The organism is Methylomonas koyamae (assembly GCF_006483455.1).
Lineage (GTDB): Bacteria > Pseudomonadota > Gammaproteobacteria > Methylococcales > Methylomonadaceae > Methylomonas > Methylomonas koyamae_B.
Genome location: NZ_PPPU01000014.1, coordinates 1 through 57,671 on the forward strand (window position 1 = coordinate 1; position 57,671 = coordinate 57,671).

Annotated in this window: 48 protein-coding genes (1 of these 48 running past the window's edge); 44 read left to right on the forward strand and 4 right to left on the reverse strand. The window is 55.3% G+C overall.

The window, feature by feature from the left end; genetic code table 11:
* Positions 1-131: 131 nt before the first annotated feature.
* Positions 132-590: a TlpA disulfide reductase family protein gene (locus tag C2U68_RS08305; RefSeq protein ID WP_140912022.1), complete on the reverse strand. Its 459-nt coding sequence runs from the start codon at positions 588-590 to the stop codon at positions 132-134.
* A 306-nt stretch (positions 591-896) separates the two neighbouring features.
* Between C2U68_RS08305 and amoC the strand changes: the two genes are divergently transcribed.
* From amoC to rep, 26 genes are all read left to right on the forward strand, one after another.
* The gene (gene amoC / locus C2U68_RS08310; protein WP_140912023.1) at positions 897-1,649 is read left to right on the forward strand and encodes a bacterial ammonia monooxygenase, subunit AmoC; all 753 of its coding nucleotides are present in this window, start codon (positions 897-899) and stop codon (positions 1,647-1,649) included.
* Between the two features lie 116 nt (positions 1,650-1,765).
* Positions 1,766-2,515 carry a bacterial ammonia monooxygenase, subunit AmoA gene (amoA, locus tag C2U68_RS08315; protein WP_140912024.1) on the forward strand — a complete coding sequence of 250 codons (750 nt, stop codon included), beginning with the start codon at positions 1,766-1,768 and terminating at the stop codon, positions 2,513-2,515.
* A gap of 87 nt (positions 2,516-2,602) precedes the next feature.
* Positions 2,603-3,847 (forward strand): bacterial ammonia monooxygenase, subunit AmoB, encoded by a 1,245-nt coding sequence (gene amoB, locus C2U68_RS08320; protein ID WP_140912025.1) that lies wholly within the window; start codon positions 2,603-2,605, stop codon positions 3,845-3,847.
* A gap of 155 nt (positions 3,848-4,002) precedes the next feature.
* Positions 4,003-4,401 (forward strand): hypothetical protein, encoded by a 399-nt coding sequence (locus tag C2U68_RS08325; RefSeq protein WP_140912026.1) that lies wholly within the window; start codon positions 4,003-4,005, stop codon positions 4,399-4,401.
* A gap of 185 nt (positions 4,402-4,586) precedes the next feature.
* Positions 4,587-5,966, forward strand: a complete 1,380-nt coding sequence (tagH, locus tag C2U68_RS08330) for a type VI secretion system-associated FHA domain protein TagH (protein WP_186289546.1) — start codon at positions 4,587-4,589, stop codon at positions 5,964-5,966.
* A gap of 53 nt (positions 5,967-6,019) precedes the next feature.
* Positions 6,020-7,360: a type VI secretion system baseplate subunit TssK gene (gene tssK / locus C2U68_RS08335; protein WP_140912028.1), complete on the forward strand. Its 1,341-nt coding sequence runs from the start codon at positions 6,020-6,022 to the stop codon at positions 7,358-7,360.
* Between the two features lie 6 nt (positions 7,361-7,366).
* The gene (icmH, locus tag C2U68_RS08340; RefSeq protein WP_140912029.1) at positions 7,367-8,689 is read left to right on the forward strand and encodes a type IVB secretion system protein IcmH/DotU; all 1,323 of its coding nucleotides are present in this window, start codon (positions 7,367-7,369) and stop codon (positions 8,687-8,689) included.
* A gap of 9 nt (positions 8,690-8,698) precedes the next feature.
* Complete coding sequence (gene tssM, locus C2U68_RS08345) at positions 8,699-12,256, forward strand: type VI secretion system membrane subunit TssM (protein ID WP_140912030.1); 3,558 nt, start codon at positions 8,699-8,701, stop codon at positions 12,254-12,256.
* Positions 12,253-13,785 (forward strand): type VI secretion system-associated protein TagF, encoded by a 1,533-nt coding sequence (gene tagF / locus C2U68_RS08350; protein WP_140912031.1) that lies wholly within the window; start codon positions 12,253-12,255, stop codon positions 13,783-13,785. Before tssM ends, tagF begins: the two co-directional genes overlap by 4 nt.
* A gap of 513 nt (positions 13,786-14,298) precedes the next feature.
* The gene (tssA, locus tag C2U68_RS08355) at positions 14,299-15,333 is read left to right on the forward strand and encodes a type VI secretion system protein TssA (RefSeq protein ID WP_140912032.1); all 1,035 of its coding nucleotides are present in this window, start codon (positions 14,299-14,301) and stop codon (positions 15,331-15,333) included.
* A 38-nt stretch (positions 15,334-15,371) separates the two neighbouring features.
* Positions 15,372-15,902, forward strand: coding sequence for a type VI secretion system contractile sheath small subunit (tssB, locus tag C2U68_RS08360; protein WP_140912033.1), 531 nt, complete (start codon positions 15,372-15,374; stop codon positions 15,900-15,902).
* A 3-nt stretch (positions 15,903-15,905) separates the two neighbouring features.
* The gene (gene tssC / locus C2U68_RS08365) at positions 15,906-17,393 is read left to right on the forward strand and encodes a type VI secretion system contractile sheath large subunit (protein ID WP_140912034.1); all 1,488 of its coding nucleotides are present in this window, start codon (positions 15,906-15,908) and stop codon (positions 17,391-17,393) included.
* A gap of 165 nt (positions 17,394-17,558) precedes the next feature.
* Positions 17,559-18,041 (forward strand): type VI secretion system tube protein Hcp, encoded by a 483-nt coding sequence (locus C2U68_RS08370; RefSeq protein WP_140912035.1) that lies wholly within the window; start codon positions 17,559-17,561, stop codon positions 18,039-18,041.
* Positions 18,042-18,101: 60 nt separating this feature from the next.
* A complete protein-coding gene (locus tag C2U68_RS08375) occupies positions 18,102-18,908 on the forward strand; it encodes a type VI secretion system accessory protein TagJ (protein WP_140912036.1) in 807 nt (268 codons plus the stop codon).
* Positions 18,908-19,408, forward strand: a complete 501-nt coding sequence (gene tssE, locus C2U68_RS08380) for a type VI secretion system baseplate subunit TssE (protein ID WP_140912037.1) — start codon at positions 18,908-18,910, stop codon at positions 19,406-19,408. Before C2U68_RS08375 ends, tssE begins: the two co-directional genes overlap by 1 nt.
* A 6-nt stretch (positions 19,409-19,414) precedes the next feature.
* On the forward strand, positions 19,415-21,301 hold the full coding sequence (tssF, locus tag C2U68_RS08385; RefSeq protein ID WP_140912038.1) for a type VI secretion system baseplate subunit TssF: 1,887 nt from the start codon (positions 19,415-19,417) through the stop codon (positions 21,299-21,301).
* Positions 21,283-22,338 carry a type VI secretion system baseplate subunit TssG gene (gene tssG, locus C2U68_RS08390; protein ID WP_260839268.1) on the forward strand — a complete coding sequence of 352 codons (1,056 nt, stop codon included), beginning with the start codon at positions 21,283-21,285 and terminating at the stop codon, positions 22,336-22,338. The genes tssF and tssG overlap by 19 nt, the downstream gene beginning before the upstream one ends.
* 33 nt (positions 22,339-22,371) lie before the next feature.
* A complete protein-coding gene (gene tssH, locus C2U68_RS08395) occupies positions 22,372-25,065 on the forward strand; it encodes a type VI secretion system ATPase TssH (protein WP_140912040.1) in 2,694 nt (897 codons plus the stop codon).
* A 214-nt stretch (positions 25,066-25,279) separates the two neighbouring features.
* A complete protein-coding gene (locus C2U68_RS08400) occupies positions 25,280-25,702 on the forward strand; it encodes a hypothetical protein (RefSeq protein WP_140912041.1) in 423 nt (140 codons plus the stop codon).
* Positions 25,703-25,787: 85 nt separating this feature from the next.
* A complete protein-coding gene (locus C2U68_RS08405; protein ID WP_140912042.1) occupies positions 25,788-26,387 on the forward strand; it encodes a hypothetical protein in 600 nt (199 codons plus the stop codon).
* Between the two features lie 117 nt (positions 26,388-26,504).
* A complete protein-coding gene (locus C2U68_RS08410) occupies positions 26,505-27,179 on the forward strand; it encodes a hypothetical protein (protein WP_140912043.1) in 675 nt (224 codons plus the stop codon).
* A gap of 357 nt (positions 27,180-27,536) precedes the next feature.
* Positions 27,537-28,130 carry a DUF6931 family protein gene (locus C2U68_RS08415; protein ID WP_140912044.1) on the forward strand — a complete coding sequence of 198 codons (594 nt, stop codon included), beginning with the start codon at positions 27,537-27,539 and terminating at the stop codon, positions 28,128-28,130.
* 57 nt (positions 28,131-28,187) lie between these two features.
* Positions 28,188-28,433: a PAAR domain-containing protein gene (locus tag C2U68_RS08420; RefSeq protein ID WP_313901409.1), complete on the forward strand. Its 246-nt coding sequence runs from the start codon at positions 28,188-28,190 to the stop codon at positions 28,431-28,433.
* A 44-nt stretch (positions 28,434-28,477) separates the two neighbouring features.
* Complete coding sequence (locus C2U68_RS08425; protein WP_140912046.1) at positions 28,478-30,472, forward strand: type VI secretion system Vgr family protein; 1,995 nt, start codon at positions 28,478-28,480, stop codon at positions 30,470-30,472.
* Positions 30,473-30,710: 238 nt separating this feature from the next.
* Positions 30,711-31,292, forward strand: a complete 582-nt coding sequence (sodB, locus tag C2U68_RS08430) for a superoxide dismutase [Fe] (protein WP_140912047.1) — start codon at positions 30,711-30,713, stop codon at positions 31,290-31,292.
* Between the two features lie 264 nt (positions 31,293-31,556).
* Positions 31,557-33,566, forward strand: coding sequence for a DNA helicase Rep (gene rep, locus C2U68_RS08435; RefSeq protein WP_140912048.1), 2,010 nt, complete (start codon positions 31,557-31,559; stop codon positions 33,564-33,566).
* A 6-nt stretch (positions 33,567-33,572) separates the two neighbouring features.
* Here rep and C2U68_RS08440 read toward each other — a convergent pair whose 3' ends face one another.
* Positions 33,573-34,913 (reverse strand): DegQ family serine endoprotease, encoded by a 1,341-nt coding sequence (locus C2U68_RS08440; protein ID WP_140912049.1) that lies wholly within the window; start codon positions 34,911-34,913, stop codon positions 33,573-33,575.
* 148 nt (positions 34,914-35,061) lie between these two features.
* Here C2U68_RS08440 and C2U68_RS08445 point away from each other — a divergent pair, with 148 nt between their 5' ends.
* Positions 35,062-36,405, forward strand: a complete 1,344-nt coding sequence (locus tag C2U68_RS08445) for a cyclic nucleotide-binding domain-containing protein (RefSeq protein ID WP_140912050.1) — start codon at positions 35,062-35,064, stop codon at positions 36,403-36,405.
* A gap of 37 nt (positions 36,406-36,442) precedes the next feature.
* Here the strand turns inward: C2U68_RS08445 and rpmG are convergent, their stop codons facing one another.
* Positions 36,443-36,598: a 50S ribosomal protein L33 gene (gene rpmG, locus C2U68_RS08450; protein ID WP_140912051.1), complete on the reverse strand. Its 156-nt coding sequence runs from the start codon at positions 36,596-36,598 to the stop codon at positions 36,443-36,445.
* An 11-nt stretch (positions 36,599-36,609) separates the two neighbouring features.
* Positions 36,610-36,846: a 50S ribosomal protein L28 gene (gene rpmB, locus C2U68_RS08455; RefSeq protein ID WP_140912129.1), complete on the reverse strand. Its 237-nt coding sequence runs from the start codon at positions 36,844-36,846 to the stop codon at positions 36,610-36,612.
* Positions 36,847-36,984: 138 nt separating this feature from the next.
* On the opposite strand from rpmB, the gene gshB reads away from it, so the two are divergent.
* The 17 genes from gshB to C2U68_RS08540 all read left to right on the forward strand — a co-directional run.
* The gene (gene gshB / locus C2U68_RS08460) at positions 36,985-37,935 is read left to right on the forward strand and encodes a glutathione synthase (RefSeq protein WP_140912052.1); all 951 of its coding nucleotides are present in this window, start codon (positions 36,985-36,987) and stop codon (positions 37,933-37,935) included.
* A gap of 1 nt (position 37,936) precedes the next feature.
* On the forward strand, positions 37,937-38,830 hold the full coding sequence (locus tag C2U68_RS08465) for an energy transducer TonB (RefSeq protein WP_140912053.1): 894 nt from the start codon (positions 37,937-37,939) through the stop codon (positions 38,828-38,830).
* 15 nt (positions 38,831-38,845) lie between these two features.
* Positions 38,846-39,412, forward strand: coding sequence for a YqgE/AlgH family protein (locus C2U68_RS08470; protein ID WP_140912054.1), 567 nt, complete (start codon positions 38,846-38,848; stop codon positions 39,410-39,412).
* The gene (ruvX, locus tag C2U68_RS08475; RefSeq protein WP_140912055.1) at positions 39,405-39,851 is read left to right on the forward strand and encodes a Holliday junction resolvase RuvX; all 447 of its coding nucleotides are present in this window, start codon (positions 39,405-39,407) and stop codon (positions 39,849-39,851) included. The genes C2U68_RS08470 and ruvX overlap by 8 nt, the downstream gene beginning before the upstream one ends.
* Positions 39,852-39,923: 72 nt before the next feature.
* On the forward strand, positions 39,924-40,445 hold the full coding sequence (pyrR, locus tag C2U68_RS08480; RefSeq protein ID WP_140912056.1) for a bifunctional pyr operon transcriptional regulator/uracil phosphoribosyltransferase PyrR: 522 nt from the start codon (positions 39,924-39,926) through the stop codon (positions 40,443-40,445).
* Positions 40,442-41,404: an aspartate carbamoyltransferase catalytic subunit gene (locus C2U68_RS08485; protein WP_140912057.1), complete on the forward strand. Its 963-nt coding sequence runs from the start codon at positions 40,442-40,444 to the stop codon at positions 41,402-41,404. The genes pyrR and C2U68_RS08485 overlap by 4 nt, the downstream gene beginning before the upstream one ends.
* A 142-nt stretch (positions 41,405-41,546) precedes the next feature.
* A complete protein-coding gene (locus tag C2U68_RS08490; RefSeq protein WP_140912058.1) occupies positions 41,547-42,851 on the forward strand; it encodes a dihydroorotase in 1,305 nt (434 codons plus the stop codon).
* 45 nt (positions 42,852-42,896) lie between these two features.
* On the forward strand, positions 42,897-43,598 hold the full coding sequence (locus C2U68_RS08495) for a TIGR00730 family Rossman fold protein (RefSeq protein WP_140912059.1): 702 nt from the start codon (positions 42,897-42,899) through the stop codon (positions 43,596-43,598).
* A 66-nt stretch (positions 43,599-43,664) separates the two neighbouring features.
* Positions 43,665-44,651, forward strand: a complete 987-nt coding sequence (locus C2U68_RS08500; RefSeq protein ID WP_140912060.1) for an AAA family ATPase — start codon at positions 43,665-43,667, stop codon at positions 44,649-44,651.
* Positions 44,651-45,565, forward strand: coding sequence for a DUF58 domain-containing protein (locus C2U68_RS08505; protein ID WP_140912061.1), 915 nt, complete (start codon positions 44,651-44,653; stop codon positions 45,563-45,565). Before C2U68_RS08500 ends, C2U68_RS08505 begins: the two co-directional genes overlap by 1 nt.
* 14 nt (positions 45,566-45,579) lie before the next feature.
* A complete protein-coding gene (locus C2U68_RS08510) occupies positions 45,580-49,725 on the forward strand; it encodes an EAL domain-containing protein (protein ID WP_186289547.1) in 4,146 nt (1,381 codons plus the stop codon).
* A 17-nt stretch (positions 49,726-49,742) separates the two neighbouring features.
* Positions 49,743-50,210, forward strand: coding sequence for a DUF4381 domain-containing protein (locus tag C2U68_RS08515; protein WP_140912062.1), 468 nt, complete (start codon positions 49,743-49,745; stop codon positions 50,208-50,210).
* Complete coding sequence (locus C2U68_RS08520; RefSeq protein WP_140912063.1) at positions 50,207-51,193, forward strand: vWA domain-containing protein; 987 nt, start codon at positions 50,207-50,209, stop codon at positions 51,191-51,193. The genes C2U68_RS08515 and C2U68_RS08520 overlap by 4 nt, the downstream gene beginning before the upstream one ends.
* Positions 51,193-52,998, forward strand: coding sequence for a VWA domain-containing protein (locus C2U68_RS08525; protein WP_186289548.1), 1,806 nt, complete (start codon positions 51,193-51,195; stop codon positions 52,996-52,998). The genes C2U68_RS08520 and C2U68_RS08525 overlap by 1 nt, the downstream gene beginning before the upstream one ends.
* A gap of 39 nt (positions 52,999-53,037) precedes the next feature.
* Positions 53,038-54,327 carry a hemolysin family protein gene (locus C2U68_RS08530; RefSeq protein ID WP_140912064.1) on the forward strand — a complete coding sequence of 430 codons (1,290 nt, stop codon included), beginning with the start codon at positions 53,038-53,040 and terminating at the stop codon, positions 54,325-54,327.
* 62 nt (positions 54,328-54,389) lie between these two features.
* Positions 54,390-55,505: an efflux RND transporter periplasmic adaptor subunit gene (locus C2U68_RS08535; protein ID WP_260839269.1), complete on the forward strand. Its 1,116-nt coding sequence runs from the start codon at positions 54,390-54,392 to the stop codon at positions 55,503-55,505.
* A 3-nt stretch (positions 55,506-55,508) separates the two neighbouring features.
* Positions 55,509-57,671, forward strand: partial view of an efflux RND transporter permease subunit gene (locus C2U68_RS08540; protein ID WP_140912065.1) — the 5' portion only. It continues 963 nt past the right edge of the window; only the first 2,163 of its 3,126 coding nucleotides appear in the window; its start codon is at positions 55,509-55,511; its stop codon lies beyond the right edge, outside the window.

Genomic DNA, 57,671 nt, shown 5'->3' on the forward strand with positions numbered 1-57,671 from the left:
CTCAGACGGGCTTTTTTTTGCCTAGACTCTTCTCACAGCTGCGTGCGCCAGACAACCTGCAGTTGCGATGGCTCAATCCAGGTACGGGACACGTAAGGCTGCTAATCCGCCTAGAGAGTCGTTCAATTCGACTACATTGCGGCAATTCGTGCTCGCCAGTCAGCTAAATTGAATCGACCAGTCACCCGAGAAACGACATTCCTTTCCCGGTCAATCAAAAAACTGCTGGGCGTCAACGATACATCTCCAAAGGCCCTCGCATGGACTCCTTCGATATCCAAGGCTACTGCATACGGCAATTTCCGCATTTCGCTCAACTGCTTTACTCGGCTGGGAATGTCGTAAGGCATCGCTACCGCAATTATTTGCAAACCCTTGTGGGCGAATTGTTGGTGCAAAGCGATTAAATCCGGAATTTCTTCGATACAGGCCCGGCAGTCGGTCGCCCAAAATGTGATCAATACTGGCTGACCGCCCAATTCTCCGAGCACAATTCGCTCGCCACTTAGCGTGGTGAATACAGAATCGGGAGCTTTGGGGTTTAGACAATGCCTTCTATCGGGACGGGAGATAGCTACTACAAGAGCGATGGGCTATACGCCAAAGCACTAACGAGCAGTTTGCTCCAATGAATGCATATGAGTTGCTTTTTAAGCTGAAAGCGCCCCTGCGTTTATAAGGTGTACGCCGCAAAATAGTGTATTGAGAGCTAAGTTGAGGAGGCTATTTGTGTGGGTGCCGGAAAAAATTGAAATTGTCTTGACAACAATTTGCTAGGTGGTAGACTGCCTCGCACCTTGAGGGACGTGGGTGTCTTCGAAAGAAGTCTGGTAATAAGGAAAAACAAAGAACTCCCGATTTGATCGGGGATTTAGATAATCTTTTAGGAGGTAGAAATGGCTGCTACAACTGAATCAGTTAAGGCTGATGCTGCGGAAGCACCGCTTTTAAATCAAAAAAACCTGTGGGCAGGCGTTGCTCTGTACTTGGTTTTTTATTCATTCATTCGTTGGTATGAAGGTGTTTATGGCTGGTCCGCTGGTCTTGACTCTTTCGCGCCTGAGTTTGAAACATACTGGATGAACATGCTGTACATCGAGATCGTTATCGAAGTACTGTTGTTTGCTGGTATCAATGGCTATATCTGGAAAACTCGTGATCGCAAAGTAATGTCAATCACTCCACGTGAAGAATTGCGTCGTCACTTCACTCACTGGACTTGGTTGGTTTGCTACGGTTGGGCTATCTACTGGGGTGCTTCTTACTTCACCGAGCAAGACGGCACTTGGCACCAAACTATCGTTCGTGATACCGACTTTACTCCAAGTCATATCATCGAATTCTACCTGTCATACCCGATCTACATCATCACTGGTTCAGCTTCTTTTATGTATGCAAAAACAAGGCTGCCTACATACCATGAAGGTCTGCACCTGATGTACTTGGTTGCGGTTATTGGTCCTTTCATGATTCTGCCTAACGTAGGTTTGAATGAGTGGGGTCACACATTCTGGTTTATGGAAGAGTTGTTCGTTGCTCCATTGCACTACGGTTTCGTATTCTTTGGTTGGGCTGCTCTGGCTGTAATGGGTGTTGTGAACACCGAAGTAATGGCAATTGCAAAATTGCTGAAAAAAGATCTGGCTTAATAGCTTATCTTTAAAAAGTAAAATACTATCTCCTTTCCTGCCGCTGCTTTAGCTGGTGGCGGTAGGATAAAGAGAAGTGAAAAAAATATAATTTTAATTCTTTAGGAGGTAAGCTAATGAGCGCATCTCAATCAGCTGTACGTTCTCGTGCGGAAGCGGTTCAAGTTTCCCGTACGTTTGACTGGATGATTCTTTTTACACTGTTCACCGCGGTTCTGGGTGGCTATCACATTCACTACATGTTGACCGGTGGTGACTGGGACTTCTGGACCGACTGGAAAGATAGACGTCTGTGGGTTACTGTGGCTCCTATCGTTTCTATTACATTCCCTGCAGCTGTTCAAGCTTGCTTGTGGTGGAGATACCGTTTGCCAGTTGGCGCAACTCTTTCTGTTGTTGCTCTGATGGTAGGTGAGTGGATCAACCGTTACATGAACTTCTGGGGTTGGACTTACTTCCCAGTTAATATTTGCTTCCCATCTAACCTGCTGCCAGGCGCTATCGTTCTGGACGTGGTTCTGATGTTGGGCAACAGCATGACTCTGACCGCTGTAATCGGTGGTTTGGCATACGGTTTGTTGTTCTACCCAGGCAACTGGCCTGTTATCGCTCCGTTGCACGTTCCTGTTGAATACAACGGCATGATGATGACTTTGGCTGACTTGCAAGGTTACCACTACGTACGTACCGGTACACCTGAGTACATCCGTATGGTTGAGAAAGGTACATTAAGAACTTTCGGTAAAGACGTTGCTCCTGTATCAGCGTTCTTCTCCGGTTTCGTTTCTATCATCATCTACTTCTTGTGGCACTTCTTCGGTCGTTGGTTTGCTAAAACTGACTTCATCGCTGACGACGCTTCTTAATTTGAAGTAGTAAGAAAATGAACTTGGCGGCAATATGTCGCCGTCAAAAAGTCTTAATTTAATTTCTCTAGTAATAGAGGAGGAAATATGAAAATAATAAAAGACAAAGTTGCAAAACTGTCCTTTGTCGCACTGTTGGTTGCAATGGCAACAGCGATGTTCTACGCACCAGCAGCATCTGCTCATGGTGAAAAGTCACAGGCTGCGTTCATGCGTATGCGTACTATTCACTGGTTTGACCTGAACTGGTCAAAAGAAGAAGTGGCTGTCAACGATACAATGACAATTTCTGGTAAATTCCTGGTATTCGCAGGCTGGCCAGAAACTGTTGATAAACCAGAAGTTTCATTCTTGAACGTTGGTATCCCTGGTCCAGTATTTATTCGTGCTGGTTCTTGGATCGGTGGTCAACTGGTTCCTCGTTCAGTTTCTTTGGAACTCGGTGAAGTTTATGAGTTTAAAGTTCTGTTGAAAGCTCGTCGTCCTGGCGACTGGCACGTTCACTCAATGATGAACGTACAAGGCGGTGGTCCAATCATCGGTCCTGGTAAATGGGTAACTGTAACTGGTTCTATGAGCGAGTTCGTAAACCCAGTAACCACTTTGACTGGTCAAACCATCAACTTGGAAAACTACGCTCTGGATAACGTTTACTTCTGGCACGCTGTATGGTTCGCAATTGCGTTCGCATGGTTGCTGTTCTGGATCAAACGTCCTATCTTCGTTCCACGCCATATCGCTGTAAGCACTGGCAAAGCAGATTCTTTGATCTCAGCTGGTGACAAAAAAGTCGGTATGTTGTTTGCTGTTGGTACCATGGTAATCGTAGCGGCTTCTATGGCTTCTACTAATGAAAAATACCCTGTTACTACTCCGCTGCAAGCTGGTTTGTTGCGTGGTATGAAAACTTACCAAATGCCTGAGTCAACTGTTTCTGTAAAAGTTGATGATGCTACCTATCGTGTTCCTGGTCGTGCAATGCAAATGACCTTGACCGTTACAAACAATGGCGATTCTGCTATTCGTTTGGGTGAGTTCAACACTGCTGGCGTTCGCTTCTTGGATCCTGCTGTTCACGAAGACGACACCAACTATCCTGATGACTTGTTGGCCGAAGAAGGCTTGTCTGTTAGCGATAACAGCCCGCTGGCTCCAGGTGAAACCCGCACTATCGAAGTTACCGCTTCTGATGCTGCTTGGGAAGTTTACCGTCTGGCTGACTTGATCTATGACCCAGACAGCCGTTTTGCTGGCTTGTTGTTCTTCTGGGATGCAAACGGCAACCGTCAATTGGTAACTGTTGACGCTCCGCTGATCCCAACTTTCATCTAATATTTGAAAGTGTTCTAGGTTTGTAAAAACTTAGGATTGAAAAACAAACCCCCGCTATTGAAAGATAGCGGGGGTTTTTTTTGGAGTAAATTTCTGATAAAACACATAAATCAATGTTTTAATCGGAATGAATATTTGAGTTTAAGAGTACAGAGATGAAGAAAGTAATGTTAGTTTGTGCGTTATTTTTATTGGTGGGGTGTGCGGAAAAGGAAGAATATCAAAATGTGGTGTTGGAACAGATGAAAGGAGATAAAGATATTAATGACTACAAAATAGCGCCCGAAAAGATGACAAAATGCGTAGTCCAAACTTCATCGTCAAATATGCCGGGATTGTTTTTTTTGGATCCATTGCGTAGGCAAGCGTATAAAAACTATACAAAGATGTTGCAGCTCAATAAAGCTAGCGACCCCAAAAAAAGCCTAGATGAGTTAAGGCAAGAGTTTGGCGACGCAAAGAAGCTCTCGGAAGCGCATTCTAATTATGTAGAAAGTGTGGTTGATTGTATGTCCAATCTAGTTTCTTCTACAGAAGAAGCTCAAAACAAGTAGTGGCGTCTGTTCTAGAGCACTTATTCGGAAACCGCAAGATAGTCTGAGCGATAAGCTTAATTATTGATGGGATGTGATGTTGGAGAAATTAGCAAAAGCGAGTCGGGAGTTTTCTAAGCAAATGCATTTGCCAATTCTCTGCCTGATACTATATTAATATAATTGTCTGATATAGGAACTTGGTCGTGACGCTAAGATTAGTAGTGATCTCATATAAAGGTACTAGATTAACTGATAATGTAGTCGCCGAGTTTAATCAATCGGGTGGGGCAATAGGCAGGAAAAAAGAAAACACCTTGGTGTTAGGCGATCCGGAAAATTTTGTATCAGGTCGTCATGCCGAAATTTTGTATAACAATGGGCAATATCAATTAAAAGATATTAGTAAAAACGGTACGTATTTGGTTAATGCTAATGTCCAACTGAATGGCGAATCGATTACATTAAATGATAAAGAAGTTTTGCGAATAGGCGAATATGAGGTTTTAGTTGAAATAGACAGTGATCCTGCGGATATTTCAGCTATCGATTTTTCCGAGTTTGATAGGGGGCCTTTCTCTCAGGCTATCATGACGGAGGCGGGAACACCTTTTGGCACTGAATCGATTTCGGTCGGACTCGAGAATCTCTCGGAAGACACTGATAGACAATTTCCGCCGAGTCAAGCATTTCAAGACAGTTTTTCGGTGCCTAACGTCTTGATGGAAAATTCAGCACCGCCAGTTCAACCGGCTAAAGATATTGCCCAATTTCTGAAAGGGTTAGATGCGCTGGAGGATCCAAGACCTTTTGACATACCTGTTGTCAATGGTGCAGCAGCAATCGATAAGCGATTTACCGTTGAAAAATTCCCACAAGATGTATCCCCTCTATCGGGGATAGAGTTGAGCGAGCAGGCAGATCGAATAGCGCCTGAGTTACCGCAAGCGAGCAGTGTCTCTCGAGATAGGCAAGAGGAGGTTAGCAGTGTTAAAGCAAGCCATCCAGGCGTAATCGACAATAGCGAATTGCTCAAATGTTTTTTGCAAGGTGCGGGGATTAGCGACACAGATTTTTTGCAAGAATCGCAGCGCCGCCAAGCGATGATGTCGGCTGGCCAACTCTTCAGAAATTTGATTGAAGGCTTGATGGACGTTCTGCGGGCACGCGCAGAAATGAAAAGTGAATTTCGTGTTTCTGTAACGACAATCCGGTCAACTGAAAATAACCCGCTAAAATTCAATCCTGATGTAGAAAGCGTGCTTAAACTCATGCTATCGCCGAATAACCCGGCATTCATCTCCCCGGATGTCGCAGTAGCAGAAGCATTTAGAGATATCAAGTATCACCAGATGGCGATTACCGCGGGTATTCAAGCTTCTCTTGCCGAAATACTGAGAAGATTCGAACCGGATACCTTTGAGAAAACGTTGGGTGAAGGATTAGTGTTTCAGAAGAAGGCGAGATGTTGGGAGCTTTATTGCGAAAAATATCCGGAATTAAAGTCCTTGGCGGTCAATGAGTTTTTTGGGGATGAATTTGCTGACGCATACGAGAAGCAGATGAATTTGTTTAGCCGGCGCTGAGCTTCAGCCTGATTAAATTCCCATCTTAAGCCTATAACCGAGATCAACAGAGTATGTCTATCAACAATAAGATTGTTTGGACTGAAGGCATGTTCCTCCGGCCTCAACACTTTCAGCAACACGACCGTTATCTGGAAACACTGGTCGATGGACGTTGCCGTGGAATCAGAGCGCACGACTGGGGTTTTTCGACAATCGAGATTGACATTGCCCAATTGGCAATAGGTAAGATTTGCTTGAGCGAGGCGAGGGGTATCTTTCAAGACGGTACCCCATTTTACTTGCCACACGAAGATGAATTGCCATTACCTTTAGATGTCCCGCCAGGCACCAGTAATGAAATCGTTTACTTATCTTTGCCGTTGCAGCGACCTGATGGTGTTGAAGTCGATAGCGAGCAAAACCCAGATGGGTTAGCACGCTATCGTCTAAACCATCGGGACGTCAGAGACAATAACGCTGGATATGATGGACGTTATCCGGTCCAAATAGCGAGTATACGTCCGAAGTTGTTGTTGAGTTCGCAAGAGCGCTCCGGATATTTGTGTTTGGGGATTGCGAATATCGTCGAAGTACGGGCGGACAAAACCGTCGTGTTGGATGAAAAATATATCCCTGTGACGCTGCAATCTAAGGCTAGCCGTATCCTAGCGGGCTTTGTACGCGAGTTGCAGGGATTGCTGCATACTCGCGGTGAGGCGTTAGCAACCCGAGTGGCGGGTGCCTCACATGGTGCCGCTGTGGCCGAAGTAGCGGATTTCATGTTGTTGCAAACGATTAACCGCTACGAACCGTTACTCGAACATTTAGCAGCAGACAGCTCGGTGCATCCAGAAAGCCTATTTTCTCTGTGTTTACAGCTAATGGGCGATCTGGCGACTTTTTATCGTTCAAGCAAGAGACCGATCGCCATTCCGCCTTATCAACATGACGATTTGCGTTGCAATTTCATTCCATTAATCGACGAGTTGCGGCGTTTGCTGAGCATGGTATTGGAGCAAAACGCGATTCAAATACCGCTCACCAAACACAGTCAATCGGTTTATTACTCCGGCCGCCCAGATGTAAGACTACTGGAAAACGCGATCTATATACTCGCTGCCAATGCTCAAGTATCCTCGGAAATGCTGCGCATGCATTTCCCGCCCCAGGTTAAGATCGGTCCGGTTGAAGAGATAACGCAATTGGTCACCGCCGCATTGCCTGGAATTTCTATCCATCCACTGCCGGTTGCGCCGAGGCAATTGCCATACCACGCAGGATGTTCATATTTCGAGCTCGATAAACAAAGTCCTTATTGGAAAAAAATGGCCGAATCGGGCGGATTTGCTTTTCATATCGGCGGCAATTTTCCAGGTCTGGAACTGGAGTTTTGGGCAATTAAAAAAGGGTAGGCTGCAATGACGCAAAATGGTCCATTCGGTGATGACGACAAAACCGTGTTACGCCCGTCGCCGGGCGGGCGTATGCCTGACTCCGCCACGATCAGTCGGGCTGTACAAAAATCAGTAACCCCGCCACCTGCCAGTTTTCAAAATCTCCCGCCAATAAGCGCGTTGACGTTATCGGCATCCGCTTCGTTCTTGGATTTGGCTGCCGGCCTACTTTCGCTGGCCGCCAGATTAAAGACAATGGTCGCGTATTCGGCAATCGACGAATTAAAACAAAAACTCGCTAAGGAGCTCAGCGAATTCGAGAACCGCGCACTTGCCTCAGGTCTACAACAAGAGCAAGTGCGTATCGCCAGCTATGGCCTATGTAGCTTTCTCGACGAAATTATCCAGAACACCCCATGGGGATCACAAAGCAATTGGGGGCATCAAAGCTTGTTGATCGTGTTTCACAAGGAAGCCTGGGGGGGAGAGCGATTTTTTCAGATTCTCGATCAATTGGTAAGACAACCAGCACAAAATTTGGCTTTGATCGAGCTTTGTTATGTTTTATTGAGTTTCGGTTTCGAAGGCAAATACCGAATCATGGCTAACGGTATGAACGAGTTGGAAAAGCAACGGCTTGAACTATACCAATTGATCCAACGCGTTCGCGGAGACAGCCCGCCGGAATTGTCACCTCGCTGGCAAGGCCAGAAAACAGCAGTACAGCCGCTGCTAAACCGTATCCCTTTATGGGTGTTCGCAACCATAGCGGCCGGATTGGCCTTGCTGTGTTATTTGGGCTTTGTGTTCTTTATCAACGCCGCCTCAGATCCAACCTACAAAGAACTGCTCAAGTTGAGTAAGGAACCGATTTCGCTGGCTGCGGTGGAGTCTACTGCGCCGGCCGTCCCGGCGAGCCCATCGCCGATGCCAAACCGGGCGCAACGTTTTATTCCGCTATTGCACGACGAGATCGCCAGCAACATGGTAGAAGTAGTCGACGATAGCGTTATCCGTATCCGCAATTCATTTCCATCAGGTAGCGATCAGGTTAAACCCGAATTCATTCCGATGTTGAAAAAGATCGCTAAGGAACTCGAGAATCAGCAAGACTCGATACTCGTCACCGGGCATACAGATGATAAACCCATCGTGTCAGCCCGGTTTCCGTCCAATTGGCATTTGTCGACGGCGCGAGCCAAGAATGTATTGGCTATTTTGGTCGCTTCCGCTCAGTTGCGCGGAACCGCCCGGGCCGAGGGGCGCGCAGATGGAGAGCCGCTGGTGCCCAACGACAGCGCAGAACATCGCGCGCTTAACCGCCGTGTCGACATCCTGATTAAGTGAGAACTGCTCGTGGAACGGATATTCAATTTCTTCAAACGTAAATGGGTGTTGGAACTGATCGGCATACTGTTCCTATCGCTAATGATCTGGTTTATCGGGCCGCTGGTGGCAATTGCCGGTGTCGCGCCGTTGGAATCTGAATTGGCCAGAGGAATAACGATCGGGGTATTAGTATTTGTCTGGCTGATTTATCGGCTATTGGCCTACCGCTTCTCGCAACAACGCGACCATAAGCTGATGGCCGATTTGGCCGCAAAGGAGGGCAATGATAGTGCTAACGATACGGAAGCCGCCGCCACCGCAGAGTTGGATATCTTAGGCCGAGGTTTTGAACAAGCGTTAGCGTTGTTGAAAACTAGTGGGGGTAAGCAACAGCGAAGTACCCAATTTCTGTACGAAATGCCTTGGTATGCAATTATCGGTGCGCCGGGGTCGGGTAAAACGACAGCATTGATCAATTCCGGTTTGCACTTCCCGTTGGCCGAGCGTTTGGGTACGCATTCGGTGAAAGGCGTCAGCGGTACCCGCGATTGCGATTGGTGGTTTTCCGACGAAGCGATATTGCTGGATACCGCCGGCCGCTACACCACGCAAGACAGTCATAAAGAGGTGGATGCGTCCGCTTGGCAGGGTTTCCTGCTGTTGCTTAAAAAATACCGGCCGCGCCGGCCATTAAACGGCGTATTCGTCGCGGTCAGCGTCAGCGACTTGATGCAACAGTCGGAAGAAGAATTGCGGCAGCATGCGGCGGCGGTCAGGCGCCGGATCATGGAGTTGAACGACCGCTTGGGTGTTCAGTTACCGGTTTACGTGTTGTTTACCAAAGCCGACTTAATTGCAGGTTTTAACGACTTTTTCGCCAACTTGACCGAAGACGAACGCAGCCAAGTATGGGGCGAAACTTTCCTGCGTACCGAAATGGCCACCGACAATCCGGCCGAACACATCCAGCAATTCGGACGTGGTTACGACGAGTTGATTGAGCGACTGACTCAGCGGCGTCTGAAACGGATGCAGGAAGAACGTGATGTTCAGCGGCGAGCGGCCATTTTCGATTTCCCGCAGCAAATGATGCTGTTCAAAACCGTTGCTACCGATTTTTTGCAGGCTACGTTTTCCACCAATCGTTATGAAGAACCGTTTCTATTGCGCGGCGTGTACTTCAGCAGCGGCACCCAGGAAGGCACCCCTATCGACCGCATCATGTCGGCGCTGGCCGCCAGTTTTAGACTCGAACGCCAAGCAGTTCCTTTATTGAGCGGCCGCGGCAAAAGTTATTTTCTGACCAAATTGTTGAAACAGGTGGTGTTTCCGGAAGCGGACCTGGTCGGCACCGATCCGCGGGTGGAGCGCCGATATCGCCTGATGACGTTTGCCGCCTACGGCGCTACCTTTGCGTTTGTTGCAATCGCCACCATTGTTTGGTCAATCAGTTTTACCGCCAATAAAATGGCGATAGCCGACGTCGACAAACAAATCGAAGCCTACCGTGCCAGCAATATCGTCGCTCAAGACGCCCGGAGCGGATTTTTGGCCTTGTTGCCGAAGCTAAACGCACTGCAGGCGGCGGGCGATGTTTATCGCCAAGCCGGCTGGAGTACAGGTTTTGGATTGGATCAAGGCGACAAGATCGGCTCCGGTGTGGACATGGCCTACCAGCGCTTGTTGAGGGAGGGCTTTGCGGTACAGATCGTCCAGCGATTGCAACAACGCATGCAGAGCGACGAAGGTAGCAACCTGGATGTGTTATACCAGTTATTGCGAGTTTATCTGATGTTCGGCGAACCCCAACGGATGGACGTCAAGGTGGCTGAGCCCTGGATCAAGCTGGATTGGGAACAAATGTTCGCCACCGATCCGGAAACTCAAGCGAAATTGCAAACCCATTTGGATAATTTGCTGGCTTTGCCGTTGGATCCTGCCGCGATCGATAACAACTTTGTCGGCGCGGTTCGCAACAAACTGAGCCAAATACCGTTGGTCAATCAAGTCTACAGTCGCTTTAAAAGCGAGGCTTTGTTTGACCATAGCCACGATTTGATCGTTGCCGCCCAATTGGCGCCAAATGGCGGCCGGGTTTTCGTCGCGGCCAATGGCAAAGAGTTGGACTCAATCGTGGTACCCGGGGTGTTCACCGCTTATGGCTATACCGAGCTGTTTTTGAAAAAGGGTATGTCTTACGTCAAGGAAGCCAGCGAACAGAACTGGGTATTGGGTGTCGAAACCGGCAATTCCTTGACCGAAATCGACCGCTTGTACGGCGATTTCAAACGGTTGTATCTGGCCGATTATCAAAAAGCCTGGGATGGCGTCTTGGCCGCGGTCAAATTCCGGCCGCAAGCCGGGACCAGCCAGCTGGTCGACACACTGGATCTGTTGTCCAGACCGGACTCGCCGTTGAAATTGTTGCTGGAGTTGGTCGAAAAAAATACTTCACTGAGCAAACTCTCGGCAGACTTGGCCGACAGCCTGAGCAAAGCCGCCGGCGCTGTCGCGGTGCCGGAGGCCGCTACCCAGAAATTGTTGGCGATGGCCAAACAGAACGAGCAAGGCATCGATCCGGTTAAAGCGTTAGAAGCTTATTTCGAGCCGTTTAACGCGCAAGTGCGCGGCGGTGCCGACCGTCCGGCGCCGATCGCTTCGGCGCTCTCCAGTATTAAAAATCTGCATGACTATTTGATGCAAATCGGTTCGGCCAGCAATGCCGGCGGCCAGGCCCTATCAACCGAAGCGGCCAAAGCCGCAGGCGGCGGCATTGATCCGCTGCAGGCGGCGAAGATGGAATTCGCCCGCTTACCGGGGCCTATTGCGGCCTCTTTAAACGCCTTGACCGCTACTGGCGGTCAACAAATCAAGAGCGGTGCAAAAAACCAGCTCAACGAAATGTTGAAAACCGCCGTATCAATTCCCTGTAAGGCTGCCTTGTCCGGCCGCTATCCATTTGCGAAAAATACGCCTCAGGATGTGTTGTTGGCCGATTTTGGCAAGGTGTTTGCCGCGAACGGTATCGTCGACCAGTTTTTCAATGCCAATTTGAAACCTTTCGTCGATATTGCTGCTGTGCAGTGGCAAGAACTTAAATCCGATAACGCTCTGGGCTTGGCCCCGGCCAGCATTCGCCAATTCCAGATTGCCGCCAAAATCCGCGATGCGTTTTTCCCGGCTGGCGGTGCCGTGCCGCAAGTCCAGTTTGAATTGAAGCCGCTGTCCTTAGACGACCGGGTCGGGACTTTCCGGCTGAATGTCGAAGGCCAGGAATTGGTCTATCGCCACGGGCCGGAACAGCTGACTAAATTTCAATGGCCGGGAACCAATAACAGCGCCGGAGTGCGAGTGGTATTCGAAACCCTGGACGGCAAACAAGTTAGCCGTGCCAAAGACGGGGCCTGGGCGCTGTTTCGTATGTTCGATGAATTCAACATAGAGCCTACAGGCCTGCCTGATCGCTTCAATCTGACCGTGCAAGTAGAAGGCCTCAGCGCCCGTTTCGAATTGCACGCCGCGAGCGTAAACAATCCGTTCGGCATTAGCGAATACCAAAGCTTCCGCTGCCCGGAGGCCTTGTGACGAATGTCGAACCGGCAACAGTCGGTTTTTTCGGCAAAGTTCCTAGCTTGGGCGATTTTGTTAGCCGGCGTTTGCCCCGCCAATTCATCGAGCCCTGGGACCAATGGTTGCAATCGTCGTTGCGCGCCAGTCAGGATTCGCTGGGCGACAAGTGGCTATCGTCGTTTTTGGTCAGTCCTTTGTGGCGCTTCGCCCTCGGCCCCGGAGTTTGCGGCAACACTGCCTGGGCTGGCGTGATGATGCCCAGTGTCGACCGGGTCGGACGCTATTACCCGTTGACTTTGGCGCAGCCGGTGCCGAGCGACGCCGTGATGGGTTTGTTCCTGCCGGAGACGGATTGGTTCGCGCAATTGGAGGATGTGGCGCTGTCAGTTTTGGGCGAGTCTTTCGATTTGGAGGCATTCGACGCAGCGGTATCAAGTATTTCCTGGAACCGGCACGGTCCGGCCCATTATTTTCAAGGCAATTCTGATGCGGATTTCCGCCAACCCCAAGGTAAGTGGGCCGTTGGCTTCGAAATGCGTGATTTATCGCAAAGCGGGTTGGCGTATCCGTACTTGAGCCAAGCCTTGATGGCGAGGTTTTTAACGTGCTACAGCGTGTGGTCTTCGGCCGGCACCCAGGCCGGCCCTGCCAATCTGTTGTGTTGCGAAGGTTTGCCGCCCATCGAGACTTATGCCGATTTTTTAAAAGGCATCCCGCAAACCACGCGCTCCTGGCAATTACACAGCCATAAACAAACTTTGGAATCTCGTCAGATCGATCCGGCGGTCGTGACAAAGACCGAAATGGCCGCCGAATCGCCGCCGGCTACGCCGAGCTGGTCTTCCCATGGTGTAAGCGTGGTTGGCAATAAGCGCAAACACAACGAGGATGCGATGCTGAATTGCCCTGCGCAAGGGTTATGGGTCGTTGCCGATGGTATGGGAGGACACCAGTCAGGTGACTTGGCCAGCCGGCTGGTGGTTGACAGTCTATCGGCCATGGCGCCCACTGAGAGTTTAGACGGGCAAATTGAAGCGGCATTAGCGCGTTTGCAAAAGATCAACGAAGATCTACGCCGTTTTGCCTCCGGCCTGCAGCAGGGCGACATCATCGGTACCACGGTTGTGGCGCTTCTGGCCTGCGCGGCCGAATGCGCCGCGATTTGGGCGGGGGATAGCCGGCTGTACCAACTGCGGGGAGGGCGATTCCGGCAACTGACCCGCGATCACACGCTATTAGACGAATTGATGGATTCAGGCTTGATGACTCGGGAAGTGGCCGAGCAGCAGGTTGGAGCGAATGTGATTACCCGTGCCGTGGGCGGACAGCAGGATCTGGTTTTGGATGTGCTGAGATTCCGGGCCGAGGCGGGCGACCGTTACTTACTGTGTAGCGACGGCTTGGACAAAGAATTGAGTGAAGCCGAAATCGCCGCTTCGCTGGCGCTCGGCGATTGTCGCGAAGCCACTGATAGTCTGATCGATCAGGCCTTGGCGCGCAGCGGTAGGGACAATATCACGGTTGTTGTCGCCCAGTTCGGCTGAAAGACCTGTCCCAGACTTTTACCCACGCCAAGCGGCTGGCCGGTGTTGGCCGTTAGTCCCCACCTCAATTTACCAAATCCCGTATCGGGTACGACATATCGTGCCAACTGTGCGTTTAGACTTGATCGCCTGGCAGGTCCCGACTTTATGCGCTATTTCAATAATTATTATCTTTCAACCGCTTAGCTTTTGGTGGCCGATAAGCCGGCTTGGTTGGCATATTAATTGTGACAGTTCCTATCGTTGAGCGTCGATTGCTCAATTCGATTGAGCGATGAATCCGGCAAGCACGTTTATTTCGATTTTCGGCACGCGTCGTAAAAGCGGCTACACTGGAAGCGCCGCAATCTGGGTAGAGCATGCCGGGAATTATGTTCGGCGACGTAAATTTGTAACCCTGATGGGTTAATAATCAGTTGCGCCATGGCCGCATTTTCGGATCGCAACGCTAGTTGCGGCTCGGCTGCCTTGTTTGCCGCTGGTGCTGGATTTTACCGATTTGGAGAATAGAACATGGCCGATTTATCAGGCTTGTTAAACGAAATAAGCCCGGATAACCCCTGCGGCGACAACTTGGAATATGACGCCGCCCGGATTGCGTTGGACACCGATATTCAAGGCACGCCGGAAAATCAGTTTACCGGCGAAAAAGCGATGCCGCCCAACTGGCGCGATATCCAAAAACAAACCCTGGCATTGTTGGAGAGATCCAGAGATCTGCAGGTGATTTTGTACTTGATCAGAGCGTTGATTCCGTTGGAAGGCTTGACCGGTTTTCGCGACGGGCTCGGTCTGTTGCAGGAGTCGGTGAATCGGTATTGGGATAGCATTCACCCGCAACTCGACCCGGACGACGGCCTGGATCCGACGTTGCGGATCAATATCATCGAAGAGTTAGTGAATTTCGATTGGATCATCCGGCCCTTAAGTTTGACGCCGCTGGTCGAATCCAAAGCCGTAGGCCGTTTCTGTTCACGCGACATTCAGTATGCGACCGATAAGTTGGAGCCGCCGGAAGGCGTTGCCAAACCCGATATCAACGCCATCAAGGCCGCATTTTTGGATGTGGACGGTGAGGAATTGGGCGCAACGTTCCGGGCGATCGGCGAGAGTATTGCCAGCGTGGCGCAGTTAGAGAATTTTGTCAGCGAAAAAGTAGGTGTTGGCCAGGGCGCCAATTTGTCGGCGCTCCGATCCTTGCTTAAAGAAATCAGTTACCAGTTCGACCAACTCGCCGGCAGCCGACTGGAAAGCGAAGCCGAAAGCACCGAACAGAATGCCGAGCAAGACGAAGTCGGCGCAACCGGTGGCAGCGCCCCGGCTAAAGTCAAACAAGTGTCCGGGGCGATAGAGTCGCGTGCGGATGTCGTTCGGACGTTAGACTTGCTCTGCAAATATTACGCCGACTACGAGCCTTCTAGCCCGGTGCCTATTTTGTTGCAACGTGCCAAGTATCTTGCTACCGCGGATTTCCTCAGCATAGTCAATAACCTGATGCCGGATGCGCTGTCGCAAATTGATCTAATCAAAGGTCCCGATCTGAACTAAAGTGTTACTGTTGTTTACTATTTCAACTGGAGAAGAACATGGCTGAGAGTAGTCAGAAATTTATACAGCGAAACCGGGCGCCCCGGGTGCAGATTGAATACGATGTCGAATTGTATGGTTCGGAGAAGAAGGTACAGTTGCCGTTTGTGATGGGGGTGATGTCCGATTTGTCCGGCAAGCCTTCCGAACCGTTGGCTCCCGTGGCCGACCGCAAATTGCTGGAAATCGACGTCGACAATTTCAACGATCGTTTGAAATCGATGAAGCCGCGCGTTGCGTTCCAGGTCGCCAATACCCTGACCGGCGAAGGCAATTTGAGCGTCGATATCACCTTTGAAAGCATGGACGATTTCTCGCCGGCCGCGGTCGCGAAAAAGGTCGCCGGTCTGGATAAAATCCTGGAGGCCAGAACTCAGCTGTCGAATCTGATCACTTACATGGACGGCAAAACCGGCGCCGAAGAACTGATCGCCAAACTAATTAACGATCCGACCTTGCTGCAAACCTTGGCGGCATCGGCCAAGCCAGCCGAATCCGGAGCTGAAACCACCGAAGGGCAAGGGGAATAAGCCATGGCAGAATTAGAATCGCAAAGCGCGCAAGGTGCAACCCAAACCCTGGAGTTTGACGATTTCTCCGCATTGCTGGCCAAGGAGTTCAAACCGGGTACCGAGGCGGCGAATCAGGTCAATACCGCCGTAGCGACCCTGGCCCAATACGCCTTGAAGGACGTCGCGAAAATTTCGGACGATGCCATCAAATCGATCCAGGCCATCATTGCCAGTCTGGACCAAAAAATCACCGAACAATTGAATCTGGTCTTGCATCACCCAGACTTCCAAAAACTGGAAGGGGCTTGGCGCGGCTTACACTACTTGGTTAACAACACCGAAACCGACGAGATGTTGAAAATCAAGGTGTTGAATATTTCCAAAAACGAACTGGGCAAAACCCTGAAAAAATTCAAAGGGACCGCCTGGGACCAAAGTCCGCTGTTCAAAAAGCTGTACGAAGAAGAGTACGGTACCTTCGGCGGCGAACCTTTCGGTTGTTTGGTTGGCGATTACCATTTCGACCACAGCCCGCAAGACGTCGAATTGCTCGGCGAGATGGCGAAGATCAGCGCTTCGGCGCATACGCCTTTTATCTCCGGTGTCGCGCCTTCAGTGTTGCAAATGGAAAGCTGGTCTGAACTCGCCAATCCGCGCGACTTGACCAAAATCTTCCAGACACCCGAGTACGCCGCGTGGCGGTCGCTACGTGAATCGGAAGATTCGCGCTACATCGGGTTGGCAATGCCGCGCTTCCTGAGCCGTTTGCCTTACGGCTCCAAAACCGATCCGGTCGAAGAATTCGATTTCGAAGAAGATACTTCCGGAGCCGACAGCGGCAAATATACTTGGTCCAACGCGGCCTACGCGATGGCGGTCAACATCAACCGCTCGTTCAAATATTACGGCTGGTGTTCGCAGATTCGCGGCGTCGAGTCCGGCGGTGCAGTGGAAGGTTTGCCGGTGCATTCGTTTCCGACCGACGACGGCGGGGTCGATATGAAATGCCCGACCGAAATCGCGATTACCGACCGCCGCGAAGCGGAACTGGCGAAAAGCGGATTCATGCCTTTGCTGCATAAGAAGAATACCGACTTTGCCGCGTTTATCGGCGCACAGTCCTTACAAAAGCCGGCCGAATACGAAGATCCGGACGCAACCGCCAACGCCAATTTGGCCGCGCGCCTGCCTTACCTGTTCGCGACCTGCCGCTTCGCTCATTACCTGAAATGCATCGTCCGCGACAAAATCGGCTCTTTCAAGGAAAGGGAGGATATGGAGTCCTGGTTGAATACCTGGATCAGCCAATATGTGCTGACCAATCCGGCCGTCGCCACCGAAAAAGACAAAGCCAGACGGCCTTTGGCCGGCGCCGAAGTGGTGGTTGAGGAAGTGGAAGGCAATCCTGGCTATTACCAATCCAAGTTTTTCCTGCGGCCGCATTACCAATTGGAAGGCCTGACGGTATCTTTGCGTCTGACATCCAAATTGCCGTCGCAGAAAGGATAAATTGGGTTGCTTGATCGAGCCGGATGCCTTGCGGATTGTTGTGATGAGCATTCGGCTCGCCGCGGTGAGCGGCAAGAAATTTTATAAATCCCGCATTGCCGGGACCTATAAATCCCGGGTGGCATACCCGTTTGTTTTAATGACCAAAGTGGAAAGGAGAGCAGTATGATTTTATTGAAATTTGCAACCGAAATTAAAGGCGACAGTACCGTCGAGGGCCACGCGGATTGGATCACGATTGATTCCGTGCAGTGGGGCGTAGGCCGTGCGATCAGCACCAGCGGCGCCGGTAAAGACCGGGATACCAGCAATCCGTCTTTTTCGGAAGTGACCATGACCAAAAGTATGGACGTTGCGTCCGTGGACTTGTGGATGCAGGCCATTTGCGGCAAGAGCTTGGGCACTGCGACGATTCATTTCATTCAAACCGCCGGTGCCGATACTAAACAACAGGTTTTTTTGGAGATCGAGCTTTCGGAAGCCATCGTCAGCGGCTACAGCCAAAGCAGCGGCGGCGAGCGTCCCTCTGAATCGATTTCCATCAACTTCAACCAGGCCAAAATGAAGTACAGCACCTTCGGCGAAGGCAAATCAGCCACCGCCGGCGCATTCAAAGGCTGGGACTTGAAGAAAAACCAAGCCCTTTAATCGCCGTCCCCGGCAGCCTTTGCGTTGCCGGGGATATTTTTCCGCCCCATTGGAGAAGTCATGCTCAGTGTTTCGCAACTGATTGCAAACGGAGAACTGGATCCCGCTTTGCAGCAAACTCAGCAACAGATTCGCCAGAATCCGGCGGACGCCAAACTGCGGGTTTTATTGTTCCAGTTGTATTGCGTATCCGGCTGGTGGGACAAGGCCCTCAACCAACTCAATGTGTTGCGCGATCTGGATGCATCGACTCTACTGATGGTCAGCACCTACGAGCAGGTTTTACAGTGCGAGGCCTTGCGCAAGGAAGTATTTGCCGCCCGCAAGACACCTTTGGTTTTCGGCCAACCGCAGGAATGGATGGCACTGATGCTGGAAGCTTTGAAACTCGAAAGCGACGGCAATCACGCTCACGCCGCCGAATTACGCAGCCAAGCCATGCAACAGGCGCCGGCTACGCCCGGTTCCATCGACGGTACCCCGTTCGCCTGGATCGCGGATGCCGACGTCCGGCTCGGCCCTTGTCTGGAGGCCATTATCAACGGCCGTTATTATTGGATTCCCTTCATGCAAATCAGCAAGATTCAGTTGGAACAGCCGACCGACTTGCGCGATTTGGTCTGGCTGCCTGCCCATTTCACCTGGGTTAATGGCGGCGAAGCCGAAGGCTTTATCCCGTCGCGTTACCCCGGTTCGGAACTGGCCGACGATGCGCGGATTCGCCTGTCTCGACTCACCGACTGGCAGTCGGTAGCGGCAGACGCTGCGCACGGCCTTGGCCAACGTTTATTGGCGACCGATGTCGACGATTATGCGCTGTTGGATGTGCGCAGCATCGAACTGGCCGCTGCAACGGAACCGCAATAATGGCCGATTTGCTTCACGCAGAGCGGTTACAGCCGTCCTTGTTGGACCGCTTGACCGACGATGCGCCGGAGAACCAAAAAGAAAGCCGGGAACAGCGCGTCATGTCGATGCGCCAGCTCCGGCAAAGCGTACTGCGCGATTTAAGTTGGTTGCTGAACACGGCGGCCTTGGAAAGCATGATCGATCTCGGCGACTACCCGTGCGTGGCTAATTCGGTTTTGAACTTCGGTTCGCCGGTGTTTTCCGGCGTATCGGTAACCGGAATCGATGCGAAACAGATCCAGAAAAAGGTTAAACAGGCGATAGCGAGTTTCGAACCGCGCATCTTGCCGGATTCGCTATCGGTGGAACTGGTGAAGGACAATGAGGAAATGAGCAACAAAGCCCTGTCTTTTACTATCGAAGGCGACCTGTGGGCGCAGCCCTTGCCGATTCATTTGTTTATCCGTAGCGACCTCGATCTGGAGACCGGGGAAATGAGTATTCAGGAATTGGAATAAGCGGCAATGGATCCGAAACTGCTGAAATACTACAACCGCGAATTGCAATACGTGCGGGAAGTCGGGGCCGAATTCGCCGCCGAATTTCCGAAAATTGCCGGCCGCCTGGGCCTGGATACCTTCGAGTGTTCCGATCCTTACGTCGAACGGCTGTTCGAAGGCTTTGCCTTCATGGCGGCGCGGGTACAGCTTAAAGTCGACGCCGAGTTTCCGAATTTTACCCAGCAGTTATTGCAAATCGTCTATCCGCATTATTTGTCGGCGACGCCGTCGATGACGGTGGTGGAATTCAAGCCGGATCTGGCCGAGGCGGCGTTAGCGGAAGGATTGACCATTGCTAAGGATACTGTGCTGCGCAGCTTGATTGCGAAAGGCGAACAAACCGCCTGCGAATATAGGACTTCGCAACCGGTGCAACTTTGGCCGCTGCAACTGGCGCAATTGGAATATTTGCCCAGTTTGGCGGCGATTTCCAGCAGCGGGCTGACACCGGGACGCTATCCGCCGACGGTCAAGGCCGCATTCCGCATCGTGTTGCGTACGGTCGGCGGCATTAAGTTCAGCAAGATGCCGCTGCAAAACTTGCCCTTGTTCTTGCGCGGTTCCGGCAATATTCCTTACCGCTTGTACGAGCAGTTTTTGGCCAACGCGGTGGGCTTGGCCGCAAAATTCAAAGTCGGCGCGTCCCATGGTTTCGAATACGCCAACGGCCGGGTGGCGCGTGGCATGGGCTTCAATCAGGAAGAGGCGTTGCTCAGGCAAACGCCGCGCTCGTTCGACGGTTACCGGATATTGCAGGAATATTTCGCGTTTCCGGATCGCTACCTGTTTGTCGAGTTGGAGCGGTTGAATCAGTTGACGGCGGCCTGCGACAGCGAGGAACTGGAGCTGTTCGTGCTGTTGGACCGCAGCGATTTGCAACTGGTCAACGCGTTGGACCAGAACAATTTGGCGCTGTTTTGCGCGCCGGCTATCAATTTGTTCCCGAAGCGCGCCGACCGCATGCACGTCGACCATCGCCAGTCCGAATACCATTTGGTAGTCGACCGCAGCCGGCCGATGGATTTCGAAGTGTACAGCGTTAACGAGGTTTGCGGTTACGGAAACGACCAAGCCGGCGAGCAACCATTTCTGCCGTTCTACGGTTCCAAATCGGCGTACCAGAATCAGGCTGAAACCGCATTTTATGCGCTAAGGCGGACGAAGCGGGTGTTGTCGTCCAAACAGCGCCGCAAAGGCGTGCGTTCCAGCTACATCGGCAGCGAAGTGTTTATCGCCCTGGTCGACGCGACCGAGGCCCCCTATTCCACCAAATTGGCGCAGTTGGGCGTCGAGACGCTCTGCACCAACCGCGATTTGCCTTTGGTCATGCCGGTTGGTTTGGGCGATACCGACTTTACGCTCCAGATCAGTGCGCCGGTCAAATCGATCCGTTGTATCGCCGGGCCAACCCGGCCGCTACCGGCAGCCTACGAGTCGGATACGGTGTGGCGCTTGATCAACCATTTGTCGCTGAATTACTTGTCCTTGATCGATAGCGACCAGAAAACCGGCGCCGCCGCATTGCGGGAATTATTGGGCCTGTATGCGGATAGCCGCGAGCCGGCGATCAAAAAACAGATCGAGGGCGTGATTTCGGTGGGTTCCAAGAATGTAGTCAGGCGCATCGATTCCAAAGGGCCGATGGTGTTCGGCCGCGGCCTGGAAATATCGGTATTGCTCGACGAATCGGCCTTCGAAGGCGGCGGGTATTTCTTAATGGGTACCGTGCTGGAGCAGTTCTTTGCCCGTTACGTGTCGATCAATTCCTTCGTCGAAACCGCGATTCGGACTACCGACCGCGGCGAAGTGGCCAGATGGCCGGTGAGGATGGGATGCCGCCAAACGTTTTGATCGACGAATTGCGGCAAGCCGCGGATCGCTTCGATTTTTTCGAAGCTTTGCGTTTGATAGAAACCTTGCACCCGGACAAGCCGCGGTTGGGCGAAAGTCTGAAAGCAGGGGATGATGCGATCCGCTTGTCTCAGGAACCCGGATTGGAGTTTCCGGCGTCGGCCATCTCGGCTTACGTCGCGGAGAGTGCTAATTCGGCAAAGCCCCGGCTGGCAGTCAACTTTATGGGATTGTTCGGCCCGAACGGTCCGTTGCCCTTGCATTTGACCGAATACGCCCGGCAACGTGCGCGCCACCATCACGACCCGACCCTGGCCCGGTTTGCCGATGTGTTTCACCATCGCATGATCAGCCTGTTTTACCGGGCTTGGGCCAATGCTCGACCGGAAGTGCATTACGATCGGCCGCACACCGACCGCTTTGCTTTTTATGTCGGTAGCTTGGCGGGCGTTGCCGGAGAAGCTTTCCAGCAGCGGGATGCGCTGGCGGATCGGGCGAAACTGTTTTATGCCGGCCATTTTTCCGTCCAAACCAAACATCCCGACGGATTGCGCGCCGTGATTGCCGATGTCCTGGGGCTAGGGGTGCGTATCGAGGAGTTCGTTGGCGAGTGGATGGATATCCAACCGGCCGAACAAACGCGCTTGGGTGCAAGTCCCGAAATTGCCAGCTTAGGCCAAACCGCTTTACTGGGTGCTTCGGTCTGGGGTTGTCAGCACAAATTCAAGGTCGTACTGGGGCCGATGGCGTTGGCCGATTATTTGGCATTGTTGCCGGGCGCGGTATTGTTCGAACAAGTCAAGTCCGCCGTACGGAATTACGTCGGTGATGAGTATGTGTGGGATGCCCAATTGGTATTGAAATGCGCAGAAGTACCGCCGGAAATGGCTCTGGGTGTGCCGCCGCAACAGGATAAGCGCAGTATGAACGGCTATGCCCAACTGGGCTGGAGTATGTGGCTGGGGCCGCGCAGTAGCGAATGCGACGCCGACGATTTATTGCTCGACCCATTTATCGCCGTAGGGGCGAACTGTTAAACCAACCTTAACTTTTGAACAGGAAATGTAGCGATGGCAGAAATTAGCCGAGTCAAGCTGTTTGGGAAACTCAACCGGGTTTGTTACAAAGCCGTCGAGAGCGCGACGGTGTTCTGCAAGCTGCGGGGGAACCCCTACGTCGAATTGGTGCATTGGTTGAGCCAATTGCTGCAATTGCCCGACTCCGACCTGCATCGGGCGATCAAGCATTACGGCCTGGACATGTCGCGGATTGCGAAAGAAGTCACCGAAGCGCTGGACAAGCTGCCGCGCGGCTCGACCTCGATTTCCGATTTCTCGCCGCATATCGAAGACAGCGTCGAACGCGGCTGGGTCTACGGCACGCTGTTATTCGGCGAAAACCAGGTACGTAGCGGCCATTTGCTGGTCGGCATGCTAAAAACCAAAGGTCTGCGCAACGAGCTGATCGGCATTTCCCGTGAATTTGAAAAACTGAAACCGGACAGCGTCTCCGACGAGCTGCCGAATGTGATTGCCGGTTCGCCGGAAGACGGCCAAACGGCAACCGACGGCAGCCATATCGCCGCGACGCCGGGCGAGGCCAGCGGTGCGATAGCGCCGGCGGCGATGGGCAAGCAGGAGGCCCTGAAACAATTCACCGTCGACCTGACCGAACAGGCCCGCCAAGGCAAGATTGATCCGATTGTCGGCCGCGACGAGGAAATCCGCCAGGTCATCGACATCCTGATGCGCCGCCGCCAGAACAATCCGATTCTGACCGGCGAGGCCGGGGTCGGCAAAACGGCGGTCGTCGAAGGTTTTGCTTTGAAAATTGTCGCCGGCGACGTGCCGCCGTCTTTGCGCGACGTCAGTTTGCGCACCTTGGACGTCGGCTTGCTGCAGGCCGGCGCCAGCATGAAAGGCGAATTCGAAAACCGCCTGCGCCAAGTCATCGAAGAAGTCCAAGCTTCGCCGAAACCGATCATTCTGTTCATCGACGAAGCTCACACGCTGGTCGGCGCCGGCGGCGCTGCCGGCACTGGCGATGCCGCCAATCTGTTGAAGCCGGCGTTGGCGCGCGGCCAATTGCGTACCGTCGCGGCGACCACCTGGGCCGAGTATAAAAAACATATCGAAAAAGACCCGGCCTTGACCCGCCGCTTTCAAGTCGTGCAAGTCCACGAGCCGGACGAAGCCAAGGCTATCCGCATGATGCGCGGCGTGGTTTCAGTACAGGAAAAACACCATCAGGTATTGATTCTGGATGAAGCGCTGGAAGCGGCGGTGAAATTATCGCACCGCTACATTCCGGCTCGGCAACTGCCGGATAAGGCGGTCAGCCTGTTGGATACCGCTTGCGCCCGAGTCGGCGTCAGCCAGCACGCTGTGCCGGCCGAGGTCGACGACTGCCGCAAGCGTATCGAAGCGCTGGAAACCGAATTGGCGATCATCGGCCGCGAAAAAACCGTCGGTGTCGAAGTGGTTGGCCGCGAAGAGTCGGCCAACGAAAAATTGGTAGCCGAACGCGAGCGGCTGGTGGGTTTGGAGGAGCGTTGGAACGCCGAGAAAGAATTGGTCGGCAAGATTCTGGCGTTGCGCAGCAAATTGCGTTCGGCCGGACATGCGGTGGACGGTGCAGCCGAACCAACAACCGATTCGACTGACGCGCAGGAAGACCGCGATGCCTTGTTGGCCGAATTGAAAGACTTGCAAACGCAATTGCGTGAACAACAAGGCGAGTCGCCGTTGATCTTACCGACCGTCGACCATCAGGCCGTCGCCGCCGTGGTGCAGGATTGGACCGGGATTCCGGTCGGGCGGATGGTCAAGAACGAAATCGAAACCGTGCTGAAATTGGCCGACAATCTGGAACAACGCATCATCGGCCAGCGCCATGCGTTGGAGATGATTGCCAAGCGGATTCAGACTTCGCGCGCCGGATTGGACAATCCGAACAAACCGATCGGCGTGTTCATGTTGGCCGGTACGTCCGGCGTCGGCAAGACCGAGACCGCATTGGCTTTGGCCGAAGCCTTGTACGGCGGCGAGCAGAACGTCATTACCATCAACATGAGCGAATACCAGGAAGCGCATACCGTGTCGACATTGAAAGGTGCGCCTCCCGGCTACGTCGGTTACGGCGAGGGCGGGGTGTTGACCGAAGCGGTCCGGCGCCGGCCCTACAGCGTCGTGTTGCTGGACGAGGTCGAAAAAGCTCATCCCGACGTGCACGAAATCTTCTTCCAGGTGTTCGACAAGGGCTGGATGGAAGACGGCGAAGGCCGCGTCATCGACTTCAAAAACACGCTGATTTTATTGACCACCAACGCCGGTACCGACCTGATCGCCAATCTGTGCAAAGACCCGGATCTGATGCCGGAACCGGAAGGGATTGCCAAAGCGCTACGCGAACCGTTGCTGAAGGTGTTCCCGCCGGCGCTGCTCGGCCGTTTGGTGGTGATTCCGTACTATCCGTTAAACGACGAAATGATAGGCGCGATCGCCCGCTTGCAATTGAACCGGATCAAAAAGCGGGTCGAAGAAACCCACAAGGTCCCGTTCAACTACGACGACGACGTGATCAAACTGATCGCCAGCCGCTGCACCGAATTGGAAAGCGGCGGCCGGATGATAGATGCGATCCTGACCAACACCGTCCTGCCGAAAATCAGCGAGGAGTTTTTGACCCGGATGATGCAGGGGACGCCGGTCGAACGAGTGAACGTGAGCGCGTCGGACGGGGATTTTAATTACGGCTTCGACTAGCGTAATCCTGCCGGACTGCGCCGTTCCGTAAGCGGCGCGCCTGCCAAGACCGCGCCACCAGTATCGTCAGCGTCCGGCTGAAAGACCGGCGCTTTGCCCGGGAGCTTCCGGCCCAAGCCGGTTTGCGCCCGACAGTTTACTGAAACATACGCCAGCGAGGGACCTCCCTCAAGGCGCGAGCTTAATACAATTCGAACACCCAGAGGAGTTCATCATGGCCAAATTTGCAAAAGCGTTCCTGACGAATCACATCCGTGTTTTCACGCCGAGCGATAACAAAGAAAAGTTGATCGATGAGGCGGTCAAACGGCTTAACGATCGCAACACTCGTGTCAATTCGACCTTGGTGGTCAGTTCAGTGGAAGAACAGCAGATCCTTGCTCATTGCGATTCGTTGGGGACCTACACCCGCGAAACCGTCGTTGAAATTGTCAACACCGTGAGCTATGGCATCTTCGCCGACCGGCGCAACGACCAGGTTACTGTCTACAAGGACGTAAAGTTCCAGTACATATGGGGATGGTCCAGCGAATGGAATGTCCGGCAAATTTTTCACCTGGAGCGGGTTAGTACCTATACGACGATTGACAAGACCATCAAGAAGTCCTACGTCGAAGATTTTCCGGCCTTGGGGTGAAGTCCCGGTTCGGTACCGGCTTTACTTTGAGCAGACCTAAAGCAATCGCCTTTCCGTGAAACATCACTGTGCATTGAGGTAGTCCATGACGCCCAGCGAATTATTGAATCTGATGGAATCTAGCATCATCAAGACCGGTTTTCTGCGTAACACCACTGTCTACGGACGCGCCGAATTGGTGGCACTATCGCCTGACCAGCAATTTAAAGGCGTCAACGACAAAGGCGCCGCCGTGCCTGTTTACAATTTGAAACAGACGGCCAACGCCATGGCGGGTTTCAAGTCGTATATCTGTGACTACACACCGGACAAAGTGCATTATCAAATTTTGGACCAGGAAGCGGACTACTGTTTTACCGTGACCATGAACGGTTGCACCTTTGGAATTGGTTCGCAAGCGGATGACGGTAACGTGATGGTCACCCACGGCAATATGAATTCCTCCGGTCTGGGTGAAGAGTACGGCGAAGCGGTCGATTCGCTGATGGGCAGCGGCACCTCATACATTACTCCGCACATGTATGCCCGAAAATCTGCCGACGAGACTCGAAAAAATCTGACGACGTTCGGTATCCGTATCAACGGCACCTGGAATTTTTTCTATCAGAAGTACGAAATCCTGGGCCCCGGTCAGATCAAACATCTAGGTTTATTTCCGTTTAAGACCAATATGTTGACCGGCTGATAGCGATTAGCAATCGCAGCGGCAGAGGAAAAAACCGGCAATCCGGACCGCCTTTAAGCAACGAATCAACCAAGCACTCGAAAACTTTAACAATTAACCGGGGTGGATACCATGTCAATGAGTAAGACACGAGTCTTGAGCACGATTTCAGGGCTGAGCGCGACAAATAAGAAGTGGGGAATCTGCGGTATCAACGCCTGCATGATGTTGCTATTCGATTTTAGAGCCGGGCCGCGACGGCGCGAACTGATCGATCATACCCAATTCCATACGGTGTTGATTGCTATGAGCAATTGGTTGCAAAAGATTGAGCAGACCGGTGATCCGATCAAACAAAAAATCATCGACTTTGCTGCCGATTTTGGTATGCCTGACGGAAAACAGCTAGTCTGGGACTACCACAAAACCAAAGACCAGATCACCAAGCTGTTAACCGGTGACAAATCGCAGGTGACCGAAGACAAATTGGCTGGATTGGAAATCAACCTACCGCTGCCGCCCGAAGCCATCGTGCATTTCTTGAATACAATGTATTCCGTGGACGCAGCGTTTGAAACCACGGTGAGCCAGACAGCAACCGGAATAATCGGCGTCAAGTCACCTCATGCTAAAGGTAATTCCAAATACGGCGGTCTCGGTCACTGGATTTATGGTGGACGAGGCAAATACTACACATGGGGCGATGGCTTCGATTCGATCAAAGATATTAAACCCTGGGATTTTGAAGCAATTTATCGGGTTTACTTGAAGAGTAATCAAAATGTCCGAACGACAACCCAAAAAATCGGGTAATTGGAAGCCGGTAAAAACGGATTGTTCTATTAAGGTGGCCAATAACCGATACTGCGGTAGCGACCTAGGTTGAACTAGAGTCATTCAGCAGCGTAACGAATCCGACGACTTAATCAGGATAGAAAGTTTGACGAGCGACTATGCCGGAATGGCGATTAAATTGCTGAATATTAGCGCCGGGAGAAGGCCAATTGTGGGTGGGGGAAGTTGCGAATGAATTGGGCAAAGATCGGTCCTTTCGCTGAGCTGTAAACCGGGTAGCTAACTTGGCGTTCAACGGTTAATATTTTTACCTGTGATACGCGTAATCACGGTCAGGACAATCCGAACTCAGACTCGTTGAAGATGGGAGACAGCATGACAACTGCGGTAAGTTTACGCAAAGTGACGATGCCCACGGCGGCGCAAATTTGCCGGGATATTCAGTTGGAGCCAGATGCGTTACGTTGTTTGGCCGAGGACTTGGCGCCGGCGGCATTTTTGCGCAACTTGATCGAACTTAAACTGTTCCCCGATGCCGTTCGGTTTCTGGCAAGAGCCTTGCCCAAGCGGGAAGCAACCTGGTGGGCCTGCATCAGCGCCCGCAGCGTGGTCGGACCGGATACCAAGCCGGAAGTGGTGAAAGCCCTGGAGGCTGCCGAGTTATGGGTGTTCAAGCCGACCGAACCCAATCGCAGATTGGCGAACAGCGCAGCCCACGATGCGTCGTTCGAAAACCCGGCTGCTTGGGCGGCAATGGCGGCGTTCTGGAGTGAAGGCAGTATGGCGCCGGAAAACGTACCGGCCGTGCCGCCGGCCGACAATTTGACCGGTAAGGCTGTGGCCGGGGCCGTGATGCTGGCCGCTGTGCTGACGCAGCCGGACAAATCCCAGGACAAATACCAGTTCTTTCTGGAGCAAGGTATAGATATCGCCAACGGCGGCAACGGCCGGGTCTGGCAAGCGGCTTGATGGAGGGACGATATGGGACAGCCCGCCGCACGCTTGACCGATATGCATGTTTGCCCAATGTTCACCGGACCGGTACCCCATGTGGGCGGGCCGATTTCAGGCCCCGGCGCCCCCACCGTTTTAATCGGTAATATGCCCGCTGCCCGTGCGACAGATATGGCGGTTTGCGTCGGACCTCCCGATACCATTGCGATGGGTTCCACGACAGTATTGATTGGCAATATGCCGGCCGCCCGTATGGGCGACACTTGCGCCCACGGCGGCACCATTGTCGTCGGTTACCCGACCGTATTGATCGGGTAACTCGCCGGGCTCGGTTCTTCAACAGTTTCATTTAGGATTTCGACATGTCCCTCTCTCAAGATCAACGTGTAGCCAAGGTGACCACGGCGCTGGGCGATGGTGTTTTCGCACTTTATCGGATGACCGGTAACGAAACCGTCAGCCGCTTGTTCGAATACGAATTGGAACTGTTGAGCGAAAGCGGTACCCTCGATTTGAAAGCTTTATTGGGTACCGGTTTGACGGTCCAACTGGCATTGGAGAACAGCGGTAGTCGCTGGTTTAACGGTATCGTCACTCGGGTCAATCAACTCGGCATGCTGGGCGACTTGTACAACTACCGGGTCTGGTTGCACCCCAAAGCCTGGTTGATGACCAGGGCGAGCAATTGCCGGGTTTTGTCGCCTTCTGTCGGCGAAGGCAACCAAGCCGCGCCGACCACCGCGTCCGAGATCGTCAAGAGCATACTTGGCGAATACGGCATCGTGCCGACCCTGAATCTGAACGAAACCTACCCGGAGCGTGAGTTCTGCGTGCAATATCGGGAGACGGATTTCAATTTGGTCAGCCGTTTGATGGAGGAGGAGGGTATCTATTACTACTTTAAACACGAGAACGGCAGCCACACCATGGTATTGTGCGACAACATGCAGGCGCACCAGGCGCTTGCCGGCAATGCTACGGTCAAGTATTACCCGCCCGACAATCAGGGCGTGCGCGACGAAGAACATATTTTCGACTGGACTTTCAGTCGGCAAATTCAAAGCGGCGGTTACCGCTTGAACGAGTACGATTTCGAAGCCGCCACTGCCGATTTGAAGGTGGCGTCGTTGATTGATGGCGAGCACGCGGAGTCCGGGAAGGAAATTTACGATTATCCTGGCGAATATAAAACCTCTACGGAAGGCGAGCGCTATGCCAGGTTACGGATGGAACAGGCCCGTTCCGAGCACGAGCAGATCTTTGCCGGCGGTAATGTAAGAGGGCTGGCAACCGGTCTGACGTTCAGCTTGGCCGAATATCCCCGCGCCGACCAGAATAGCCAGTACATGGTGTTGTCTACCGACATCAGCATTCGCAATAACGGTTTCGACTCCGGTGCCGGCGGCGAGGAAGAGTACCTGTGTACCTATTCGGTGATCAACACGTCTTATGTTTACCGCCCGCCCCGATTGACGCGGGTTCCGGTGGTTCAAGGCGTGCAAACCGCCGTCGTGGTTGGCGGACAGGGCGACGAAATCCTGACCGACCAATACGGCCGGGTTAAAGTCCAGTTCCATTGGGACCGGCTCGGCACCAAAAACGAGAATAGCTCCTGTTGGGTGCGCGTCGCGCAGATTTGGGCCGGCAAGAACTGGGGCAGCATGTTCATACCCCGAGTCGGCCAGGAGGTTGTGGTCGATTTTCTGGAAGGCAATCCGGACAATCCGATCATCACCGGCCGAGTTTACAACAGCGTCAATATGCCGCCGTACACGCTGGATGCCAATAAAACCCAAAGTGGTATCAAGACTCGCAGCACGCCTCAAGGCGGCACCGGAAACTTTAATGAACTCCGGTTCGAGGACAAGTATGGTGAAGAGGAAATCTATCTGCACGCGGAAAAAAACTTTACCCGTATCGTCGAGAACAACGACGTGCAGAAAATCGGGTTCGATAAAAAAGATGCCGGCGATCAAACCATAGATATCTATAACCACCGCACCGTGACCCTGGATCAGGGTAACGATAAATTGACGGTCAAGACTGGTAACCGCACCGTCGAGATTCAGCAAGGCAACGACGAATTGACCGTCAGTTCCGGTAACCGTAGCGTCAAATTGGGATCGGGCAATTTGACAGTTAAGCTCGATGCCGGCGCCATTTCGGAAGAGGCTGCGCAATCCATAGAGCTGAAAGTAGGCTCCAACAGCATCAAGATAGACCAGAGCGGCGTGACGATTAAAGGCATGATGGTCAAAATCCAAGCCGACACCCAGGCAGAGCTGAAGGGTTTACAGACTACCGTTAGTGGCGACGGCATGCTGACATTGAAAGGCGGCGTGGTGATGATCAACTAATGCGTGGTGGGTACTGTCGGGTGCTATTTTATAACACTTTGATTTTCTAGGGTTTTTAAAGGTTCTGGTTGCGGCAACGCCCGGCGCGGCCCTACGATCTGTTCTAAAAATACTAAGCTATTGAATTAAATGTGCTTTTTAAAACCAGAATAATTCTTTATTATAATGCTAGGTAATTAGGTTGGACCCGGTCCGCACCTAGTCACTGCTGCTGTTCAATCAATCTGGAGAATTAAAGATGAGTTTTGAATTACCTGCATTACCGTATGCCAAAGACGCTTTGGTGCCGCACATTTCCGCCGAAACCATCGAATACCACTACGGCAAACACCACCAAACCTATGTGACCAACCTGAACAATCTGGTTCCGGGTACCGAGTTCGAAGGTTTGTCTCTGGAAGAAATCGTCAAAAAATCGTCCGGTGGCGTGTTCAACAACGCAGCCCAAGTCTGGAACCATACATTCTATTGGAATAGCCTGTCTCCCAACGGCGGCGGCGAGCCGACCGGCGGCTTGGCCAACGCGATCGAGAGAACCTTCGGTTCGTTCGAAAAATTCAAAGAAGAATTCACCAAGTGCGCTGTCACCACGTTCGGTTCCGGCTGGGCATGGCTGGTGAAAAATGACAAGGGCGGCCTGGAACTGGTCAGCACTAGCAACGCCGGTTGCCCATTGACCGACGGCAAAACGCCGATCTTGACCTGCGACGTTTGGGAGCACGCCTATTACATCGATTTCCGTAACCTGCGCCCGAAGTACCTGGAAGCATTCTGGGCTTTGGTTAATTGGGAATTCGCCAGCGCCAATTACGAAGCTTAAGTTCTAACCCGGCGCGGACCGGCGTCCTCACAGGCCCGCCCGCGCCGTTTTTGGCTGAAGAGTACAGTACTACGGAACGGCAGAGTCCTATTCCCCTCCCTTCTTCTCGGCGCCATTCTTTTGCAAACCAGGTTTTGCCGACGGGCTAAAATAGCCTGTACCGTTCAGGAAATGCCCTGCCACAGCGTGTGGCCCACGATGAAGTACGTCTGCGGCCATAACAAGGGCGGCAAAGGCGTGACCAGCTCGTTCGATCATTCATAAATGGCTCCCAAACTCAATCCGCAACAACTCGCCGCGGTCAAAACCGTGGATCGTCCTTTGCTGGTGCTGGCCGGTGCCGGCAGCGGCAAGACCCGGGTAATTACCGAAAAGATTGCGTACCTGGTGCAACAAGGCACCGCGGCGCGGCATATCGCCGCCGTCACCTTTACCAACAAGGCCGCGCGGGAGATGAAAAGCCGGGTCGGCCGTTTGATCGACGACAAGCAAAGCCGCGGCCTGCGGGTGTCGACGTTTCATTCCCTGGGTTTGGAAATTCTGCGTAAGGAACACAAGGCGCTGGGGTACAAGGCCGCGATCACCTTGTTCGACGAGCAGGACAAACTGAGTCTGCTGAAGCAATTGATCGGCCATGGTGCCGACGGCTGCGACATCGACGCCGTCGAGAGTTACAACCATAAGATAGGGCAGTGGAAAAACGCGTTCGTCAGTCCGGAGCAGGCCTTGAGCCGGGCAGACGACGCCGAAACCGCAGCGGCGGCGCGCTTGTACCACCAGTTCAACCGCAGTTTGAAGGCCTATAACGCGGTGGATTTCGACGACCTGATCGGCCTGCCGGTGGAATTGTTTCAACGGCATCCGGATGTTCTGGAAAAGTGGCAGCATCGGATTCGCTATTTGCTGGTCGACGAGTATCAGGATACCAATATCACCCAGTACCAGTTGGTGCGGGCGCTGGCCGGTTCCTTGGGCAGGTTTACCGTGGTCGGCGACGACGACCAGTCGATTTATGCCTGGCGCGGCGCCCAGCCCGAGAACCTGAGTCAGTTGCAAAAGGATTACAGCCGGTTGCAGGTGATCAAGCTGGAGCAGAACTACCGCTCGGCCGGGCGGATTTTGAAGGTGGCCAACCAATTGATCGCCAACAATCCGCATACCTTCGAGAAAAAATTGTGGAGCGAACTTGGCTACGGCGAGCCGTTGCGGGTGTTGAGCCATAAAAACGATCTGGCCGAGGCCAAGCAAATCACCGCCGAGATCGTTCACCACCGGTTCAAGACCGGCGGCAGCTACGGCGACTATGCCATTTTGTACCGCGGCAACCACCAGTCGCGCTTGTTCGAGAAGGAGCTGCGCGAAAACAACGTGCCGTATTTCATCAGCGGCAGCGCCTCGTTTTTTTCGTTCACCGAAATCAAAGATGTGCTGGCTTATCTACGCCTGTTGGTCAACCGCGAAGACGACGCGGCGTTCTTGCGGGTGATCAACACACCGCGGCGGGAGATCGGACCAACTACGCTTGAAAAATTGGGCGCTTACGCCAACGAGCGGCATATCAGCTTGTTCCAGGCCTGTTCCGAACTGGGCTTGCAGCAGCGGCTGTCGGAAAAATCGGTGCTGCGTCTGACCCGGTTTTGCGATTGGGTGCGGGATAAGGCGCTGAAGATCGAGCGCGGTGATACCTTTGCTGAAATCGAGAAAATGATCGACGAAATCCATTATCCACAGTGGCTGGACGAGAACAGCAAAACCCCGGCCTCGGCCGAGCGCAAGCTGAAAAACGTCTACGAATTGATCGAGTGGCTGCGGCGCATCGCGACTAAAGAGGAGGGCCGCGAACAGTCGTTGGCGGATGTGATCGCTAAAGTGATGCTGCTGGATATCCTGGATCGCAACCAGGAGGAACAGGCCGGCGACCAGGTCAGTCTGATGACTTTGCACGCCGCCAAGGGGCTGGAGTTCCCGCACGTGTTTCTGATCGGCATGGAAGAAAACCTGTTGCCGCACCAGAACAGCATCGAAACCGGCAATATCGAGGAAGAACGGCGCCTGGCTTACGTCGGCATCACCCGCGCCCAACAAACTCTGACCTTCAGTTATTGCACTCACCGCAAGCGCTACGGCGAATTGGCGGAATGCGAACCCAGCCGGTTTTTAGGCGAGTTGCCGGAGGAGGATTTGGAGTGGGCCAATAAAAAACAATTGGCCCCGGAGGAGATCAAGCAGCGCGGCAAGGCCAGCCTGGCCGCGCTGAAGTCGATGTTGACCTGACGCCGACTATTGCAGCACCACGAAGAACGCTTCGCCGCCGCGTTGCAGGTTGACCAGCAGCGGCGCGTTGGGATTGACCACCTGCTTCATTTCGTCCAGGTTCCGGACCCGGTAGCGGTTGGCGGTGACGATGACGTCGCCGGGGCGCAGGCCGGTTTTCCAGGCTTTCGAGTTTTGTTCCACTTTTTCGATCAGAACTCCTTCCACCTGCTCTTTCGGGGTGACGCCGAGCGTGGCGCCGCTCAGGATCGGATGCAGTTTGGCGCCTTCGAGCTGTGGCCGTTTCGGTTTGCCTATGGTTGCTTGCACGGTTTTGCGTTCTTCGCCGCGCATGATGTCCAATTCGGCAGTGTCGCCGACTTGCAGCAGGCCGACCGCATTACGGATTTGGGTGCTACCGCCTTTTACATCCTGGCCGTTGATTGCGACGATGATGTCACCGGGTTCCAGCCCGGCTTTTTCGGCCGGCGATCCGGCTTCGACTCGGCTCACCACGGCGCCATGCTGGCTTTTCAAGGAGAAGGCTTTGACCAAGTCCGGCGTCAGATCTTGGGTGGTGACGCCGAGCAAGCCGCGGCGCACCTCGCCGTGCTGCACCAAAGACTCCATTAAACGCAGCGCCATGTTGGACGGAATCGCGAAGCCGATGCCGACGTTACCGCCGCTCGGCGCCAGGATGGCTGTGTTCATGCCGACGAATTCGCCGCGCAAGTTGACCAGTGCGCCGCCGGAGTTGCCGGGATTGATCGAGGCGTCGGTCTGGATGAAGTCTTCGTAACCTTCGATGCCGAGGCCGGAGCGGCCCAGGGCGCTGACGATGCCGGAAGTGACGGTTTGGCCCAGGCCGAACGGGTTGCCGATCGCGACGACGAAATCGCCGACTTTCAGTTGGCTGGAATCGGCGACTTTTAACGCAGTCAGATTGTCGGCCGGGATTTGGATTACTGCGACGTCGGCTTCCGGGTCGGTGCCGAGCAATTTAGCGTTCAGTTGGCGGCCGTCGGCCAGGGTTACGTTAATCTTGTCGGCTTTGTCGATCACGTGGTTGTTGGTCAACACGTAGCCTTGGTCCTTATCGATGATCACGCCGGAGCCCAGGCTGTTGCGCTGTTGTTGCTTGGGGTTGTTGGGGATGTTGAAGAACCGGCGGAAGAGGGGGTCGTTCATCAGCGGGTTTGCCTGCATCCTCACGTTGGTGGAGGTGGAAATGTTGACCACGGCCGGCATGCTTTGCTCCAGCATCGGCGCCAGTGACGGGAGGTTGGTGCCATCGACCTGCAAGGGCAATGCGGCGTTGGACTGCCAACTACTCAAGCCAAGCAAAAATAGCAGAATGATTTTTCTCATGGTGGTTATGTTTTTGGGTTGTGGTTTGTTGGATTGCCGGCATGGACACGCCGGAGCCTAATTTGTTTCCCGGAGTTTAATTAATAATCGGCTATCATAGGTTATGTTCCGTCGTTGGATTCCATACTCTTCAATCCGCACCTGACTAGTGGCTGTCGACATCCATTCCGCCGAGGGCCGGATTATCCGGCAGTTAATTCCGCTCTCCACGCTGCCGTTCAGTAAATTTGAGGCGATATGCGCCCAAATCAATATCGAATCCGCCGAAGAAGGTAAATTTTTATTTCAACGCGGCGACGAACGCAACGAGTTGGTCTATTTGCTGGACGGCAGCGTGACCTTGCAGACCGAAGCGCTCACGATTGAAACCATCAGCGCCGACAGTCCGTCAGCCCGGTTTGCGCTGGCGCATCAGATTCCGCGAAAAGTGAACGCAGTCGCTAATAGTAGAATTCGGTTTTTACGTTTGAATACCGATATGGTGAAATCGGCGCAAGACGGCAATTTCGAGGAAAACGAGAGTTTTATGGTGGTAGACGAGGTGGAAGACAACGACGACTGGATGACGACTTTATTGAAGTCGCCGGTGTTTCGTGCGTTGCCGCCGGCAAACCTGCAGAAGATTTTGATCGGTATGCAGGAACTGCGCGTCGACGCCGGGGACGTGATCGTCAGGCAGGGCGACGCCGGCGATTATTTCTACATCATCAAGAGAGGGCGTTGCCAAGTCAGCCGCAGGCCGGCGCCGAATGCAAAAGATATTAAGCTCGCCCTGCTGAGCGATCAGGATACTTTCGGCGAAGATTCGCTGATTTCCGGGGAGCCGCGAAATGTGTCGGTGACCGCACTGACCGATGTCAGTCTGTTGCGCTTGGCGAAAGAGTTGTTTTTGACCTTGATCAAGCAGCCGACGCTGAAATATATCAATTATCGAGAGTCTCAGGAATTAGTGGCTAAAGGCGCGGATTTGATCGACGTTCGCGAGCCTGACCACTATAAGCCGCTGCATTTGCCGTTGAGCATCAATATCCCGTTCTTTTCATTGCGAATGCATCTGAAAACCTTGAACCGGCAGCATCCGATCGTGGTGGTGTGCCAGAACGGCCGGATGAGCGAGGCGGCGGCTTTTATTTTGATGAGGCACAAATTCAATGCGCTGATTTTGGCCGGCGGTATTGACGAGATCGATCCGAGCTATTTGAAATCGCCGTCTTCGTTTCCGATCGACGATGGTATCGAGACTGGCAATTTCCGTGAGATTGCCGGCGACACCGCCATGTCAGCCGCCACCAGCCAAGTCTTCGCCGAGCCTTCGTCGCTGCAGGACGACATGCTAAAGCTGCGTCGCTATTTGCAACAACTAAAGACCAAATACAATATTCTGGAAGCAGAGAAAAAGGCTTTGGAGATGAAATACTTATCGCTTGCCAAGTATTCCGAAAGCCTGAAGGCCGAGCTGGAGGAAATCAAGAACGCCGGCAACCGGGGCTGACCGGAGATTCCGGCCGCCCGGCGGGCTAGAAGCGGAATTATTTGATTTTGGCTTCTTTGTACATTACGTGTCTGCGGACGACAGGATCGAATTTTTTGATCTCCATCTTTTCCGGCATGGTTTTTTTGTTTTTAGTGGTGGTGTAGAAGTGGCCGGTACCTTCAGTCGAAACCAATTTGATTTTGTCGCGCATTGTCTGTCTCCTTAAACTTGTTCGCCACGGCTACGGATGTCGGCCAAAACCGCATCAATGCCATTTTTGTCGATGATTCGCATGCCTTTTGAAGATACTCTCAAGCGTACCCAGCGGTTTTCGCTTTCCACCCAGAATCTGTGATGGTGCAGATTCGGCTCAAAACGGCGCTTGGTTTTGTTCATTGCGTGTGAAACGTTGTGCCCGCTCAGGGGGCGTTTACCTGTTACTTGGCATACTCTGGACATGACTACCTCAATGCGAGCTTTTGATTCAAAATAGCCGCGCTTTATATCAAAAAAACTTTTCCGGGTAAACCGCAGCCTGGAAAATAAATTTGATAAAATCCCCCGCATTCCCACTTGTTTCGCGTAATACAGGACTTTATGGCAATCAAACTCGGCATGGTCATGGATCCCATCGGCCAGATCAATATCAAAAAAGACACCAGTTTTGCCATGTTGCTGGAGGCTCAGGCCCGCGGCTGGGAGCTGCACTACATGGAGTTGTCCGATCTGTTTATGCGTAACGGCCATGCCTATGCCCGCAGCCGCCTGCTCGAAGTCAAGCGCGACGAGAAACAATGGCACGCTTTCGGTGCCGAGCGGCAGATCGAATTGTCCGAGCTGGACGTCATCATGATGCGCAAGGATCCGCCGTTCAACCAGGAATATATTTACGCCACCTATATGCTGGAGCAAGCTGAACGCCAAGGCGTGTATGTAGTCAATAAGCCGCAGTCGCTACGCGATGCCAACGAAAAAATGTTTACCGCCTGGTTTCCGCAATGCTGCACTGATACTTTGGTGGCGCGGGACCCGCAAAAAATCCGCAATTTTCTGGCCGAACAAGGCGAGATCATTTTGAAGCCGCTGGACGGCATGGGCGGCGCCTCGATTTTCCATGTGCGCGAGGGCGACCCCAATCTGAGCGTGATTCTGGAAACCATGACCGGTCACGGCAGCAGTTACATCATGGCGCAACGTTACTTACCGGCGGTGAGAGACGGCGACAAACGAATCTTGATGGTGAACGGCGAACCGGTGCCGTATTGTCTGGCGCGGATTCCGGCCAGCGGCGAAAGCCGCGGCAATCTGGCGGCAGGTGGACGCGGTGAAGGCCGCGAATTGAGCGCGCGCGACCGTTGGATTGCCGAACAGGTCGGGCCGACATTGCGGGAAAAAGGTTTGGTGTTCGTCGGCTTGGATGTGATCGGCGATTACCTGACCGAAGTCAATGTCACCAGCCCGACCTGCGTCCAGGAGTTAGATAAGCAATTCGGCATCAATATCAGCGCGCAATTGATGGACCACATTGCCGCCCAAGTGCAAGGTTGAAATGCAGGCTCCGCAGTTGACGCCGACCCCGCTGTCGCAAGGCGATTCGCTGATCACGGCTTTGTTTCTGGCGGCGGTGGTCCACGTCGTGATTGTATTGGGTATCAACTTTACCTCGCCGAAACCGGCAAAGATGGATAAATCGCTGGAGATCACAGTGGCCCATACTCCGCTGAAAAAGGCGCCGAAGGATGCCAAGTATCTGGCTGCGGAGCATCAGCTCGGCGCCGGCGAGCAAACCCAAAAACCGGAGCCTTTGCAGCATAAAGAGGCGGTAAAGTTTTCGCCGCCGAGTCCGCCGCAGAAAAAAGTGGTGCCGCAGCCGATGCCGGTTCCGGCCAAACCGGTCACCGAAAAGGTGCTGGTCCAAGCCAGGGCGCCGGTTAAGATTGCGGCAGAGCCGGAACAGCCGGTGGAAACACCCGAGCCGGTTGAGGTCCATGACGCCGCCCCCAAATTATCCCCTGAAGCCCTGCAGCAGCAGATCGCACAACTGGGCGAGCGGATTCGTAACAGCCAGCAAAGTACCCAGGAATCGAAAATCAAATTCGTCAACTCGATCAGTACCCACAAATACCTGGCAGCGCAATACGTCAAGGATTGGGAAGACAAGGTTGAGCGTACCGGCAATCTGAATTATCCTGAGGCGGCTCGCAAAAAAGGGGCCTCGCAAATCTTGACGATGGATGTCGGCATCAGTGCCGACGGCAGTATTTACAGTATGCGGATTGTTAAATCGTCCGGAAATCCGGCGCTGGACGATGCTGCCAAGCGCATCGTCAAGATGAGTGCGCCGTTTGCGGCGTTACCGGACGAGTTGTTGAAAGAAGTGAACGTTTTGGTGATTACCAGGGTCTGGAAATTCTCGGACGAAACCGGTATGACCGCCCGTTAGCCTATGAGCACTGCCATGACAGACGCAACTTATTTGAACAATCAGTTTTTGATCGCGATGCCCGGCCTGGCCGATCCGCATTTCTTTCATACCGTCACCTACCTGTGCCAACATAATGCGGAAGGCGCGCTCGGTATCGTGATAAACCGGCCGACCGGTATGAAGTTGAAAGATATTTTCGAGCAGATGGGCATCAAATCCGAAATCGAAGCCGTGTTGAACACGCCGATTTTCGCCGGTGGCCCGGTGCAGCAGGAACGCGGCTTCGTGATTCACAATGCCTGCGAGCAGCGTTGGGATTCCAGTATTTCCACGGCGGAAAACATCACCTTGACCAGTTCCCGCGACATCCTGGAAGCCATCGCCCAAGGTAGAGGCCCAAGCCATTATCTGATCGCACTGGGTTATGCCGGTTGGGGTAGCGGCCAGTTGGAGAAAGAAATCGTCGAAAACGCCTGGTTGAATACGCCTTGCGGCGAAGCCATCCTCTATGAGACGCCGATCAGCCAGCGCTGGAATGCCGCGGCCGGTCAGCTCGGCATCGACATCAATCGTCTGACCACGCCGGCCGGACATGGTTAAAATCGACCCGTTGGCTGCCAAATTAAGCAGCGACGCCTATTTGGGATTCGATTTCGGCAATAAAAAAATCGGCGTAGCCGTCGGTTATGCCGGCAGCGGCATCGCCAGTCCGCTGCAAACCATTCGTTCCTTGAACCAGGTGCCGGACTGGAGCAGGATCGGCCAACTGATCGCCGAATGGCGGCCGGCCGGCTTGGTCGTCGGCATTTCCCGGCAAGCCGACGGTTCCGACAACGTGGTGACGCCGCGGATGCAGAAGTTCTGTCGCCAGTTGCAGGGGCGTTACAATTTGCCGGTGCACCAGATCGACGAAGAGCTGACCACGTTTGCCGCCAAACAGATGCTGTTCGACGAACTGCAACTCAGTGCGACCAAACTATGGGCGGTCCAAGACCAGCTTGCCGCCCAATTGATTTTGCAAAGTTGGTTCGACCGATAACCGCGGATTTCGGTGCGGATTGGTTATGCCCCGCGCCCGGCCGCCAACAATAACAAAATGCTCAACCACACCATGTCTATCGATTCTTTGAACATCGACGTCCTGCTGGACAATCTGGAACTTGCCATCCGCCAGCAGATCGGCGAACGAAAACTGCAAAATCCGCTGCTGATCGGAATCCACAGCGGCGGGGCTTGGGTTGCTCGCCACATGCACTTGCGTTTGGGCATCAGCGAGCCCTTGGGTTTGCTGGACATCACCTTTTACCGCGACGATTTTTCCCAAATCGGCATGCATCCCAAAGTCAAAACCAGCCAATTGCCGCCGCATCTGGAAGGGCGCGATATCATTCTGATCGACGACGTGTTTTACAGCGGCCGTACCAGTCGCGCCGCACTGAACGAGATTTTCGATTACGGCCGCCCCAATCAGGTCGTGCTGGCGGTGTTGATCGAGCGCAACGGCCGCCAAATTCCGTTGCAGCCCGATTGCCGCGGCATCCGTATCGATTTGGCCGAGGGCCAGCGGATTAAATTGACCGGTCCCGACCCGCTCGGCATCGAGATTCAGGATTTGGCCGGAGTCGCGGCATGACCCGGCATCTGCAACTGACCGAGCAAGGCAAGCTCAAACACTTTCTGACCATCGAGGGCCTGGATCGGGAGTTGCTGACCGAGATTCTGGACACGGCCGAATCCTTCGTCGGCATGTCCGAGCATCAGGTCAAGAAAGTGCCGTTGCTGCGCGGCAAGACCATCGTCAATCTGTTTTTCGAAAACTCGACCCGCACCCGCACCACGTTCGAGCTGGCTGCCACCCGGCTGTCGGCCGACGTGTTGAACATGGATATCGCCCGTTCCGCCACATCCAAGGGCGAAAGCCTGCTCGACACCATCCGCAATTTGGAAGCGATGCAGGTCGACATGTTCGTCGTGCGCCACGCTTTGAGCGGCGCCGCCCATTTCATCGCTCAACAAGTGGCACCCCACATCAGCGTAATCAATGCCGGCGACGGCCAGCATGCCCACCCGACCCAGGCCATGCTGGATATGTTCACGATTCGTCAACATAAAAAACAATTCGAGGGCCTGAAAGTCGCGATCGTCGGCGATATCCTGCATTCGCGGGTGGCACGCTCGCAAATCCTGGCTTTAAATGCCTTGGGTGTGGCCGAAGTCAGAGTCATTGCGCCGAAAACGCTATTGCCGGCCCAGGTCAAAACCATGGGCGTGACGCCGATCCACGACATGGACGAGGGCTTGGCCGATGTGGATGTGCTAATCATGTTGCGTTTACAAAAGGAACGGATGAACTCGGCCTTCCTGCCCAGCGAAAGCGAATTTTTCCGCTGCTTCGGCTTGACCGAAGCCAAACTGCAACGGGCCAAACCCGATGCGATCGTGATGCATCCGGGCCCGATCAACCGCGGCGTCGAAATCGCCTCCAGTGTTGCCGACGGCCCGCAGTCGGTGATCCTGCAGCAAGTCAGCAACGGCGTGGCGGTAAGGATGGCAATCATGTCAATGACCATGCAAAGCGGAGGTACGGCATGACAAAATTTCAGGGCAGAAATTTTGCACTGCCGGCGGTAGCCCGGCAGAGTAGTGAGCATGGATGCGGCATGACAAAATTTCAGGATAGAAATTTTGCACCGCCAACGGCGGCCCGCCAGGGTGCCGCACAAGGAGGTGCGGCATGAACAAAATCCGAATCGACAACGGCCGCATCGTCGATCCGGCTAACGGCATCGACGCGATCGGATCGGTGTATATCGCCGGAGGCAAAATCGTGGCGGTTGGCGAAGCGCTGGCCGATTTCGCTGCCGAACAAACTATCGATGCGACCGGCCAAGTGGTGTGTCCCGGCTTCGTCGACTTGAGCGTGCGCTTACGCGAGCCGGGCCAGACCCAAAAAGGCAATATCCAATCCGAAACCCGGGCCGCGCTGGCCGCCGGCGTGACTTCGTTGTGTTTGCCGCCCGACACCAAGCCCTGTATCGACACGCCGGCCGTGGTCGAATACATCAAGGACAAGGCCGAGCAGGCCGGTTATGCGCAAGTTCACAGTATCGGCGCGCTAACCCAGCGTCTGGACGGCAACGAGCTCAGTGCCATGTTTGCGCTGAAGCAGGCCGGCTGCATCGCAGTCGGCAATGCCAGTGCCCCGCTCGGCAATTTGCTGATCTTGCGCCGGGCGATGGAGTACGCCAGCAGCCACGATTTGCTGCTGATGTTCCGTGCCAACGAAGCGTCCTTGTCCGGCAAAGGCTGCGCCCACGAAGGCGCGGTCGCCAGCCGCTACGGTCTGCCAGGCATTCCGGAAGCGGCGGAATCGATTGCATTGGCGCAGTGTCTGGAATTGGCCGAATTGACCGGCTGCCGGGTGCATTTCAGCCAGATCAGTTGCAAGCAATCGGTGATCAAGATCCAACAGGCCAAGAAGTACGGTCTGAACGTCACCGCCGACGTAGCGATACACCAACTGCACCTCACCGAAAACGACATGGCACCGTTCGACGGCAATTACCACGTGATGCCGCCGCTACGGGGCACGATAGACCGCCAGTATTTGCGGGAAGCGTTGGCCAACGGCACCATAGATGCGATTTGTTCCGATCACCAACCGCACGATCTGGACGCCAAGCTCGGCGCGTTTCCGGAAACCGAGTCCGGCGTCGCAGCGCTGGAAACGCTGGTGCCGTTGACGCTGGCCCTGACCGGCCAACACCGCATCGGCCTGACGCAAGCGATTGCGGGCCTGACTTGCAACCCGGCGCGGATCATGGGCCTGGCCGCCGGTACGCTGGCCGTGGGCAGCAACGCCGACGTCTGTATTTTCGATCCGGCGCTGGTCTGGCGGGTCGAGCGCCCGGCCTGGCTTAGCGCCGGCTGCAACACGCCTTACTGGGGGCGCGACCTGACCGGGCGCGTGACCCACACCTTACAAGCCGGGCGGATCGCATATTGCCTGCCGGATATTTATGGAGTTAACCGGGGCTGACCCATAGCACCGTGACGGCGGGCAGCCCTCGCCAAGGAATTTAACATGAGTTGCATCAAAAACCGGACCAGCAGTTCCGCTTCGACCAGCATTATCGACGATTTGAAAGGCGACCAATCCTGGCGCATCTTCCGGATTATCAGCGAGTTTACCGAAGGCTTCGATGAATTATCCGGCCTGTGCGACGCGATCTCGATTTTCGGTTCGGCCCGCTTGAAACCGGATCATCCCTATTACGTCAAGACCGTCGAAATCGCCGACCTGCTCAGCAAACAGGGCTTTGCCATTATCAGCGGCGGCGGTCCGGGCGTAATGGAAGCCGCCAATAAAGGCGCGATCGCCAACGACCAACCCTCCATCGGTTTGAATATCGAATTGCCGATGGAGCAAAAACCCAATCCTTACCAGAATATCGCGCTGAATTTCCGTTACTTCTTCGTGCGCAAAGTCATGTTCGTGCGTTATTCGATCGGTTACGTCTGTATGCCGGGCGGTTTCGGTACGCTGGACGAATTCTTCGAAGCGCTGACGCTGATGCAGACCCACAAGGTCTATCCGATTCCGCTGGTGTTGTTCGGCAGCGACTTCTGGAACGGGCTGATGGACTGGATGAAGGCGAAAATGCTCGAATACGGCACCATTTCCGAAGAGGATTTAGCACTGATCACCGTCACCGACGATCCGCACGAGGTGGTCAACATCATGGTCGCCCATCGCGAATGGAAAGACCGGCAACGTAAAAACTAGCCGCAAACGCAACTTTTCGGACCAAGGTCGGTCCCAACTCGGCAACATCAATCAAACCAATTCGACATGACTGCAACAAGTCCCGATTCCTGCCAAGCGGCGCTGCAACAACTCAAACACCATATCAATAGCCAAATCATCGGCCAGGAAGTCCTGGTAGAGCGGATGCTGATCGCGTTGCTGGCCGACGGCCACCTGTTGGTGGAAGGTGCGCCGGGGTTGGCCAAAACCCGCGCCATCAATGTTCTCAGCCAGGGCGTACAGGCCGATTTTCACCGGGTGCAATTTACCCCGGATCTGTTACCGGCGGATTTGACCGGCACCGAAATATACCGGCCGCAGCCCGGCAGCTTCGAATTTCAGAAAGGTCCGTTATTCCATAATCTGATCCTGGCCGACGAGATCAACCGGGCGCCGGCAAAAGTGCAGGCGGCGTTGCTGGAAGCAATGGCCGAGCGGCAGATCACGGTCGGTAAAGCCACCTATCCGCTGCCGCAACTGTTCATGGTGATGGCGACCCAAAACCCGATCGAACAGGAAGGCACCTATCCGCTGCCGGAAGCGCAGCTCGACCGGTTTTTGCTGCACGTCAAAATCGATTATCCGGATGCCGGCCATGAACAAGCCATTCTGCACCTGGCCCGGGCCGAAGCCAAAGGTGCTTTGCAAAACGGCGACTACCAGGCGCCCAAAATCAGCCAGCAAACGCTGTTCGCCGCCCGTGGCGAGGTACTCGACTTATACATGGCCGATAGTCTGGAGCAATACTTATTGCAGATCGTATTAGCCACCCGTAAACCGGCGGCCTACGGCCAGGACTTGGCCGGTTGGATCCAATACGGTGCCAGCCCGCGCGCCAGCATTGCACTGGACCGTTGCGCCCGGGCCAAGGCCTGGCTGGCGCAGCGCGATTTCGTCGACCCGGCCGACATCCAGGACATGGCCTACGACGTACTTCGCCACCGGTTGATTTTGTCCTACGAGGCCGAGGCCGAGGGTGTCACTGCCGACTACGTGGTCAAGGAATTGATCGCCAGGATTGCCGTGCCCTGATGGATGCGCAACACACCGCCGATAACCCGCGGGTGGCGGTTAATCTGAAAGGCTTGGTCGATCTGGCCAAACCGGCCGCCGCGATCAGCCTGGGTCACGCCAATATCCGCGCCGCCCAGAGCGGTAATTACCTGTCGCATCTGAAAGGGCGCGGCATGGCCTTCGACGAAACCCGTCTGTACCAGCCCGGCGACGATGTGCGCCGCATCGATTGGCGCGTCACCGCCCGCACCGGCAAACCGCACAGCAAAATTTTCAAAGAGGAACGCGAGCGGCCGATGTTCATCGCCGTCGATTATCGGGCGGCGATGGCTTTCGCCACCCGCGGCGTGTTCAAGTCGGTGCAGGCCGCCCGTCTGGCCGCATTGCTGGCGTGGGCCGCATTGCAGCAGGGCGACCGCATCGGCGGCCAGATATTCAGCGAAGCCGGTTGCCTGGAATTGCGGCCGCAAACCGGCAAGCCAGCCTTGCTGCGGTTTTTGAATGCCTTGGTAAAACCGGCTTACAGCGGCGACGCGGCCGATCAGCTCGATATTCCGCTGTCCAGGCTGCTACATCACGCCCGCCCCGGCAGCCGGGTTTATATCCTCAGCGATTTTCGCGGTCTGAATCCGGCCGCCGAACGGCATTTGACCAATTTGGCCAAGCACTGCGAAGTGGTCATGGTGCATATTGCCGACCCGTTGGAAATGCGCTTGCCCAGCAAGGGCCGCTACCGATTTACCGATGGCTTGCGGGAAATCCTGTTCGACAGCGCCGACCGGCAACGGGCGCAGTCCTATCAGCAACAGTTTGCCGATCGTCGGCGCCTGCTGCAGAAATTGTCCAGCCAATTGCACTCGCTGCTGATCCCCTGTAGCACGCAGCAAGCTGCTCTGGACGTGCTGACCGGCGCCCGGCCGCATTGCCGCTAGAGGCCCAGTCCGTCATGTCCGGATCCGAAAACTTGCTGCGTCCCGCCAATTTAGCCGCCCCGGCGCCACAGGCGCGGCAAATCGGCGTTGCGCGACCGCTGCATTTTGCCGCCAGCATCGCTATGCTGGCGGCCGCAATTTTTATCGGCGGCTGGCTGGGCATGAAACTGGTGATTCCGCCGGGTTATTCCAGTCCGCTCTGGCCGCCGGCGGGGATCGCACTGGCGGCCTTATTGATATGGGGCCGCCGGTTGTGGCCGGGTATCTGGTTGGGCGCCGTGCTCAACGAATTGACCGCTGCCGCTAATTTTTCCGGGCAATTGAATTCGACTGCCGTCGCGGCCGCGATGTTGATCGCTGGCGGCAGCACCTTACAAGCCGTGGTCGCCTCCGGTTTGTCGGAACGGTATTTGCGGCCGGGCTTGCCGAAACTGGAAACGCCGGGCCGGATCTTGACGTTTTTTGTGTTAGTCGGCCCTTTGGTTTGCGTGACCGCGCCGAGCATAGGCATCGGTGCCCTGTACGGTTTGCAACTGATGCCCGGCGACGAGGTACAAAACTCCTGGCGCAATTGGTGGATCGGCGACAGCCTGGGCGTGATGGTGATCGCGCCGTTGCTGTTCTGCGCCTTCGGCCGGCCGCATGCCTTGTGGCGGGCCCGGCGCTTGAGCGTGGCTTTGCCGCTATTGGGCACTCTGCTGGCGCTGGTGTTAGTGTTCACGCAGGTGTTTCGCGCCGAGCAAACCCGAATCCAGCAGACCTTCGATAACCGGGCGGCCGCCGTCGAAACCCTGTTGGCGGAATACACCACCCACGTTGTCGACAGTAGTCTGGCGCTGCGGGATGTATTCCTGGCGTCCAGCGATATCAGCCGCGAGCAATTTAGCGGCTTTGCTCGCGGTATCTTGGAGCGGCATCCGGAAATCCAGGCGCTGGAATGGTTGCCGAGAATACGCCACCCGCAACGCGCCGGCTTCGAAGCTAAATTGCGGCAGGAAGGCTACGCCGGATTCCGCATCACCGAACGCGACCCCAGCGGCCGTTCGGTGCCGGCCGGCGAACGCGCCGAATATTTTCCGGTGGCCTACGTCGAGCCGATGGCCGGAAACGAGAGATCCTTCGGGTTGGACTCGGTATCCAATCCGCTGAGTAAACAGGCCAAGGATGCCGCGCGGGCCAGCGGCAAGCCGACCGCATCGGCAGGGCTAAGTCTGGTGCAGGCCGATGGCGCAGTTCCGGGCGTACTGGTGTCTATCCCGGTATTCAAAATGGCGGCAGCGGCGGCAGACAGCGATTTCATCGGTTTCGTCTCGGCGGTAATTGTGCCGGCGCGGATGTTGGAGGTCGTCACCCAGGGCCTGAACACGCAGTCCTTGGATATCAGTATCGAGGATACCGCCGGCAACGGCGTCTACACCGAATTGTTCGCCAAGCGCTTACCCTCGACGATGCGCCAAAATTACGCATTGCAGGATTGGCAACGAGTCTTCAAATTCGTCGACCGCGATTGGCGGGTGACGATAATGCCGAGCAGCCAATTCATCAACGAACAAGGGTCTTCGGTGTTATGGGTGACCTTGCTCGGCGGCCTATGCTTTACCAGTTTGTTGAATATCATGCTGTTGATCGTCAGCGGCCGCACCGCCGCTGTCGAAGCCTTGGTCGAACAGCGCACCCGCGATCTGGAAACGGCGGTATCCGAACAAAAAGCCGCGGCGCAACAGGCGCGCGAGTCCGAGCTTAAATTGCGCACTATCGTCGATTCGCAACCGGAGTCCGTGAAACTGCTGGCGCGCGACGGCCGGCTGCTGCAGATGAATCCGGCCGGCCTGGACATGATAGAAGCCGATTCGCTGCAACAGGCCCAGAATTGTCGATTGGAAGACTTGGTCGGCGCCAAATACCGGGATCAATTCAAAAAATTGATCCGTCGGGTGTTCGCCGGAGCGTCAGGTACCTTGGAATTCGAAATCACCGGATTGCGCGGCGGCCAGCGCTGGCTGGACACTCATGCCGTTCCGATGCGCGACGCCGACGGCAACATTACCGCCTTGTTGGGCTTGTCGCGCGATATCACCGAACGCAAACTGGCCGAAGACGATTTAAAGCTGGCTGCCCGCGTGTTCAGCGAGGCTCACGAAGGGATTCTGATTACCGACGCCGAGGCCAACATCATCGACGTCAACCCCACCTTTTGCGAGATTACCGGTTACAGCCGCGACGAGATGGTCGGCAAAAAACCCAATATTCTGCAGTCGGGTAAATACGGTCCGGAATTCTACGCCGAGATGTGGCGCGACTTGCAGCAACAGCAGCATTGGCGCGGCGAATTATGGAACCGCAAAAAGAACGGTGATCTGTATGCGGAATGGTTGACGATTTCCGCATTGTGCGACAGCGACGGCCGCATCACGCATTACATCGGCCTGTTTTCCGACGTGACCCAAGCCAAACAACAGCAACAGTTGTTGGAGCTGGTGGCGCATTACGATCCGTTGACCCGGTTGCCAAACCGGATTTTGTTTGCCGACCGCTTGAGCCAGGCTATTGCTCACAGCAAACGGGAGAAGTCGTTGCTGGCGATCTGCTTTCTGGATCTGGACGGTTTCAAACCGGTCAACGACCTGTTCGGCCACGACATCGGCGACCGGGTGCTGGTGGAAGTGGCGGAGCGCATCAAGAATACGATTCGCGAGGAGGACAGTGTGTCGCGCCACGGCGGCGACGAATTTGCCTTGCTGCTACGCGATATCGACACCCTCGAGCAATGCGAACAGGCCATTTTGCGTATCCATCAGGCGATCTCCGAACCCTTCTCGGTCGACGGCCAGCAAATCACGGTCGGTGCCAGCAGCGGCTACACCTTATATCCGCTGGACGATGCCGATCCGGACGGCTTGCTGCGGCATGCCGATCACGCCATGTATCAGGCCAAACTGGCCGGCAAGAACCGTTGCCAATTGTTCGATGCGACCCAAGACCAGCAAATCATGCATCGCCACCAACAATTGCGCGATATCGAAGCGGCCTTCGTGAATGGCGAAATGTGTTTGTATTACCAGCCCAAGGTCGATATCAAGCGCGGTCAGGTTGCCGGCGTCGAAGCCTTGATCCGCTGGTTGAGTCCGCAGCGGGGCATGGTGCCGCCGCTGGAGTTTCTGCCGGCCATTGCCTCTACCGATTTGGAAATCCGCATCGGCAACTGGGTGATCGAGCAGGCCTGCCGCGATCTGGCGGCCTGGCAGGCACTGGGCTTGAAATTAGAAGTCAGCGTCAATATCTCTTCCTACCATTTATTGTGGCCGGGAATTCAGGAGCACATAGCCGGCATCTTGCGGCAACATCCCGAAATCCGGGCACAGTCTTTGCAGCTCGAAATCCTGGAAAGTACCGCGCTGGACGATTTGAGCGCCGTGAACCGCATCATCAAGAATTGCCGCGAGCAGCTGGGTATCAGTGTGGCGCTGGACGACTTCGGCACCGGCTATTCGTCGCTAACCCATTTGCGACATTTGTCGGTCGATACCGTGAAGATCGATCAAACTTTCGTCCGGGACATGCTGGACGATCCGGACGACTACGCCATCATCGACAGTGTGATTGATTTGAGCCAAGCCTTTAACCGTAAGGTGGTCGCCGAAGGCGTCGAAAATCAGGACCAAGGTGTGGTGTTGCTGTTGCTCGGCTGCCGATTGCTGCAAGGTTATGCGATTGCCAGGCCGATGCCGGCAGCGCAGATCGCCGATTGGGTGGCAGCCTACCGGCCTTTTGCCGACTGGGATTTCTATGCCAACGCCGAGTTGACGCCGGAGCAGACCATGATTGCGATTCGGCGTTGCGACGCCCGCCAGTGGTTGCAGCGGGTACGCGACTGCCTGTTTGCGGCCGGACAACAGCCGGTACCGGCCTGGCCGATCATGGATCGCCAGCGCACCCATTTGGGGCGCTGGCTGCGTCAGGCCCGGCAGGAGCGGCAGCACGCCGAGGACTGGCTGGAGCGGCTGCTGCAACTGCAGCAAAATTTGCACAGCCAAGCCGATCGCTTGCAAGGACATTACGATGCCGGCGAGTTGGCGGCAGCCCAAACCGGTTTTGCCGATTTACAGGCGGTACAGCGGGAAATCGACGAAAGCCTGATCCTGTATACTCAACTGCCCTGAATTCGATAACGCCAACGATGGAACAATTGCCGTTAAGAGATATTCATTTGCCCGACGCCGTCGATTTTTGGCCACCGGCGCCCGGTTGGTGGGCTTTGGCGCTATTGCTGCCGGCATTAGTGTTCGGTTTGCGGCAGCTTTATCAACGAATACGTCGGCGCAGTGCCGTTAAAATCGCCGGCAAATTGCTGGAAGCCATGCGTAGCGAGCCCACAGGCGATGCCAGACAAACTGTGGCGGCCTTGTCCGCCTGGTTGCGTCGGGTCGCGCTGAGTACCGCACCGCGGCGCGACGTGGCCAGCCTGAGCGGCCATGCCTGGCTGCAATATCTGGATCGTTCTTTGCCGGATGCGCCGTTCACACAGGGGCCCGGACGTTGTCTGGCCGATGCCCACTACCGGCCGCAGCCGCCGAACGACGCGGAATTGGATGCCTTGTTCGAGCTATGCGAACGCTGGTTGAAACAGCAGGCGAAAAAATCATGATGACGCTGGCCTGGCCTTGGCTGTTGCTCCTGATACCGTTGCCGCTCCTGCTGCGCCGCTGGTTGCCGGCCCAGACTCCGACCCGGCAGGCGGCATTGAAGACCCCGTTTCTGGACGATTTCGGCAGCGATCCGGGTCACATCGTCGGCAGCGAGCGGCGTTGGCCGTTGTGGCTGGCGGTTTGCGCCTGGCTTTGCCTGCTGTTGGCGGCGGCCCGGCCGCAGTGGTTGGGCGAACCGTTGGAGCAAGCGGTCAGCGGCCGCGATCTGATGTTGGCGGTGGATGTCTCCGGCAGCATGCAGGAAGAAGACTTTCTGTTGGAGAAACAGCGGGTCGACCGGCTGACCGCGATCAAGCAGGTGGCGGGAGAATTCATCATGCGCCGCGCTGGCGACCGCCTCGGCCTGATTCTGTTCGGGACCCAGGCTTATCTGCACGTCCCGCTGACTTTCGACCGCAAGACCGTGCAGACCTTGCTCGGGGAAGCCTTTATCGGCATCACCGAAGACGAGCCGAAAACGTCTATCGGCGATGCCATCGGCTTGGCGATCAAACGCCTGCAAGACCAGAAAGATGCCAGCCGGGTCTTGATCCTGTTGACCGACGGCGCCAACACCGCCGGCGAATTGACACCGCTGAAAGCCGCAGAACTGGCAGCCGAAAACCACTTGAAAATCTATACCATCGGCATCGGCGCCGACGAAATTTTGGTGCGTAGCCTATTCGGCACCCGCCGGGTCAATCCCTCAGTGGATTTGGACGAGAAAACCTTGACCGCGATCGCCGAGGCCACCGGCGGCCATTACTTCCGCGCCCGCAACACCGAGGAATTGGAGCGCATCTACCAAATGCTGGACCAACTGGAGCCGGTGGAAAAGGACAAACAATACTTCCGGCCGCGGAGCGAGCTGTTTCATTGGCCGTTGGGTCTGGCTTTGATATTGGCCGGCTTGATCGCGGCCGGGCGGTTACGGTGGAGCTGATGCCGGCAGAATTCCATTTTTTACGCCCGCTCTGGTTTCTGGCCTTGCTGCCGGCCGCCTTGCTGTTGCTGAAGTTAGCCCGCCACCGGCAAAGCCGGGCGAATTGGACTGAGGTTTGCGATGCCGAGCTATTACCGTTTGTGCTACAGGACCAGCCGGCGGCAGCGCAGCGGCGCTATAGCCTGATCGGTGCCGCGCTGGCGACCGTGCTGGCGATTGTTGCGTTGGCCGGGCCGACTTGGGAACGCTTGCCCAGCCCGGCTTTTCGCAACGATGCGGCACTGGTCATCGCGCTGGATTTGTCCAAATCGATGGACGCCGCCGATATCAAGCCCAGCCGCATCGGCAAGGCTCGCTACAAAATCGCCGACCTGCTGAAACAGCGCAAGGACGGCCAGACCGCACTGCTGGTTTACGGCGGCGATGCCTTTACCGTGACGCCGCTGACCACCGACACCGCCACCATCGACAGCCAGTTGTCGGCATTGACCACCGACATCATGCCCAGCCCCGGCAGTCATACCGCCATTGCCATCGAACACGCCGCCAATTTGTTGCGTCAGGCCGGACTGGCCAAAGGCCATATCCTGTTGGTGACCGACGGTGCCGATGCCGACGTGGCGGCACAGGCCGAGCATTGGTTGCGCGGTTACCAATTATCGGTATTGGCGGTCGGTACCGCCGACGGCGCGCCGATCCAGGCGGCCGGCGGCGGTTTTTTGAAAGACCGCAGCGGCAATATCGTGGTGGCGAAGATGGACGAAGCGACCTTGGCGACTCTGGCTCGCAACGGCCGCGGCCTTTATCAGCCGGTAACGGCCGGCGACGAAGATGTCGAAGCCTTGAGCCGGGTGTTCAATTCCGCCGTAACCGATCCGCAAAATCAGGACTCCAATTTGCTGTTACAGCAATGGGACGAAAAAGGCCCATGGCTGTTACTGCTGGTGTTGCCGTGGGCGGCCGGGCAATTCAGGAAAGGCTTGTTGCTCTGGTGCCTGTTGAGTCTGGCGCCGCTGCCCAGAAACAGCTATGCGCTGGATTGGCAAAGCTTGTGGAAAAATCCCGACCAACGCGCAAAGCAGGCCTTCGAGCAGCAACAATACCAGCAGGCGGCCGAGCAATTCCAAGACCAGGCTTGGCGCGCCGCCGCCCAGTACAAAGCCGGCCAATACGAACAGGCCGCCGAGTCCCTGAAACACGCCAACAGCGCGGAAGGCCACTACAACCGCGGCAATGCGCTGGCCCTGGCCGGTCGTTTGCCGGAGGCGGTGCAGGCTTATCAGCAGGCCTTGCAACTCGATCCGCAGCATCAGGACGCAAAATACAATAAAGAATTGGTCGAGAAAAAATTGCAGGAGCAGCAGCAACAGCAACAACAGCCGAACCAGAGCCAGGACCGCCAGCCGCAGGACGGCGGACAAGAACAGCACGCGCAAGACCGGCAATCCCAGTCAGGTCAGGCAGACGGCGACCGGCAGAACGAAGCGGCCAAGCAGCAGCCGGGCGAGCAATCGGCGGCGGACCAGCGCAAGCAGGCCGAGCAACAATCAAAACCGGCGGAACAAAACCCCTCGGATAGCCGGCAAACTGCGCAGCCGGATCGGGCTCAAAATCAGCCCAAGGATGCCAAGTCGGAAGCGCAGCCGGCGGAAGCGGCCGCCGAGGTCGAGCGCAACGAAACCGAACGCGCCAACGAACAGCTATTGAAACGTATTCCCGACGAGCCCACCGGTTTGTTGCGGCGGAAATTCAAGTATCAATACAGCCAACGCAATCGCCGGAATCAGGCCGACAGCCCCTGGTAAAGCGATGCCCAAACCGTTCCACAGACCGACGAAAAGACGATGGATATTGGCCTGATAGTGTTTTTGATTGTGCTCAACGGCGTGTTTGCCATGTCGGAAATGGCCTTGGTGTCTTCCGGTTTGGCCCGCTTGCAGAAATTGGCCGGCGAGAAGCGGGCCGGCGCCGCCACCGCCTTGAAACTGCACCAAGACCCGTCGCGGTTTTTGTCGACGGTCCAGGTCGGTATCACCTCGGTCGGCATCCTCAGCGGCGCGCTCGGCGAAGACGCCCTGACCGAACCGTTGCAGCGCTATCTGGCCCAATTTCCCTGGTTGGCGCCGTACGCCGACAGCATCGCCCTGATCGCGACCGTGGTTGCCATCACCTATTTTTCGGTCGTGGTCGGCGAATTGGCGCCCAAGCGGCTGGCGCTGCTGAATCCGGAACGGATTGCGTTGGCCGTGGCCAAACCGATGAACACGTTGGCAGCGCTCGCCAGCCCGCTGGTGTGGTTGTTGTCCTCGTCCAGCTCGCTGCTGCTGCGTTTGTGCGGCGCCCAGCGGCCGCCGCAGGCCAGCGTGACCAACGAGGAAATCAAATTGCTGATGGAAATCGGCGCCGAGTCCGGCGTATTTCATGCCAGTGAGCGCCATCTGGTCGGCAATGTGATGAAGCTCGACGAGCAGCGGGTCGGCGCGGCGATGACGCCGCGGCTGCAGATTTACGCGGCCGACCTGGATGACGGCGATGCCGAGGTGCGGCGCAAGCTTGCCGAATGCCCCTATGCCAGAACCGTGATTTGCCGCGGCGGGCTGGACAACATCGCCGGGGTGCTGACCCGTAGCGAATTGCTGCAGCCGGCGATGAGCGGGGCGGCCTTCGAAATCGCACCGTTCGTGCACACGCCGCATTACGTGCCGGAGACGATGACTTTGGTGCAACTGCTGGAATATTTCAAAGCCAACCAGGTCGACCTGGCTTTGGTCGCCAACGAGTACGGCGATATCGAGGGCTTGGTCACGCTGAGCGACGTATTGAAAGCCATCGTCGGCGAATTGCCCGGCGCCGACCAGGATGTCGATATTGCCGAGCGGGCCGACGGCTCCTGGCTGGTCGACGGCGGCGTCTCGGTGCAGCGCTTGAAATCGCTGATCGGCTTCAGCGGCGAGCTCCCCGGCGAAGCCGACAATGCTTACCACACGGTGGGCGGATTCGTCTTGTTTTACCTGGAAGATATTCCGCGCATTGCCGAAGCCTTCGAGTACCGGGAATGGCGGTTCGAGATTGTCGATATCGACGGCGTGCGCATAGACAAAGTGCTGATCACGCCGCGGCCGGGCGAAGAATAAGTGCCGGGGTGGCCGATTGCGGCCGTGCCGGGCAAGCAGATTACTGACCAAAGGAAAAAACCATGCAAGCGCAGCGATTCTTAACCCTGATCTCCGCTTTATTGTGCTGGGCCGGGCCGGTGCCGGCCGCCGACATGAAACCGTTGCTGGAGGCCTCGCCGGCGTTGATGAAATTGTTGACGATTGACGAAGTCAGGCCCGGCGAGATGCGGGAGTCGTTGAGCCTGTCGGCGCGGGTGGATTTGGATCAGCATCGAGTGGCCCGGATCGGGGCCAGCGTGACCGGCCGCATCACCGAAATCAATGCGATGCTGGGCCAGAACGTCAAGAAGGGCGACCGGCTGGCGTTATTGAACAGCACCGAACTGAGCCAGGCCCAATCGGATTACCTGAAAGCCACGTCGCAAGTCAATCTGCGGCGAATCACGGTCAAGCGCGCCGAGCGGCTGCTGGAAAGCGGCGTGATCGCCGAAGCCGAACTGCAGGAACGCCAGGGCGTACTGGCCGAAGCCGAAGTGGATCTGCGCGCCGCCAGCGACCGCTTGCGGGTGATGGGCATGAACGAGGCCGATTTGAAGCGGCTGGACAAGCAGCGCAGCATCCATTCGTTTTCGCCGGTAACATCCAGCATCGACGGCGTCGTGATCGAGCGTAACGTCGCCATCGGCCAGGTGGTGCAGCCGGCCGACAGCCTGTACACGGTCGCCGATTTGTCGCAACTGTGGCTGGTGGCGGAAATTCCGGAACAGCAGGCGCACTGGGCCCGGCAGGGCGATCAGGTGCTGGCGGAAGTGCCGGCGTTGCCCGGTGAGAGCGTCAGCGGCAAACTGATCTACGTTTCCGATCTGGTCGATCCCGACACCCGCACCGTGACGGTCAGGATGGCGTTGGCCAATCCGCAGCGACTGTTCAAGCCGCAGATGCTGGCGACTTTAAAAATCAGCAAGCCCGGCGCCCAGTCCCTGCTGATTCCAAGCCCGGCGGTGGTGCGGGAAGATGATAAAGACCACGTGTTCGTGCAGACTGCCGACAATCGGTTCGAATTGCGCCCGGTCAAACTCGGCCGCGAGGAAGCCCAAAAACGCGAATTGCTGGCCGGTCTGCGCCCCGGCGAAAAAATCGTCGTCAACGGCGCCTTTCATTTGAACAACGAACGCCTGCGTAGCGCGTTGGAGTAAGCCATGATCAACCGTTTGATAGAACTGGCGCTGCAACAACGGATTTTGGTGGCGGTGCTGGCGGTGGCGGTGGCGCTGTTCGGCGTCCGCGCAGTGCGGCAGCTGTCGGTGGATGCGTTTCCGGACGTGACCAATATTCAGGTGCAAATCGCCACCGAAGCCGCCGGAAAATCGCCCGACGAGGTCGAGCGGCTGGTGACCGTGCCGTTGGAAATCGCGATGGCCGGCTTGCCGGGACTGGAGGAAATGCGCTCGCTGAATAAAAACGGCCTGTCGCTGATTACGCTGATCTTTACCGATAAGACCGAGGTCTATTTCGCCAGGCAATTGGTGATGGAGCGCCTGATCGAGGTCAAGCAGCAAATGCCGCCCGGCGTCAATCCGGTGCTGGGCCCGGTGTCGACCGGCCTGGGCGAGGTTTACCAATATACGCTGGACCGCGACGATGACGGCGAGCGGCCGTTGACCCAGGAAGAGTTGCAGTTTCGGCGTGAAGCACAGGATTGGGTGGTCAGGCCGCTGTTGCGCGGCATTCCCGGCGTCGCCGAGATCAATTCCCAGGGCGGTTACGTCAAGCAATACCAGGTTCTGGTCAACCCCAACCGCTTGCACCACTACCGGATTTCGCTGAACGAGGTGTTCGAGGCCTTGGCCCGAAACAACGCCAACAGCGGCGGCGGCGTGTTGCCGCATTATGCCGAGCAATATTTGATCCGCGGCGTTGGTTTGATTAACGACGTCAACGACATCGCCAATATCGTGTTGAAGGAGGACGACAGCGTGCCGGTGCACATGCACGACGTCGCCGAAATCAAAATCGGCCACGAAGTGCGGGCCGGCGCGGTCATCAAAAACGGTTACACCGAATCGGTTGGCGGCATCGTCATGATGCTGCGCGGCGGCAACGCCAAGGAAGTGGTGAGCCGGATCAAGCAACGGGTGGCGGAAATCAACGCCAAGGGCATGCTGCCGGGCGGCTTGAAAATCGTGCCGTATTACGACCGCAGCGATCTGGTCGACGCGGCCCTGCACACCGTGACCAAAGTGTTGATGGAAGGCATCGTCTTGGTCGTCATCATCCTGTTTCTGTTCCTGGGCGACGTGCGCTCCAGCCTGATCGTGGTCGGTACCCTGATCGTGACGCCGCTGGTGACTTTCATCATGATGAACCAATTGGGCTTGTCGGCCAATTTGATGTCCTTGGGCGGCCTGGCGATTGCGATCGGTTTGATGGTGGACGGTTCGGTGGTGGTGGTCGAGAACGCGTTCCGCTTGCTTGGCGAGCGCAAGGGCCGCGCCACCAGCCGGGTGCGGGTGGTGCAGGCCGCGACCCAGGAAGTGGCGACGCCGGTATTGTTCGGCGTCGGCATCATCGTCTTGGTGTTTTTGCCGTTGATGACGCTGCAGGGGATGGAAGGCAAGATGTTTGCGCCGCTGGCTTACACCATTGCGATCGCGCTGCTGATTTCGCTGGTGGTGTCGCTGACCTTGTCGCCGGTGTTGTGCGCGTTTGCGTTGGAGGGCCACGACGGTGAACACGATACCCGCTTGATTGCGTTCATCAAGCGCCATTATCTGCGCTTGCTGGATTTTTCGATGGCCAACCGGCTCAAAGTGGTCGGCGCCGCCGTGGCGGCCTTTGTCGGCGCTTTGGTGTTGTTGCCCTTGCTCGGCACTTCGTTCATTCCGGAAATGAAGGAAGGCTCCATCGTGCCGGGTATCAACCGGATGCCGAATATCTCCTTGGAAGAAAGTATCAATGTCGAGATGCAGGCCATGAAAATGGTGATGCAGATTCCGGGCGTCAAAAACGTGGTGTCCGGCGTCGGCCGCGGCGAAAGTCCGGCCGATCCGCAATCGCAAAACGAATCGACGCCGATTGTGACCTTGAAACCGCGCGAGGAATGGCCGCAAGGCTGGACTCAGGACGACATTGCCGATGCGATGAGCGACAAGCTGATCGAAAATCTGCCCGGCATGCAAGTGGTGATGGCGCAACCGATTTCCGACCGGGTCGACGAGATGGTGACCGGGGTGCGTTCCGACGTTGCGGTCAAGGTGTTCGGCGACGATCTGGCCGAACTCAAGCGGCTGGCCGATGCGATTGCCGGGGTGGCTAACGGCGTCAGCGGCGCCCGCGACATTCGGGTGGAACGGCTGACCGGT

Excerpts from the sequence above, each read along its gene's own strand:
- C2U68_RS08495 (WP_140912059.1), top strand. The coding sequence starts at position 42,897 with ATGAGTTGCATCAAAAACCGGACCAGCAGTTCCGCTTCGACCAGCATT.
- amoC (WP_140912023.1), top strand. The coding sequence starts at position 897 with ATGGCTGCTACAACTGAATCAGTTAAGGCTGATGCTGCGGAAGCACCG.
- rpmG (WP_140912051.1), bottom strand. The coding sequence starts at position 36,598 with ATGCGCGACAAAATCAAATTGGTTTCGACTGAAGGTACCGGCCACTTC.
- C2U68_RS08370 (WP_140912035.1), top strand. The coding sequence starts at position 17,559 with ATGATTTTATTGAAATTTGCAACCGAAATTAAAGGCGACAGTACCGTC.
- C2U68_RS08325 (WP_140912026.1), top strand. The coding sequence starts at position 4,003 with ATGAAGAAAGTAATGTTAGTTTGTGCGTTATTTTTATTGGTGGGGTGT.
- C2U68_RS08530 (WP_140912064.1), top strand. The coding sequence starts at position 53,038 with ATGGATATTGGCCTGATAGTGTTTTTGATTGTGCTCAACGGCGTGTTT.
- C2U68_RS08425 (WP_140912046.1), top strand. The coding sequence starts at position 28,478 with ATGTCCCTCTCTCAAGATCAACGTGTAGCCAAGGTGACCACGGCGCTG.
- pyrR (WP_140912056.1), top strand. The coding sequence starts at position 39,924 with ATGTCTATCGATTCTTTGAACATCGACGTCCTGCTGGACAATCTGGAA.
- C2U68_RS08485 (WP_140912057.1), top strand. The coding sequence starts at position 40,442 with ATGACCCGGCATCTGCAACTGACCGAGCAAGGCAAGCTCAAACACTTT.
- C2U68_RS08510 (WP_186289547.1), top strand. The coding sequence starts at position 45,580 with ATGTCCGGATCCGAAAACTTGCTGCGTCCCGCCAATTTAGCCGCCCCG.
- ruvX (WP_140912055.1), top strand. The coding sequence starts at position 39,405 with ATGGTTAAAATCGACCCGTTGGCTGCCAAATTAAGCAGCGACGCCTAT.
- C2U68_RS08375 (WP_140912036.1), top strand. The coding sequence starts at position 18,102 with ATGCTCAGTGTTTCGCAACTGATTGCAAACGGAGAACTGGATCCCGCT.
- C2U68_RS08420 (WP_313901409.1), top strand. The coding sequence starts at position 28,188 with ATGTTCACCGGACCGGTACCCCATGTGGGCGGGCCGATTTCAGGCCCC.
- C2U68_RS08525 (WP_186289548.1), top strand. The coding sequence starts at position 51,193 with ATGCCGGCAGAATTCCATTTTTTACGCCCGCTCTGGTTTCTGGCCTTG.
- icmH (WP_140912029.1), top strand. The coding sequence starts at position 7,367 with ATGACGCAAAATGGTCCATTCGGTGATGACGACAAAACCGTGTTACGC.
- C2U68_RS08520 (WP_140912063.1), top strand. The coding sequence starts at position 50,207 with ATGATGACGCTGGCCTGGCCTTGGCTGTTGCTCCTGATACCGTTGCCG.
- tssA (WP_140912032.1), top strand. The coding sequence starts at position 14,299 with ATGGCCGATTTATCAGGCTTGTTAAACGAAATAAGCCCGGATAACCCC.
- tssG (WP_260839268.1), top strand. The coding sequence starts at position 21,283 with ATGCCGCCAAACGTTTTGATCGACGAATTGCGGCAAGCCGCGGATCGC.
- tssB (WP_140912033.1), top strand. The coding sequence starts at position 15,372 with ATGGCTGAGAGTAGTCAGAAATTTATACAGCGAAACCGGGCGCCCCGG.
- C2U68_RS08470 (WP_140912054.1), top strand. The coding sequence starts at position 38,846 with ATGACAGACGCAACTTATTTGAACAATCAGTTTTTGATCGCGATGCCC.
- tssK (WP_140912028.1), top strand. The coding sequence starts at position 6,020 with ATGTCTATCAACAATAAGATTGTTTGGACTGAAGGCATGTTCCTCCGG.
- tssE (WP_140912037.1), top strand. The coding sequence starts at position 18,908 with ATGGCCGATTTGCTTCACGCAGAGCGGTTACAGCCGTCCTTGTTGGAC.
- C2U68_RS08410 (WP_140912043.1), top strand. The coding sequence starts at position 26,505 with ATGAGTAAGACACGAGTCTTGAGCACGATTTCAGGGCTGAGCGCGACA.
- rep (WP_140912048.1), top strand. The coding sequence starts at position 31,557 with ATGGCTCCCAAACTCAATCCGCAACAACTCGCCGCGGTCAAAACCGTG.
- C2U68_RS08465 (WP_140912053.1), top strand. The coding sequence starts at position 37,937 with ATGCAGGCTCCGCAGTTGACGCCGACCCCGCTGTCGCAAGGCGATTCG.
- rpmB (WP_140912129.1), bottom strand. The coding sequence starts at position 36,846 with ATGTCCAGAGTATGCCAAGTAACAGGTAAACGCCCCCTGAGCGGGCAC.
- C2U68_RS08415 (WP_140912044.1), top strand. The coding sequence starts at position 27,537 with ATGACAACTGCGGTAAGTTTACGCAAAGTGACGATGCCCACGGCGGCG.
- amoB (WP_140912025.1), top strand. The coding sequence starts at position 2,603 with ATGAAAATAATAAAAGACAAAGTTGCAAAACTGTCCTTTGTCGCACTG.
- C2U68_RS08535 (WP_260839269.1), top strand. The coding sequence starts at position 54,390 with ATGCAAGCGCAGCGATTCTTAACCCTGATCTCCGCTTTATTGTGCTGG.
- sodB (WP_140912047.1), top strand. The coding sequence starts at position 30,711 with ATGAGTTTTGAATTACCTGCATTACCGTATGCCAAAGACGCTTTGGTG.
- tssF (WP_140912038.1), top strand. The coding sequence starts at position 19,415 with ATGGATCCGAAACTGCTGAAATACTACAACCGCGAATTGCAATACGTG.
- C2U68_RS08490 (WP_140912058.1), top strand. The coding sequence starts at position 41,547 with ATGAACAAAATCCGAATCGACAACGGCCGCATCGTCGATCCGGCTAAC.
- C2U68_RS08440 (WP_140912049.1), bottom strand. The coding sequence starts at position 34,913 with ATGAGAAAAATCATTCTGCTATTTTTGCTTGGCTTGAGTAGTTGGCAG.
- C2U68_RS08515 (WP_140912062.1), top strand. The coding sequence starts at position 49,743 with ATGGAACAATTGCCGTTAAGAGATATTCATTTGCCCGACGCCGTCGAT.
- tssH (WP_140912040.1), top strand. The coding sequence starts at position 22,372 with ATGGCAGAAATTAGCCGAGTCAAGCTGTTTGGGAAACTCAACCGGGTT.
- tssC (WP_140912034.1), top strand. The coding sequence starts at position 15,906 with ATGGCAGAATTAGAATCGCAAAGCGCGCAAGGTGCAACCCAAACCCTG.
- C2U68_RS08400 (WP_140912041.1), top strand. The coding sequence starts at position 25,280 with ATGGCCAAATTTGCAAAAGCGTTCCTGACGAATCACATCCGTGTTTTC.
- C2U68_RS08405 (WP_140912042.1), top strand. The coding sequence starts at position 25,788 with ATGACGCCCAGCGAATTATTGAATCTGATGGAATCTAGCATCATCAAG.
- gshB (WP_140912052.1), top strand. The coding sequence starts at position 36,985 with ATGGCAATCAAACTCGGCATGGTCATGGATCCCATCGGCCAGATCAAT.
- C2U68_RS08500 (WP_140912060.1), top strand. The coding sequence starts at position 43,665 with ATGACTGCAACAAGTCCCGATTCCTGCCAAGCGGCGCTGCAACAACTC.
- C2U68_RS08505 (WP_140912061.1), top strand. The coding sequence starts at position 44,651 with ATGGATGCGCAACACACCGCCGATAACCCGCGGGTGGCGGTTAATCTG.
- amoA (WP_140912024.1), top strand. The coding sequence starts at position 1,766 with ATGAGCGCATCTCAATCAGCTGTACGTTCTCGTGCGGAAGCGGTTCAA.